This window comes from Vibrio sp. Of14-4, from assembly GCF_022347625.1.
GTDB lineage: Bacteria > Pseudomonadota > Gammaproteobacteria > Enterobacterales > Vibrionaceae > Vibrio > Vibrio pristinus.
Genome location: NZ_JAKRGI010000023.1, coordinates 1 through 57,671, shown reverse-complemented (window position 1 = coordinate 57,671; position 57,671 = coordinate 1). Strand labels below are relative to the sequence as shown.

The window sequence follows — 57,671 nt, the reverse complement described above, 5'->3', positions numbered from 1 at the left end:
GTTGTCGCCGGACATGGACAAATCGGCCATTTTCTAGAGCTTCTGAAACTTCTTGGAGGGCTTGGTGAGCTTGATCGAATTCAATTTGCTCTGCCATCTCTTCCCCCTGACTCTATAAGCTTACAATACGTCGAATAGTAACTTAATTTTAGTGTTTATTTAATAAGTTAATACAAAGGGAATGATTTTTCTTTTATCTTGGGTGAGAAAGTTATTCCGTCTCTTCGAATTTATCTTCGATCAGGTGGCAAATTGCATCAAGTGCGGGTTGAGCATCGTTACCTTCAGCGATAATCGTAACATGTTCACCTTGCGAGGATTCAAGCATGAGCAAGCCCATTACACTATCTGCACAAACTTCTTTACCCTCATGATTTTGTATTGTTAAGGTAACATCAAACGATTGAGCAAGTTCGACAAGTTTTACCGCCGCACGAGCGTGTAGCCCCAATCGGTTTTGGATAAGGACGGTTCTGCTCTTGTGTGGCATGGGTTATTCCTTGTGATTTTTTTCTAGACTTTTGTGGCGGATCTGAACTTGATGTCCCATTTGAGCGAAATGTTCACCAATTTGCTGGGCAAGATAAACTGAGCGATGTTGCCCACCTGTGCAACCGATGGCAACAGTCAAATAGCTACGATTATTTTTCTCAAGTAAAGGTAACCAATTTTCTATAAAGGTCTCAATTTGTTTTTTTAAATCAAGTACATCTTTATGACTCTCCAGAAAAGCTTTGATAGGTGCGTCGAGTCCTGTCATTGGCCTCAATGCTGGCTCCCAGTGGGGGTTGGGTAAAAAGCGCACGTCAAACACATAATCTGCATCACTAGGCAAACCATACTTATAGCCAAAAGACTGAAATACCATAACAAGATCTTTGCGTTCACGGCCTTCGATGCGCATTCTGACCATCTCACTCAGTTCATGCAGAGATTGATTGCTACTGTCAATCACTAAGTCGGCATGCTCTTTCAGTGGGGATAGGATACTACGCTCTTTCTCTATTGCTTGTTCTAAAGAGGTGTTTTCTTGGCTGAGTGTTAATGGGTGGATGCGCCGCGTTTCGCTATAGCGTTTTAGTAGCGAATCTTTTTTCGCATCCAGAAACAGCAAACTCACATCAGAAGATTTTTTTAGCTTGGTCAGCACGTCAGTGAGCAAGTTAGGTTCTGTGGGTAAGTTACGAATATCAATACTAACCGCCACATTTTGTTTACTTGATTTGACGGATTTAACAAACTTGTCCAGTAGATCTATCGGTAAGTTGTCAACACAGTAATAGCCTAAATCTTCTAGAACACGGAGCGCTACCGTTTTCCCCGCTCCAGATTGTCCGCTGACAATGATAAGTCTCATTAGTGATTAACCATAATATCGTAGAGCTCTTGGTCGGATTTAGCTTTACGTAATTGTTTTAGGACTTGCTTGTTATTTAGCCTTTCAGCCATGCTTGAAAGGGTTTTAAGGTGCTCTTTACATTGGGCATCTGGTACTAGCAGAGCAAATAGTAGGTCTACAGGTCGATTGTCTATTGAATCAAATTCAATAGGAGATTCACATTGTAGTAGAACCGCAATGGCTTGGTCTGTTGAGTGCATACGAGCATGAGGTATGGCAATACCATTACCTATGCCAGTGCTGCCGACTTTTTCTCGGCTAAGCATACATTCAAATAGCTCTGTGGGGTTTTGTCCAGTGCGCATCGCGACGATTTCACTGATCATCTCTAGAGCTCGTTTTTTACTAGTGCATTGGACTGCACTTTTGGTGCAGTCCAATGAGAGTATTTCACTTAATCGCATGATATTTAATGTGTATTCAGCTTTTCTTTATGTTTGTTTAATTGTCTAACCAATTTGTCAACCAAAGAGTCGATTGCAGCGTATATGTTTTCTTCATCCGCAGATGCATGAATCTCTCCTTGGTTGACGTGAAGGGTAGCTTCTGCGATCTGGCGAAGTTTTTCAACTTTTAAAACCACATGCACGTTATTTATATGGTCAAAAAATCGCTCAAGCTTTTGAAACTTTTCATTTACATAGTCTTGCATTGAATCTGTAAGCTCAATGTGGTGGCCATTTATATTGATTTGCATAGACTTTCCTTCTTGGTTAAAGGCCTTAAAGTAGGCGTTTGCGCTGACTCGAAGGGGCGATGCCTAGAGATTCTCGGTATTTCGCTATGGTTCGTCTAGCGACTTGAATCCCTTGGTCAGCAAGTAGAGCTGCAATCTTACTGTCACTGAGTGGTTTGGCACTATTTTCGGCAGCAACCAACTTTTTGATCAAAGCTCGGATTGCAGTGGATGAACACTCTCCACCATTATCAGTACTTACATGGCTAGAAAAGAAATATTTTAATTCAAAAATACCTCTTGGAGTGTGCATGAACTTCTGGGTCGTTACCCTTGAAATTGTCGATTCGTGCATATCAACATCCAGAGCGACATCGTTGAGTACCATGGGTTTCATTGCTTCTTCCCCATATTCAAAGAAGTCACGCTGATGTTCAACGATACATTTCGCAACTTTTAACAAAGTTTCATTTCTACTTTCCAGACTTTTTATCAGCCATTTCGCTTCTTGTAGGTTGGAGCGAATATATTGGCTATCGGAGCTGTTCCCCTTTCCTAAAGCTGCATAGTGTTGGTTGACTTTCAGTCTGGGGATAGAGTCAGGGTTTATGGTTACCCGCCATTTACCATGCTCTTTAAATACAGATACATCTGGAATGACATATTCAGCGTGTTCCGCTGCAATACGGCTGCCAGGTCTTGGGTCCAATTGTTGGATTAAATTTAAGGCTTCCTTAAGATCGGACTCTTTTAGCTTCGCATCTCTTATAATCAGCTTATAATCGCGATTGCCTAGCTGATCTATATGCTCAGTCAGCACTAATTGAGCTTCTTTTAGCCAAGGAGTATCCTCGGGGAAAGCGGCAAGCTGAAGTAGTAGGCAATCTTGCAAATTATTTGATGCAACGCCTAAAGGATCAAACTGTTGAATGCGTTTGCGAACGGCTTCAATTTCATCAAGCTCAATTTCTTCATGGTTAAAGCTTTCGAGAATATCTTGGGTCGATATTGTGAGGTAGCCATAGTCGTCTACAGCGTCAATTATCGCCATAGCTATGGTTCTGTCCGTGTCACTAAATGGGGTTAAATCCAACTGCCAAGTAAGGTAATCATGCAGTGATTGAGTGGTTTCACCTTGGTATACGGGAGTGTCGTCATCTAAAGCTAAGCCAGTACTGCCTGTATTCGCGCTGTACACATCTTCCCATGTTGTATCAATTTCGAGTTCTTTACTTATTTCCGAAGTTTCGATAAGTTCTGAACTGTCTTTCACCTCTGGTTCTGTGACTTCAGAGCCACTTTCTTTTTCTTCTCTCGCTGACTTTTCTTCGAGGTTAGTATTGTCTTCTGAGTTCTCTTCTACTTCTAACAGAGGGTTGGAGTCCAAGGCTTCTTGAATCTCTTGCTGGAGATCCAGAGTAGAGAGTTGCAGCAAGCGAATGGCTTGTTGCAACTGTGGGGTCATTGCTAACTGTTGTCCTAGCTTGAGTTGTAATGAGGGTTTCATTCAGTATTATTTGCCTTAGATGCTATAGAATCTTATCGTTCTTCAGTTTAATCATAGACGGAATTGTTCACCGAGATAAACTTGTTTTACTTGTTCATTGTTAAGCACTTGATCTGGCGTACCTTCAGCAATCAAGTGCCCTTGGCTGACTATGTATGCTTTTTCACATACGTCCAATGTCTCACGCACATTATGGTCTGTTATAAGTACACCCAACCCACGATCACGTAAGTGTTCAATGATCTTTTTGATATCGATGACTGAAATAGGATCGACACCAGCAAAGGGCTCATCCAACAAAATGAACTGAGGATTGGCGGCAAGAGCTCTGGCGATTTCTACGCGTCGACGTTCCCCGCCAGAGAGTGCCATACCCGCACTGTGTCGAATGTGCTGAATATGAAACTCCTCAAGTAAATCTTCCAGTTTGTCTTGTCTTTGCTCGCGTGTAAGCTCGTCACGAGTTTCCAGAACTGCCATGATGTTATCTTCAACTGACAGTTTGCGAAAGATAGAAGCTTCTTGTGGTAAGTAGCCAATTCCCATTCGAGAACGGCTGTGCATAGGAAGGATACTAATATCTTTACCGTCAATGGTAATGGATCCCTCATCACGAGCGACAAGACCAACTATCATGTAAAACGACGTGGTTTTACCAGCCCCATTGGGGCCGAGTAGACCAACAATTTGCCCTGAAGTCACTTCTAGGCTTACATCGCTAACAACTTGTCGGTTACCGTAAGTCTTTGCTAAGTGCTCTGCTTTTAATTTTGCCATAGTTATTCTTGAATCGTTTGTGGCTGAAGGATTGTTTTTACACGCTCACCCGTTTGATTTCCATCTGCGATAAGCTTCTGATCAGAAATTTTGTATCGAATTTTTTTGCTGCGTATTTCACTATCATCCTGAGATAGCATCGCTTTTTCTATCATGATCAATTCGTCTCTGACGACTTTGTAGTAGAGCTCTTTTGCTTCACCGTAAAGTGTTTTTCCATCGTCAGTGAGCTGTGAAAAAGTGGCAAGATCGCCATACCCTTCTATTTCTTGAATTGTACCATCCTTTGGGTTGCGGGTGACGATAACCTTATCCGCATTAATATTGATACTTCCTTGCTTGAGCGTGACCTCTCCTATAAAGGTCGCTTTGTTGCTCTGCATATCTAGCTGCTGAGTTGCAGAATTGATATAGGCTGGTTGTTCTAGGTCAGTCGACAAGGCTAAGACTGGTCCTGAAATTAGTAAAAAAGAAATTAGGCTAAGGTGTGGCAGTTTCATATCTACTTTGTACGTTATTGTATAGGGTTGCATTATTCTCGGCAAAGTTACCTTTCATCGCTTGGCCTACTGTTTCAAATTGCGGTCCGACCAAAGTCACTTGGTTATCAGCCCAAAAGTCACGATTATCCAATTGAATGCTCAGTATTTCGGTTGACATAGTATCAAAGCCTGATTCGGGCAGTAGGTTTTTTGCAAGTACATTTGTTCGCAGAGTCAGGACATGTTCTTTATCCAAGGTGCCCTGCTCAGCTGTGACCTCCCACTCTTGTGTTGTTCCCTCTTTGTAAACCTTTAAGACTGGGTGATCAAAAATGGTATCGCCGCTTGTGGCGAAGTGGTCAAGTCTAACAGAGGTAATGACATAGCTGCGAATACCTTGCTCGTTGAATGAGGTGTTGGTTAGGTTTTCACCGCTAAACATGGGTAGCTCAGTATTTGGTTCAACCTGTATGTCGTACCCCTCGTTTCTCTCAATCAAATAGTATGTTGACCAAGAAATAACAAATGCCAGCAAAAGGTAACCGATACGAGATAAGCTCATATACTCAGACCTTGATGGACTTCAAGTTCATTACGAGACTGTAAGATAAGGTCACAGACTTCTCTGACGGCACCATGGCCACCAAGTGTTTTAGTGACATAGTTTGCTCGCTGTACCAACAAGGGATGACCGTCTGCTACGCACACTTTTAATGCCACTTTTTCCATTACGGGCCAATCGATGAGATCATCGCCAATGTAGCCAGTATGTTTTGGTGATATTTTCAACTTATCACATATGTCTTGGTACGCCTGTAGTTTGTCGTCCTGACCTTGGTAGACCAGCGATATGCCAAGAGCGTGCATACGATTTTCCACAATGTTTGACTGTCGGCCAGTGATGACTGCGACTTCGATACCTGCGTTCAACAGTGACTTAACACCATACCCATCTCTGGTGTGGAAAGTCTTTAATTCTTCACCATTATTACCCATGTATATGAGCCCATCAGAAAACACACCATCCACGTCGCAAATCAACAACTTAATGTCTTTGGCAATGTTAAATGTGTTTGGTTCCACTGGTTTGTATAAAGTTTGAATCATAGTCGACATTACATGACTCCTGCTTTCAATAGATCATGCATGTTTAGTGCACCCACTACTTTATCTTTATCACATAAAATAAGACCATTTATCGACTTATCCTGCATTAAGTTGAGCCCCTCTGCGGCAAGAATGTTGGGATTAGCCGTTGTAGGTTGGGTGGTCATGACGTCGCTGATTTTTGCGTTATGTATGTCAACACGCTTGTCGAGTATACGGCGCAGGTCACCATCAGTAAAAATACCGACCAGTTTTTGATTCTTGTCGACAACAGCAGTCATCCCAAGGCCTTTTTGGCTAATGACCAATAATGCGTCTCTGACTAGGGTTTCAGGCGTGACTAGGGGAAGATCATCACCTGTATGCATAATATCAGAAAGTCTAAGCAATAGCTTTCGTCCTAAAGCGCCTCCAGGGTGCGATAAAGCAAAGTCTTCCGCTGTGAAGCCGCGTGCTTGAAGCAAAGCAACCGCCAACGCATCTCCCATAGCCAGAGTGGCTGTCGTACTGGCGGTTGGAGCCAGACCTAAAGGACATGCCTCTCTAGGAACGGTGACTTGTAGGTGATAGTCAGACAATTTCGCCATAGTCGAAGAAGGTTTGCCTGTCATACTTATGACTTTAATGTTTAATCGTTTGAGTACTGGAAATAAAGCTAGGATCTCTGAGGATTCACCAGAGTTAGAGATCGCAAGGAGAATATCTCCAGCTTTTATCATGCCGAGATCGCCATGAGCGGCTTCGCCTGGATGAACAAAAAATGCTGAGGTACCTGTACTAGCAAGTGTGGCTGCAATTTTTTTTCCAATATGACCAGATTTTCCAATACCCATAACTACAACTTTCCCATCATGGTTGTTGAGAATAAGCTTACAAATATTTGAAAAATCATCATTTATATATTGTTCGAGCTGTTCAAGAGCCTCGATCTCTGTATTCAACACTGCAAGGGCAGCGGAGCGAAAGTCAAACATGTCAAACTCCCAGCAATTAAAGTTTAAGCGGTCATATTGAGGATTAAGTATCCTTGATATGTAATAAAGCAACAGAAAAGTATGGCGCCCTCAATACGATTAATACTTCGTGATTTACCCAAAGCCATAGCAACTAAAAGCAAAGAGACACCTAGCATGATCCAAAAGTCTCTTCCCATAGCATATTGACTAAGAATGGATGGATTCAAAACTCCGGGAATGCCCATTACGGCAAGGATATTAAAAACGTTAGAGCCGATAATATTACCTACAGCCAGATCGTCCTCGCCTTTCATCACTCCAGCGAGAGAAGCAGCAAGTTCTGGTAAGCTCGTACCGACCGCTATTATAGTCAGTCCAATCACAAGATCACTCATACCAAAATATTGGGCAATGTAGACAGCACTATCGACCAAGGTATCTGCGGCAATAGGTAAGATAACCAATCCGACAACTACCCAGATTACTGCTTTGAGATTGCTAACACCCTCTGGTATCTCAGATTCTTGTTCTTCAAGTAAAGGATCCTGTTGACCGCTTTGTTGTTCTTTTCGGCTAATCCATAGCATAGCGACTATAAACGCGGTAAAGAGAACAAACAGTAAGACACCTTCATAAAAACCAAGTCGGCTATCCCATAGTAATACCCCAGCCAGAATGGTTACCCCAATCATTAGAGGGAACTCTCTACGGAGGATCGCCGAGCTAATCGACAAGGGTTTGACCATTGCAGTAATACCAAGAATTAATGCAATATTAGCAATGTTTGAGCCTAATACGTTGCCAACCGCAGTATCTGTTTTGCCACCTAACGCAGCGGTTGCTGATACCATCATTTCTGGGGCAGAAGAACCCATTGCTAAGATGGTCATGCCGATAACAAGGGGAGAAATACCCATGTTTCGTGCTAATGCTGCAGCACCAAAAACGAGCTTATCAGCACTCCAAACTAGAAAGCCTAATCCAACAACCAGAAACGCAATCGCTTCAAACATGGTGATCCTTAATTTAGTGGCCAAACGGATAAAATTAACAGCTAATTTTGACGGTTTAACTGAAAAAAGGGAAGTAATTAATTGCTCACCAATAAAATTGATGGTCGATATCAGCTATGTTAAGAGAGATAATTTTATTTAGTAAAATGTTAGCCATAATTCATTGAGCAGTGCTTTAAATTGTTACTTAATGCGCTTATGATTGCCGATTCGAAGCGCTAAGTCAGGGTGTGCCATGTCTTCTTCTGATCTTGTAACCATTAATAACTTAATTTTTTCCCGCGGTAAAAGGCGGATATTTGATGATGTTAGCCTGAATGTACCGAGCGGAAAAATTACCGCGATTATGGGACCTTCTGGGATAGGCAAAACGACCTTATTACGTCTGATTGGAGGGCAACTTCATCCAGAACAAGGAGAAGTGTGGTTTGATGGTAAAAATATCCCAACATTAAGTCGTAAGCGATTGTATCAAGAGCGAAAGAAAATGAGCATGCTGTTCCAATCTGGCGCATTGTTTACTGATCTCAATGTTTTTGACAATGTTGCCTTTCCGCTTCGAGAGCATACTCATTTAAACGAAGAACTGATTCGTACTTTAGTATTACTTAAGCTTGAAGCTGTGGGCTTACGTGGTGCGGCACAATTGATGCCAAGCGAGCTATCTGGTGGGATGGCACGGAGAGCTGCTTTGGCACGCGCTATCGCACTTGACCCTGAGCTTATCATGTATGATGAGCCATTTGTCGGTCAAGACCCTATTACAATGGGGGTTTTGGTCGAGTTGATTCGTAATCTAAATCAAGCTTTGGGCATTACTTCTGTGGTGGTGTCTCATGATGTTCCTGAGGTAATGAGTATCGCTGATTGGGTCTACATTTTGGCCAATGGTAAAATTATCGCCGAGGGAACGCCTGCAGAGTTAAGAGCTAACCCAGATCCACAAGTACAACAATTTCTTCAAGGGGATGCCGATGGACCAGTGCCATTTCGTTTCCCAGCACAGTCTTTAGCGAAGGAGATCTTCGATGGCATTTGATCTGGCAGACTTTATTGCCGCTACAGGACGAAGAACACTCAATGTATTTGAGTCTTTTGGCCGCGCAAGTTTGATGATGTTTGGTGCTCTGGCATCTCGACCTCAACCAATTAAAAATCTGCCTTTATTGATTAAGCAATTGTATAGCGTTGGCGTTCAATCTTTGATCATCATTGTATTATCGGGACTGTTTATCGGTATGGTATTGAGCCTGCAAGGTTACATCATTCTGGTGGATTTTGGTGCCGAGGGTGCTCTGGGGCAAATGGTCGCGTTGTCATTGCTCCGAGAATTGGGGCCTGTTGTTACTGCTCTTTTGTTTGCAGGTAGAGCAGGATCGGCTTTGACCGCTGAAATTGGCTTGATGAAGGCAACTGAGCAGTTATCAAGTCTGGAAATGATGGCTGTCGATCCTCTAAAAAGGGTTATCGCACCGCGCTTTTGGGCAGGAGTGATATCAATGCCTATGCTAGCGATGATTTTTATGGCAGTGGGTATTTGGGGTGGCCAATTAGTGGGTGTCGATTGGAAAGGCATTGACCACGGGAGCTTCTGGGCTGCTATGCAAGCTTCGGTTGAACTCGGGCAGGATATCGGCAATAGCTTAATTAAGAGTTTAGTATTTGCTATCACAGTAACTTGGATAGCATTGTTCAATGGGTATGACGCTATTCCGACCTCAGAAGGGATAAGTCGAGCGACGACTCGTACCGTTGTACATTCTTCATTGGCAGTACTTGGTTTAGACTTTGTACTGACAGCCTTGATGTTTGGGAATTAATTATGCAACAAACAAGAAAAATTGAATTATGGGTTGGCACTTTTGTTATTGCTGGAATTTGCGCAGTTTTGGTGATGATTTTTCAAGTAGCTGACGTAAAAGGGTTGGGTACTAACGATACTTACACACTCAAAGCTGAGTTCGATAATATAGGAAGCTTAAAAGTACGCTCACCTGTTAAAGTTGGGGGAGTAGTCGTCGGACGTGTGGCAGATATTGGACTCAATAAAGAAAATCTTCTTCCTGTTGTCACTATGTCAATTAATGCGGAATATGATCAATTTCCAGACACATCGAGCGTGAAGATATTAACTTCAGGTTTGATAGGCGAGCAATATATAGGGTTAACACCAGGCTTTATTTTTGATGATGAAGAGATGTTGGTCGATGGTAACTATATCGAAGATACTAAATCAGCTCTGGTATTAGAAGATCTGATAGGGCAAGTCTTATACAGCGTTGGTGGCGGTGATTCAGACAAGAAGGAAGAGGACTAAGCATGTTAAAGCGGTTATTAGTGAGCCTAGCTCTGTATACTGTCACCTTGACAGTGAATGCGACTGATATTGACAAAACGCAGCCTTACCAAATGATGAAGCAGGTGTCAGAAATAGCTTTTAATCGGCTGAAGTCAGAACAGGAGGCTGTTCATAAAAACCCAGATCACCTGAAGGTCATTGTCGAAGAAGAATTAATGCCGTATATCAACGAAAAATATGCCGCATTAAAGCTATTAGGGCCTAATTTAAAAGGCGCTAAACGTGAAGATGTTGGTACATTTATTAACGCTTTTCGAGCCTATCTTGTGAGCTCTTACGCCCAGGTTTTAACTCAATACACTAACCAAGAGATTGAGTTTGGTCCTGAGCCCAAAATAGATGCAAACAAGAAGATTACGGGCGTGAAAGTCGACATTATCGATAGCCCAAGGCCCAATATCAAGCTCGAATTTAAATTGAGAAAAGACAAAAAAACGGGTGAGTGGAAGGCTTTTGACATTATTGCTGAGGGAGTCAGTTTACTTTCCAGCAAACAATCAGAGTGGAGTACTCAATTGCGTCAAGAGGGTATCTTATCCGTTGCTAAAGAACTTGAAGAACTGGCAGCTCGACCAATTCGTTTTGAGAGTAAAGACAAATGAACTCAGAACAATGGCGGCAACTATCTGACGACAAATATCAGATACTAGGAGTGCTTGACAGAGAATCTGTGCCAGAATTGTGGGCGTTTCTGTCTCAATGGAATCCCAGTCACTCCAATATAGAGCTAAGTTTAGAAAAGGTAGAGAGAGTCGACTCTGCTGGTATGGTGATGCTAATTCATCTTTTAGAGCATGCAAAAATTAAAAACTGTCATATAATGCTCAGTTTCGTGCCAAAACAACTGCTAACTTTGTTTCAGTTGAGTAACGTTGAAGAATGTATCGATGGGCATATAAAGAAGTAAACAGGGGTAAGTGGTGGATAGTGCCAAAGTACAGCAAATTTTAGAGCAAGCACTTAATTTAGAAGAACTTCACGTCAAAGGTGAGGGTAGCCATTACGAGGTCGTGGCGGTAGATGCTTGTTTTGATGGAATGAGTCGAGTCAAAAAACAACAGTTGGTATATGCTCCATTGATGGAATATATTCAACGAAATGACATCCATGCCGTTTCTATTAAGGCTTACTCCCCAGATGAGTGGGCTCGAGATAAGAAACTGATGTCTCTGTAAGGGTTAATAATGGATAAGTTTCGAGTAATAGGTTCCAAGCAACCACTGAACGGTGAAGTTACGATTTCAGGAGCAAAAAATGCGGCATTGCCCATATTATTTGCTTCTATCTTGGCACAAGAACCGGTAGAGGTCGCCAATGTTCCTCACTTGCGTGATATTGACACCACAATGGAGCTGCTAAAGCGCTTGGGTGCGAAAGTTGAGCGTAATGGTTCTGTGCATGTTGATCCAAGTGGTATCCATGAGTTTTGTGCACCCTATGATTTAGTCAAAACAATGCGTGCTTCTATTTGGGCTCTGGGACCTTTAGTTGCTCGTTTTGGTCAGGGACAAGTGTCACTTCCCGGTGGCTGCGCTATTGGGGCCAGACCCGTTGATCTCCATATCCATGGCTTAGAGCAGTTGGGCGCAACTATTGTGCTAGAAGATGGTTATGTAAAGGCAAGTGTTGATGGGCGATTACAAGGTGCTCATATTGTTATGGATAAAGTCAGCGTTGGTGCCACGATAACTATAATGAGTGCCGCGACCTTGGCGCAAGGAACGACAGTGCTAGATAATGCCGCGCGCGAGCCTGAAATTGTTGATACTGCAGAGTTTCTTAATCAACTTGGTGCCAAGATATCGGGTGCCGGTACAGATACTATTACCATTGAAGGTGTTGAATACCTTGGTGGTGGTAAACATGCTGTTGTGGCAGATCGCATTGAAACAGGGACTTTCCTAGTGGCCGCCGCGGTATCACGAGGCAAAGTGGTATGCCGTAATACCAAAGCCCATTTACTTGAAGCTGTGTTAGCAAAGTTAGAAGAGGCCGGAGCTAAAGTTGAAACTGGCGAAGACTGGATTTCAGTTGATATGCGCGAGCGTGAGTTAAAAGCTGTGACTGTGCGAACCGCGCCGCACCCCGGTTTTCCGACCGATATGCAAGCACAATTTACTCTGCTGAACATCATGGCTCAAGGTGGTGGAGTGATCACGGAAACTATTTTCGAAAATCGCTTTATGCACGTGCCTGAACTGATGCGCATGGGCGCAAAAGCTGAAATTGAAGGCAACACTGTTATTTGTGGCGATGTAGAAGAATTGAGTGGCGCTCAAGTAATGGCGACTGATTTACGTGCGTCAGCCAGTTTAGTTATCGCAGGTTGCATTGCTCAAGGTGAAACGATCGTCGATAGAATTTATCATATAGATCGCGGTTACGATAAGATTGAAGATAAGTTATCTGCTCTTGGAGCGAATATCGAGCGCTTTAGCGATTCTCACTGATTCTAACTCGCAAAGCTAAGCCGAAACGGGAGTTTCGGCTTTTTTATGAGGGTAAGATCAGTTAGAGTCATGGACATAGACTACTGACTGTTTTGTTGTTGGAGCACAACTAATGATTGCACTATTACGTGTATTGGCTATCGCGATTTTTGCCATTGTGATGTTTATATTTGGCTGTGGTTATTGCTTATTGAGCCCTCGAAACCCCAAACACGTTTTTACCTTTGGTCGCTTGTTTAGCAAGATGTCTCGTGTCTTTGGTGTCACTCTCGAATTACGCATACCGAGTGATGCATACCAACGTGGACAGCACGTCTACATTGCCAACCACCAAAATAATTGGGATTTGTTTACCGTATCTTCAGCTGTGACGCCTAAAGTCGTTACGGTAGGGAAAAAAAGTTTGGCTTGGATGCCTTTGTTTGGCCAATTGTATTGGTTGACGGGTAATATATTGATCGATAGAGCTAATCGCTCAAAAGCCAAAAGTACTATCGATCAAGTTGTCGATAATATGAAGGCTAGCGAAGTATCGGTATGGATGTTTCCTGAAGGAACGCGTTCTCGTGGACGCGGTTTATTGCCATTTAAAACAGGCGCATTTCATGCGGCGGTAGGAGCTAAGGTTGCCGTTGTACCAATTGTGTGTAGCACGACATGTGGCCTTAAACTCAACCGCTGGAATAATGGCCATGTGATTGTTGAGATGCTTCCACCTGTTAGTTCAGAAGATTTCGATAAAGGTAATATTCGAGATTTTGCTAACATTTGCCATCAGCAGATGAAAGATAAGCTCCAAGCATTAGATGAAGAAGTAAAAGCGCTTAATTTAGAATCTGGTGTCAGAGCTTGAACTGAGCCAGCTTTGGTTGAAAAAGGGGAAAGCAATGCTTTTCCCTTTTTTCGTTTATTGCTTTGTTCTAGATATTATCTCTTTCTATTGGACAGCTCATACAACGAGCTCCACCTCGCCCACGGCCTAACTCATTACCAGGGATAGGTAAAACGGTAATACCCGCTTTGTCATATTTTTCATTGGTGTAAACGTTGCGCTCATAGCCAATCACAACACCTGGTTTGACGGTCAACACATTATTGGCATCATTCCATTGTTCACGCTCTGCTTCATAATTATTGCCACCTGTAGTAATAATTTTGAGGTAGTCAACGCCGAGAGCTTGTTCAATTGCATGGGTATAACTTGGAACTTGCTCCACCGTCATCTCATTACTGCCTTTTGGAGTAAGCTTCCATGTGTCGAGGTCTTTTCGCATGATTTCTGGATAAACAGAGAAAGTATCAATATCCATGTGAGTCATAACGGTATCTAGGTGCATGCAAGATCTATGTTTGGGTAAATCAATAGCGATGACTTGCTTTGCTTGGCCATGACGGAATAGATTGGCTGCTAGATTCTCAACCCCTTGCGGTGTACTACGTTCAGACATTCCGACGAGAACTGCTCCTTTTCCGATGACAAGAACATCGCCACCTTCAATATTGGCATTATCATAATGTAAATCTTCATCACCAAAATATTTAATGAAATCTTGGCCTGCAAATACAGGGTGCCAACGATAAATTGCCCTCAGATGATTGGTCTCTCGTTGTCTTGCAGGTTTCATCATTGGATTGAGAGAGACGCCGCCATAAACCCAGCATGATGTATCACGAGTAAATAAATGATTGGGCAAAGGCTCAATCACAAAATCCAGCGGACGATGCATTTTGGGTAGCATTGAAGAGGATTGGATTGGTAACTCTGAATAAGCCAAGCCGCCAAGCAGCACAGTGGCTAGGTGTTCGTTATCCATATCGGATAGGTAATGGCGTAAATCTCTCGCAAAGGTAGGACCATAACGAAAATCTGATATTTGGGTGTCTAGTAGCCACTCTTTTGCCTCTTTCACAGACAGTGTTTCGACTAATAGATCATGGAGGAGTAAAACCTCTACACCTTGATTTGTTAGTGTTTGTGCAAACTGGTCATGCTCTTCTCCCGCAGCTTCTACGGCAAGAACATCGTCAAACAGTAGTTCATGGCAGTTTGAAGGTGTTAAGTGTGTCAGTGCTCGCTCTGGTCGAGCCAAGAGTACACGCCTCAACTGGCCTACTTCTGAACCTACGTATAACTTACTCATTCTGCATCCTTACAATAATTTCCATTACCTATTTATGACAAGCTTGTTATCAAGATGCAAGTGTATTTGTCGGAGTCAATGACTGAGTTTTATGTTATTCTTAGTGATAAATTCTGTTTGTGGGCTGTAGTTTGATTACTTTCACCTATAGTGATGGCATGGATAAAAGGTGTTACAATGCGTCGCTATTCGCTATGTCTTCTGATGATTAGTGATAGGTTAGAAAGGTTTTAAGCATACCTATTCACACATTAACAGATAATAGTGTGAAAGCTATATTTGTATGCAATTTTGATGAGAATGAATCTATGCATAAGTAGAAAATAAAAACGCATTGGTAGTTTTTATCATAGATGGCGACTTTTGGTAGATAGTTCTGAATATCACTGATGATAAAAAAATGTTAATTTTTCCCATTTGTGAGCTTAATCTGTTCTTATCTTCGGTGATGTGAGCGATCAAGTTACTACTCTAGCGTTATTGTGGGTAGCAATTTAATGGTATCCATGCGATATTTCTTGGCGTTAATTTTTGATCAATATTGCCACTATCTGGAGCCGACTTATGTCTCATGAAGACGAATATCTATCAGTTGAAGAATTAATTGAGATTCAAAAGGAGGAGACTCGCGATATCATCCAAGCTTTGCTGGAAGATGGGAGTGAGCCAGATGCATTGTATGACATTGAGCATCACCTCTTTGCAGAAAACTTTGAGACTCTAGAAAAAGCAGTTGTTGAAGCGTTCAAAATGGGCTTTGAGGTTCTAGAAGCTGAAGAGACTGAAGACGAAGATGGAAATAAACTCCTTTGCTGTGACGCGACAATGGAATCGGCGTTGAACGCTGAGGCAATAGATGCTCAAGTAGAAAAGCTAATTCACCTCGCTGAGAAGTACGACATTATTTATGATGGTTGGGGAACCTACTACGAGGGTGAAGATGCCCTGTATCCTGAACAAGATGAAGAAGACTGATTTCTTATATTTCATGTCGAAACCAGCCTAGAGGCTGGTTTTTCTTTAGTCGGATTGCGAGGTGTTAAGTATCTATCAAGCCCTAAATCCTATATAATTTCTGGCAATTTTTTGCTAATCAGTTTTAGTGCTTTATGCAATTATCACTTGCCGGTCTTTGGCAGCTCTCACCACTGACAGATCTTTCTATTCCTCAAGATGATATCTCCTTTCCAGCGCCACTGAGTGACAAGCTTCCTAGTTCTCTTTCTGAAGATAAAATTGCACAATATGAATGGCATTTGATGCATGATATCGAGGTAGATGAGGCTATGCTTGCCTACCCAACTGTTGATCTGGTACTAGGTGGTATAGAGCGCCATGCCGAGGTTCGGCTCAATGGTATTGCTTTATTCGATTGTGATGGTTCACAGTCTGAGTATAAAAAAGATGTTCGACCTCATCTGCAACTGGGTCGCAACCGATTTGAAATTCTATTGATTGAAGAAGATGACGATCTGTTGCTCGAAGAGGATAAATTAGACCTTTGCCCTCTTGGTGAGCATACAATCACAAAGTGTGATGCTAGGGTTGGGATTTGGAAAGAGCCATATCTGCATTTTATTCGCTGTGTGCGTCTTGAACATGTGGTCACAGAGCAAATTTGGCACCATGGTGGGGGATGTGAATTTATGGTCGACTTACATTATAAAACTTATTCACCAGGTTTGATCTCCGCTTTGGTTAAGTTTAATGGCATGACTTACCAACTTCCTATAGATATGCGCAATAATCACGTTAGTGCTCTTTTTCAAGTCGATGCTCCAATATACTTTGACGCCTGCCATCCAGATCCAAATGATCTTTATTCCCTTGAGGTAGAATTGGATGGTCAGACGCAAAAGTTTTCAATCGGATTAAGTAAAGATCTTTGCGTGACGCATTTCCCTGTCTAGTCTTACTTATGCTTGTATGGCTTGCTTGGCACTCGACATATTTAGCCTACGTTGCCAAATACGTTCGTGGAAATAGTAAGCAAGCGTGTTAATACTCGGCTCGACAGCGGCCATCAGTCCGCCAACCAACCAACTGCCTGATAGCAAATAGGCAACACTGAATGCAACACTAAAGTGAACCATCGCAAAGCTGGTGGTTTTTATTCCAGTGGCGTCATTATGTTTTTTCAAATAAGTCACGCTTTGCCATAAACGTTCGTGGAAGTAAAAAGCAACCGTATTGACCATAGGTTCTATCATCGCAATCAGACTGCCGATTAGAATATCACCGGTAAGAATGTAAGCGACGCTGAACGCAATGGTGAAATGAATTGAGGCAAAAGTTAATGTCTTTTTCATGAGATGATCCAGTCATAGGCTTTGATAGGATCATTATTGATAATTATTCTCAATATTAAAATTTGATTGAAACTATATATTCAATAGATATTAACTATTGATTAGGCGCACAAGATGCGCCTTAGCTTCAATTCTACGGTGAATTTAGCCTTGAGGTTTAATGACTAAAACATTGATGGGAGAGTTTTCTACCACTTTACTGGCGACTGATCCCAGCATTACTTTGTCTAATTTTGAGCGTTTGTGGCTAGGCATGACGATAAGATCGGCATTGATCTGTTTAGCACAATTTAAAATAGACGTATAAGGCTTACCTTCAACGACGTATGTTTGGTATGAGATGGTTTGAGGTATATGTTTTTGAGCAAATGACTCAAGTTGTTTTTCAACATCTTGTTTCATTTTCGCAGCCGCATCTTTGGGAAAATAAGTGGCTATCATAGACATATGTATCCCGGGTAGGACATTAAGTAGATGGAGCTTTGCCTGAGAGTGTTCGGCATGCCAAATTGCTGCTTCGAGCGCTTTATCAGAAAAGCCACCGTCGTTTAAATCGACTGGAATAAGAACATGTTTATACATTGGGTGCTCTCTTATTAATACCGAGCCAACAAACAATTTGCTTGGCTCGGTATTAAGTTTAGTTTTATTTATTGCTGTTATGGTAAGTGCGACTAATCTATTTGTTGATTAAATTGATCATTGCTCACTCGCCGTTTTTGGTTGAGTCCCAAGCCAATAAGGATTAACAGAGCAGGGATAAACACCCACTCTTTCATTGGTCGATCAGCTGCAGTGATGACTGAACGTACTTCCCAATCAAAGTCAATGCCCGCTGCTTCCGCTGGGCTGCCAAACTCGACCATATCGATGAATACTTTATCATCGACCTGTTTTAAAACCAGGCCCATAGAGCTAATGCGATCGATGGCAGACTTTGCTTTTTCATCAAAAGGTAAGCGCACCGTCTTACTAATGAAATCGCCCTCAATATTTTCGCCTGCCACCATGAGTTCGATATCTTGTCCAATCGACAGACTTTCAGCAATTTGTTGGATGTCTGAACCTGGATGGAGTTCTTTGGATGGGTATATTTGATCCCACCAATAACCCGGACGGAAGAAAGTAAAGGTAAGTAGCAGTAATAGCAGGGTTTCCCACCATTTATTCTTGGTAAACCACCACCCTTGTGTCGCAGCAGAGAAGATCAGCATAGCAACGATAGACGATAAAACGGTGAGTAATAAATGCCACCATGTATCAATGCCAATTAAGAGCAGTTGCGTGTTGAAAATGAACATAAATGGCAATATCGCAGTCCGGATATCATAAGTGAACCCCTGAATACCTGTCCTAATTGGATCTGACTTAGCGATGGCAGCTGCGGCGAATGCAGCCAGTCCAACGGGTGGGGTATCGTCAGCCAATATACCGAAATAAAAAACAAATAGGTGTACTGCAATCAGCGGGATGATTAACCCGCTTTGTGCTCCTAATGTGACAATAACAGGAGCCATAAGCGTTGATACTACGATGTAGTTGGCTGTTGTGGGGAGTCCCATTCCAAGGATTAAGCTAATTACTGCAGTAAACAACAGCATTAAAATTATATTGCCACCTGAAATAAATTCGACAAAGTCTGTCATCACCAAGCCAATTCCGGTTAGCGTTACAGCTCCAACGACGGTCCCCGCAGCGGCAGTAGCAACACTGATGCCAATCATATTACGAGCGCCAGACACCAAACTTTCAAGTAGATCAACAAACCCAGCGGTTGCCTCTTCGACAATATTACCTTGTTTGGATATGAAGGAAATCAGAGGGCGCTGAGTAATGATGATGAAAATCATAAATACGGTTGCCCAAAATGCTGATAGACCAGGAGAGAAGCGCTCTACGGTAAGACACCACACCAAAACTACAATAGGCAATAGATAATGCAGTCCAGACTTGATGGTTGGCGAAGGATCAGGAACTTCGGTAAGTTCGGCATTGACATCGAGCGTTCCCTCATTAGCGTTTCTTGCTGAAACACTAATCAGCGTAATGTAAGCGATCACTAAAGCCGATACCACAATAGGGGTTGCAGCAGCGCCAAAGACATCCTTAGTCCAGCCCACGCCGTAGTATACGGCTGCACTAATAATACATAGACCTAAGATGGTGCCAGTGAAAGAGAGTAAGCTTTGCCCAATAGTTGGTGTGTGTCGACGCGGTAATCCCTGCATACCTGCTTTGCATGCTTCTAAGTGAACAATATAAATCAAAGCGATATAGGAAATTAACGCTGGCAGGATAGCCGCTTTGATCACCTCAACGTAGGAAATACCGACATACTCCACCATAAGAAAAGCGGCTGCACCCATTATTGGAGGAGTTAATTGTCCGTTGGTTGAAGCTGCGACTTCAACTGCGCCTGCTTTTGTGCCAGGAAACCCAACTCTTTTCATTAGAGGGATGGTGAATGTGCCCGTTGTAACCACGTTGGCAATAGAAGAGCCAGAGACGATACCTGATAAACCGGATGCAACGACGGCCGCTTTAGCAGGGCCACCGCGCATGTGGCCAAGTAAGGAAAAAGCAACTTTGATGAAATAAGCGCCTGCCCCCGCGCGCTCTAACATGGCGCCGAATAGTACAAATAGAAACACGAAGGATGAGGAAACTCCCAGAGCTACACCGAACACACCTTCTGTCGTTAACCAAAGGTGTGACATAGCTTTATTAAGGCTTGCTCCTTTGTGTGCGATGACATCGGGCATATAGGGTCCACCAAAGGTGTATAACAAAAACACGGCTGCTACAACCATTAGTGGTGGGCCCAGAGCTCGACGAGTTGCTTCAAGCAGCAGAATCATGCCGATCACAGCCACAACAACATCCGCTGTGGTTGGAGCGCCTGAACGGCCGGCCAGCTCAGTATAAAAAATGTAAATATATCCAGCAGAAAAACTGCTAGCTAAAGCTAGAATCCAGTCGGTAAGTGGAATTTTATTACGTGGTGAACTCTTTAGTGCTGGGTATGCTGTAAAGGCCAAAAATATGGCAAACATCAAGTGTATGGAGCGCGCTTCAGTATCATTGAGTACGCCAAAATTGAAAATGAAGGGGAGGGGAGATGCATACCAAAGTTGGAATAATGACCAACACAAAGGTGTAACCCACAGGATACGCGCCGAAATTCCATCAGGAGAACGGGCTCCAGTGTCGGCTTGAGCCACCATTTCTTGCACATCTTGAGTCGGAGAAGTGCTCTTCGGCATGTACTAAATCCTTATTATATATGGCCTGTCTTTTTTATGATTATTAGAGTTTAATCGATATTGTTTAGAAAAGGTGGTAAACAACACCACACATGCTCTGTGCCATGCAGTTAGATAATAATAAAGAGGAGCTTCAATACTATGAAACTCCCCTTTAATGAGGCCAGTGCTAAGAGCAAATAAAAACGCAGTCAAAGCTTGACTAGCCTCTTGGCTTAATGAAGTGGTTACTTTATTAAGCCAACTTCTTTGTAGTACTTTTCAGCACCTGGATGAAGAGGAATTGATAGACCAGCTTTGACCATTTGCTCTTTTTTCAGGTTTGCAAATGCCGGATGTAGTCGCTTGAATGTATCAAAGTTTTCAAATACCGACTTTGCAACATTGTATGCTACATCATCAGATACATCAGAAGTTGTCACCATAGTTGCAGCAACACCGAAGCTGTTAACATCTTTATCTGTTCCACGATACATGCCAGCAGGAACGGTACTGAATGCATAGTAAGGATTATCGGCAACGATTTTATCAATCTTTGACCCTGTTACAGAGATGAGTTTTGCATCACAAGATGTAGTTGCTTCTTTAATTGACCCGTTTGGGTGTCCAACTACGTAGACAAATGCATCGTTCTTATTATCACAAAGTGCTTGTGAGCGCTCAGAGCCTTTTAGTTCAGATGCAAGCTTAAAGCTGTCATTAGTCCAGCCCATAGCATCCATTACCACACCCATGGTTGCTCGGTCACCAGAACCCGGGTTGCCTATATTGACGCGTTTGCCTTTAAGGTCTGAAATGTTTTCAATTTTGGAGTCTGAGCGTGCAATGATGTTAAAAGGTTCTGTGTGCAAAGAGAACACTGCGCGCAGTTTCTTGTAAGGACCCTGCTCAGAGAACTTACTTGTTCCGTTGTATCCATGATACTGCCAGTCAGACTGAACAATACCAAAGTCAAGTTCACCAGCTCTGATGGTGTTTACATTATAGATTGAACCACCAGTAGACTCGACGGAACATCGAATGTTGTGCTCTTTACGCCCTTTGTTAACTAGCTTACAAATTGCACCGCCCGTGGGGTAGTAAACCCCTGTAACAGAACCTGTCCCGATAGTAATAAACTCTTGAGCGCTAACTGTGCCTGTACCGATTACTGCTGCTGCAATTGCACCAACTTTAATCAACTTGCTTAATGCCATGAATTTCCCTTCCTTTATACATTATTTCTCCTACGGCAGTGTAACTTGCCGTGGAAGTTTTCGAGTCACGAAAACGGCATCTTTTTCAATCCGTATGTTGAAAAAGTGGCTGAATAATATCAAACACTCTGTCCACAATTATACAATTGTTAAAATTTATGATGTGTTTATATTTTAATCACCTTGTGTTTTTGGTTTTGTTTTTTTATTTTTAACCCATAAAAATCATGCGTTTATTGTAATTCAAATGGCGCTGGAGGATTTTTTAAAGATGTGATTCGAGTCACACCAATGATGTGTATTTGTGACTCATAACACTGAAGTATACCTAGCGTCATCCGGCATATTCAAATAGCTCGCAAACAGACTGAAATAGTTGTTCAGTTGTAATATTAAGCGTTGGAGTGATAAAAATCGTGTCATCTCCGGCGACGACACCTAAGATACCTTCAGACTTACCAAGAGAATCGAGCAGGCGAGCGATTAATTGAGCAGCCCCAGGTCCAGTATGTATCACCACTAATGCCGCGTTGTGATCTATATCTAACACCAGTTCACGCAATGAACTAGAAACCGTTGGGACTCCGAGCTCCGCTGGCAAACAGTAAACCATTTCCATTTTTGCATTTCGCGTACGTACTGCTCCAAACTTGGTTAACATACGAGACACTTTAGACTGATTTATATTTTCAAAACCCTCATTTTTGAGTGCTTCTACAATATCTCCTTGTGAACCAAAACGTTCTTCCTTTAGTAGGGCTTTAAAGGCTCGAACGAGATTATCTTGTTTTTCTGAGTGGCGCATGTTTTTTCCAGCCATAGTTATTATTAAGATTGAGTGCATATTCTCGCATAGGTATTCACATCCTGCCAATCATGAGGCTCAATTCTGCCTGATCTATCACTGTAAACTTAGATGGTTTACAGTCTGTAGTCGTTGATAAAATGGCGCAGAGTTTTTCAATGACTAATGACTTGCGAACGCTTGTGATAACTGGCTATAAGTGTGTTGCGCAAGGTCGCAAAGCTGGCGTTAATTGATTGTAATCAGTATGTGATTGCTATAGCTTTGGACAGCGTTGATTTAAAGCATCTCAAGAAATAAAAAGAGATACCATCTCAAGGAGAACTACGATGAAAGTAGCCGTAATTGGTGCCGCTGGTGGCATCGGTCAAGCCCTAGCCCTATTACTGAAAAATCACCTACCTGCTGGTTCAGATCTTGCTCTGTATGATATTGCTCCTGTAACGCCTGGCGTAGCAGCGGACTTAAGCCATATCCCCACACCTGTATCTATTAAAGGGTATTCAGGTGAAGATCCAACTCCAGCGCTTGAAAGTGCGGATATTGTGTTGATCTCTGCTGGTGTGGCTCGTAAACCAGGAATGGATCGCGCTGACCTGTTTAATGTCAATGCAGGTATTGTTAAATCATTGGCTGAAAAAATTGCCAAAGTTTGTCCTAAAGCTATGGTTGGCATTATTACTAACCCGGTTAACACTACTGTGCCAATTGCTGCGGAAGTTTTGAAAAAAGCTGGCGTTTATGACAAGCGTCGTTTGTTTGGTGTGACAACACTTGATGTTATTCGCTCTGAAACATTTGTTGCTGAGCTTAAAGGTAAATCTCCGGCAGATATTCAAGTTCCTGTGATTGGTGGACATTCAGGTGTTACCATTTTGCCTCTTCTTTCGCAGGTGAAAGGTGTTGAATTTAGCTCTGATGAAGTCGCAGCGTTAACAAAACGTATTCAAAATGCGGGTACAGAAGTAGTTGAAGCTAAAGCTGGTGGCGGCTCAGCGACTCTTTCCATGGGGCAAGCAGCATGTCGATTCGGTCTTTCACTTGTTAGAGCGCTTCAGGGTGAAGAAGTGATTGATTATGCTTACGTTGAAGGCAATGGTGAGCATGCTCCATTCTTTGCTCAGCCGGTCAAACTGGGCAAAAATGGTGTGGAAGAAGTATTGAGTTATGGTGAGCTAAGTGCATTCGAAAAAGACGCACTTGATGGAATGCTTGATACACTAAATGGCGATATTAAAATCGGCGTTGACTTTGCCCAATAACAAAAACCTGTTTTAGATTAAAAGCCGACAATTTGTCGGCTTTTTTGATCCTTTTTGTTGATCGGAATGTATAAATTTTGGTAGCTAAGGAGTGAAAGAATGGATATAAACGAAATCGAGAAAGGCATGCTGGTAGGGTTTGAGCAAGGTGTTGGCAAAATTCTAGCGATTGATGTACAAAACAACACTGTACTGTTGGAAGAAAGGGTGTCTCGCCATCAATTCTCCGCAGAGGTCAGCGAGCTGATGGATGATCCACAACTTCACATAGGCTGTGATAAGTATTACTAGAAAGCGAGCTAATCAGCTCGCTTTTTTTAGTTTGACTATTTTCTGACCGCGATCGCTTCAATCTCAATACCGACATCTTTAGGCAAGCGAGCCACTTCAACGCATGAACGAGCTGGGTAGTTAGCGACGTCATGGTCGTCGAAAAACTTCCCGTAAACTTCGTTTACTGTCGCAAAATCATTAAGGTCTTTAACAAATACCGTCATTTTCACAATATCTGAAACAGACAAACCAGACGCTTGTACCACAGCTTTGACATTGTTGAGTGATTGCAGAGCTTGCTCAGCGATATTTGATGAGACGTCGCCAGTCTCAGGGTTTACAGGGATTTGGCCGGAAGTAAGAACCATGTTACCTAAATCAACCCCTTGGACATATGGGCCTATTGCAGCAGGAGCTGAATCTGTATGTAGTACTTTAGTCATTATTGCATTCCACCTGTGAGGAGTGTTTTGTTATTAGAAAAACTCAGTCTGCCGCGAAACTGGAGTGGGGTAAAGAAAAATCCCCGCTAAAACAAGCAGGGATGTGAGATGATGACAAAGTCACCCAATTATCGTTCAGTGACTATCTCTCGAGCAAAGACTTTCTCGCAATACTTACATTTAAGACGAATATCTTGTTTCTTTTCAAAAACCTTAAAGCTGCTTTCCACAGGCTCATTATGAGTAATGCAGTTACTGTTTGGGCATTCGAAGACATTGTTTATTTGCTCGGGTAAATCGAGCGCCAATTTCTTAACCACCTCATAGTTTTCAATTTGGTTCACTGTTGCGTGCGGAGCATACAATGCCAGTTTACTGGCTTGCTCTTCGCTGATAAAAACGTTTTCTATCTTAAGTAGGTCTTTGTGACCAAGCGCTGAGGAAGGTAAGTTAAGCCCTATGGTGACGCGTTGCTCTGACTTATGCATAGAAAAAAGTTTGAGGACCTTAATTCCTATTTGAGCTGGAATATGGTCAATTACCGTACCATTTTTAATTGCTTCAACCTGCAATTGAGTTTCTTTTGCCATGATAGTTCTCCCGATTACAGTTGTTGGTTAAGGACAAGAGCGAGCAGTGCTTCACGAGCATAAACGCCATTTTCCGCTTGTTCGAAATAGTAAGCGTGAGGCGTCTTATCGACATCCACTGTAATTTCATCAACCCGTGGCAGTGGATGTAGGACTTTTAGGTTACTCCGTGCGCCTTCGAGTAATGCACTCGTCAGAATATACGCAGATTTGATATGCGCGTATTCTGATTCATCAAAGCGCTCTTTTTGCACTCGAGTCATATATAAAATATCCAGCTCAGGGATCACGCTTTCCATATCGGTATGCATGCTGTACTGAATCCCCGCTTCGTCGAGTTCTTCGCAGATATAATCTGGCATTGCTAAAGCTTCAGGCGCAATGAAGTAGAATCGAATATGGTTGAATTTTGCTAAAGCTTGCGTGAGAGAGTGCACAGTACGACCGTATTTAAGATCGCCCACAAAGGCAACATTAAGGTTGTCTAGTTTGCCTTGGGTTTCTGCTATCGAGAATAAATCCAGTAAGGTTTGAGTTGGGTGCTGGTTTGCGCCGTCGCCTGCGTTAATGACGGGCACGCGATTGGAAAACTCTGAAGCCAAGCGAGCCGCCCCCTCTTGTGGATGGCGCATGACAAATGCATCCACATAAGACGAAATGACTTGCACTGAGTCTGATAGTGTTTCGCCTTTTTTGGCCAAGGAGGTATTCCCGCCGTTGTCGAAGCCTATTACACTGCCGCCTATACGTTGAATTGCCGTTTCAAAAGAGAGGCGAGTCCGTGTTGATGGCTCAAAGAAACAGCTTGCGATCACCTTATCTTTAATCAGTGTTGGATTCGGCTCTGCTTTGAGTTGACCTGCGGTTTTGACAATCAGTTCCAGCTCGTTTCGAGACAGTTCTGGAATTGAGATAATGTGCTTGTTGTAAAGCGTATTGGTCATAATCATCGTCCCATCTGTATGTTAGGCAATAAAAAAGCCCCCTATAAAGGAGGCTTTAAAAATCGATGGAAATAGTAAAAAAACCAAGCCAGTAAGCATTGGGGCTTACCCTGTGCAAATCGCTTTGTTGAGCACCTTTACGTGGCATTTGGTCACTACCTCCAGACAAATTGCACAGTATTATACGCTGAAGATTGACCAACGCAAGCGTTTACGTCGAACCTTGATGGTGCAAACTTTGTTGAAACTAAGCGCCTAGTGTGGCGACCATCACAGCCTTGATGGTGTGCATGCGATTTTCAGCCTCATCAAAGACGATTGAATACTTAGACTCAAACACGTCTTCAGTGACCTCAAGTCCACTCATGCCATACTTGTCTGCCACCTCTTTACCTATCTTGGTTTCATCGTTATGAAAAGCCGGTAAACAATGCATAAACTTCACATCTGGGTTACCTGTTTTCTCGATTGTTTCCATGTTGACTTGATAAGGTTTCATTTGTGCAACTCTAGTATCCCAAGACTCGGGGGATTCTCCCATAGACACCCAAACATCGGTATAGAGAAAATCACAGCCTTTGACGCCTTCATCAACACTTTCTGTCAGCGTGATAGTTGCACCTGTTTGCTTAGCGATATGCTGGCAGGTTTCCACCAGTGCATGCTCTGGCCAATAATCTTTAGGCGCAACAAGTCTAATATTCATGCCCATTTTCGCCGCGCCGACAAGTAAAGAATTGCCCATGTTATTGCGCGCATCGCCCAGATACGCAAAGGTAATTTCATTTAGTTGTTTGCCGTTACCATATTCTATCATGGTCAACAAGTCGGCGAGAATTTGGGTTGGGTGAAATTCATTAGTCAAACCATTCCATACAGGGACACCGGCGTATTGTCCTAATTCTTCAACAATGCTTTGTTCAAATCCACGATATTCAATGCCGTCGTACATTCGTCCTAACACCCTTGCGGTATCTTTCATCGACTCTTTATGACCAATTTGAGAACCTGAGGGGCCAATGTAAGACACTTGTGCGCCTTGATCAAAAGCCGCGACTTCAAATGCACAGCGGGTTCGAGTCGATGCTTTTTCAAAGATCAAAGCGATATTTTTTCCGCACAGCTTTTTCTGTTCAGTGCCTGAATACTTAGCGTTTTTTAGGTCCGCAGCCAAATCGATTAAGAATTGGATCTCTTTAGGCGAGAAGTCGAGTAGTTTAAGAAAATTCCTGTTGCGTAAATTGAAAGCCATGATAACCCCAGAGTCTTGTGTTGTTAGGGTTATTTATAACTAAATATGTTTTATTTGTGAATAATTATTTGCGGGATATGGTAAATATCCCGCGATATGAGGTTATAAATTCTCTTCTGCAAACTCGGCCAAGCGACTTCGAACCACACCATTTAGATGAACATTGGCGCTGCCTTCAAAGTTTTTGAAGCGCTCAACCATGTAGGTCAGTCCTGAAGTGACAGGGGTTAAGTAGTGAGAATCGATTTGCGCTAGGTTACCCGAGCAGACAATTTTTGTTCCTTCACCGCAACGGGTAATGATGGTTTTAATTTGCGAGGCCGTTAAGTTCTGACACTCATCAAGCAGCACAAAAGCGTTTTGGATCGATCGCCCGCGCATAAAGTTGATCGATTTAAACTGAATGTTAGCTTTATCACAGATGTACTTCAAAGAGCCTTCAGTGCAGTGATCATTTTTGTGCAAGGCTTCAAGCGTGTCGGTTACGGCGGCAAGCCAAGGCAACATTTTCTCTTCTTCTGAGCCTGGTAAAAAGCCAATCGATTCGCCAATATCGGGTGTATTTCGAGTGACAATGATTTTATCAAACATACCATTTTCTATGGTTTGCTCGAGAGCGGAAGCCATTGCGAGCAAGGTTTTACCACTACCAGCAGCTCCAGTCATAATAACCAGATCAATTTCAGGATCCAAAAGGGCATCTAACGCCATACCTTGATAAATATTCTTAGGTGTGATGTCCCAAGCACGGCGATTCATCATTCGCTCTCGGCTAAGATCTTTTAAGGTGATCTTATCTGGCTTGATATCTTCGACTCGCCCCGCAAAGTCACTGCCTTCGTCGATGACATACTGATTGATATAAGTAGGCTCAAAAGGTTCACGATCAAGAGTGTGATAAGTATTACCTGCATAGGTTTTACTTTCGACTTGGTCAACGTTATGCCAGAACTCTCCCTCGATTTGTTGGAACCCCTTAGTGAGATATTGAACATCATCAATCAGTTGATCGGTGCGGTAGTCTTCAACAAAACGTACCCCAGCGCCTTTGGCACGCAAGCGCATGTTGATATCTTTCGTGATGAGAATCACTTCGCGCGGCGCACGTTTGTTCTGTAAGTACAAAACCGCATTGAGAATGCGGTTGTCGCCTGCCTTGTCGGCAAACGCTTTTACCGTTTCTTGCAACTCGAAATCGGCAAGAATTGAGATATGTCCTGTATGCTCTTTATCTCGATTGATTGGAATGCCCTCTGAAATTTCATCAGGGGTTGCGTCTTTGAACATGGCTTCCATAGCTCGAATCGCGACACGAGCATCGCGAGCAACGTCGCGCTTGCTGTCTTTGATTCGATCTAGTTCTTCGAGGACTGTCATAGGTATGACTACATCGTGCTCTTGAAAGGAATAAATAGCTAAAGGTTCGTGAAGAAGGATGTTGGTGTCTAGGACAAAAAGTTTCCGATCCGTGTCACCCATAAGCGTCTCCTTGCCGAGATACGGCTGATTTGCCAATCACAATCGCTCGTGTTTTGGCTTACTTGCCTTGGCTTGTAGCATGACGCTAAGTCGCTTGTGGATCTCTGTCGGTTAGCTGTTATGCTACAAACCCGTATTGATCGTCATGTCAGTAATGCATCTCTTGTGCCAGTCGGAAAATTGACGCCAAAATTTGCACTCCCAACTATGAGTATAAGTGAGATCTGCGGCTCTCCCTTCCAGAACTGCCACTCTTTTCTTACAGTTTGATGTCATGCAAAAGATGGAGAAAAAATTGTTGTTTTTTGAGGTGTTTGTACGTGACCAACATCACAGCTTGGAGTAATATTAGCGACCTTTTTTGCGTACTTTCTGATTATATGATTCTCCTGCCATCAGGCTGTCATGTTGCGCAAGAATAACTAAGATAATGAGACCCAATTTTGAATTCAACAGGTGAGGTAGTCGATTCATGACATTTGCTTTGGGCCAGCGCTGGATAAGCGATACGGAAAGCGATTTAGGTTTAGGAACTGTAGTTGCATTGGACAATCGTACTGTGACACTAATGTTTGCAGCGTCCGAAGAAAACCGAGTTTACTCTCGTAACGATGCGCCTGTTACTCGTGTCACTTTCAACACGGGTGATCTTGTAGATAGTCAGGAAGGATGGTCACTTAAAGTTGAGCAGGTTGTGGAGGAGCAGGGGCTCTTTACTTACATAGGAACCCGTGAAGATACCGATGAACATGACGTCACTTTACGTGAAATTATGCTTAGCAACCAAATTCGATTTAATAAACCGCAAGATAAATTGTTCGCCGGCCAAATCGATCGAATGGACAATTTCGTACTGCGCTATCGAGCGCTAGTGAATCAATACCAGCAACATAAGAGTCCAATGCGTGGTTTGTGTGGTATGCGAGCTGGTTTGATTCCGCATCAACTTTACATTGCTCATGAAGTTGGCCGCCGACACGCCCCGCGCGTACTCCTCGCCGATGAAGTCGGTCTAGGTAAAACTATTGAAGCTGGCATGATCATCCACCAGCAAGTGTTGGCTGGTCGTGCTGAGCGCATTCTGATTGTGGTTCCAGAAACTTTGCAGCATCAATGGTTAGTGGAAATGATGCGCCGATTTAATCTGCATTTTTCTATTTTTGATGAAGAACGTTGCATAGAAGCGTTTGCCGATGCCGACAACCCGTTTGATACCCAGCAATATGTTTTGTGTTCTTTGGACTTTCTTCGTAAAAGCCGCAAACGTTTTGAGCAGGCTTTGGAAGGTGAATGGGATTTATTGGTGGTTGATGAAGCGCACCATCTTGAGTGGAGTCCGGAAAAACCGAGTCGGGAATACCAAATCATTGAGGGTTTGGCTGAAAATACCCCAGGTGTGCTGCTGCTGACCGCAACACCAGAGCAACTTGGCCGAGAAAGCCATTTTGCCCGTCTACGTTTGCTCGACTCTGATCGCTTTTATGACTACCAAGCCTTTGTTGAAGAAGAAGAGCAATATGCGCCGGTTGCAGATTCAGTCAGCGCCTTGTTTTCTGGTGAGTCTTTATCTAACGATGCCAAAAATCAAATCACTGAGCTGCTGACAGAGCAAGATGTTGAACCCTTATTTCGCATTATAGAAAATGACTCGCAGGAAGTGGAAAAAGCCAAAGCTCGTCAGGAATTGATTGATAATCTGATGGACCGTCACGGGACGGGGCGTGTTTTATTTCGTAATACTCGCGCGGCGATTAAAGGTTTTCCAGTTCGTAATCTTCATATGTTACCTATGCCGATCCCTTCTCAGTACGCCACGTCGATGCGTGTTTCTGGTTTAATTGGTGGCAAGATTAGCCAAGAAGCCCGCGCGTTAAAAAACCTCTACCCTGAAGAAATCTTTCAAGAATTTGAGGGTGATGAAGCCAGCTGGTGGCAGTTTGACTCACGCGTGAATTGGCTGATCGAAAAAATTAAGCAAAAGCGCAGTGAAAAGATCTTGGTGATTGCGTCGCGCTCTACAACTGCATTGCAATTAGAGCAAGCTTTGCGCGAGCGTGAAGGTATTCGTGCTACGGTTTTCCATGAGGGTATGTCTATTCTTGAGCGAGATAAAGCGGCGGCTTATTTTGCACAGGAAGAAGGCGGCGCTCAGGTGCTGATTTGTAGTGAAATTGGCTCGGAAGGGCGTAACTTTCAGTTTGCAAATCAACTGGTAATGTTCGATTTACCATTCAACCCTGATCTTTTAGAGCAGCGCATTGGTCGTCTTGACCGTATTGGTCAAAACCGAGACATTGATATTCATGTTCCCTATCTAGAGCAAACCTCACAGGCTATTTTAGCCCGCTGGTTTAACGAAGGTTTGAATGCATTTGCTGATACCTGCCCAACCGGTCGAGCGGTTTATGATGAGTTCTCTGGCCGTTTAATTGAAATGTTGGCCACAGGCGATACCACAGAACTCGATGACGTGATTGCCCAATCGGCAGCCATGAATCAAACTTTGAAAGCGCAGCTTGAACAAGGCCGAGATCGCTTGCTTGAAATGCACTCAAATGGCGGTGAGAAGGCGCAGGAAATTGTTGAAAGTATTGCGGCAACCGATGGCGATACCAATTTGGTCACCTTTGCTTTAAGCCTGTTTGATACTATCGGTCTGAATCAGGACGATAAAGGTGAGAACGCCATAGTGGTCACACCATCGGAACATATGATGGTGCCAAGTTATCCAGGGCTGCCTTACGAAGGCGCGACCATCACTTTTGACCGTAATACGGCTTTATCTCGCGAAGATATGAACTTCATCAGTTGGGAACACCCAATGATTCAAGGAGGCATCGATCTTCTGATGAGTGAAGGAGTAGGCACAGCTGCGGTTTCTTTGCTTAAGAACAAGGCATTGCCAGTTGGCACCATGCTGCTTGAGCTGGTTTACAAAGTGGATGCACAAGCGCCCAAGCGCAGCGGTATTAGCCGGTTTTTGCCTGCCACCCCAATTCGCCTTATGTTAGACGGTAAAGGCAGCGATTTGTCTGAGCAGGTTGAGTTTGAAAGCTTTAACCGCCAGCTTAGCCCTGTAGGGCGCCATATGGCGACCAAATTGGTGTCATCGGTTCAGCCACAAGTGCATCAAATGATCACAGCGGGCGAAGGTCTGATCATGGATAAAGTCGCTGCTGTGCGCGAGCAGGCGCAGCTTGATATGAAAGCCAGTCTAAATACAGAGCTGGAGCGCTTACAAGCACTCAAAGCGGTCAACCCAAATATCCGTGATGAGGAATTAAGTGCAATTGAGCAGCAGATAAGCCAATTAGATAGCTACATTGCTACAGCTCAATATCAGCTGGACTCATTGCGCTTAATTGTCGTCTCTCATAACTAAGCGTTCTTTGTGTAAACAAGACAAGTAGAAAAAGGCCTGATGTCGATGCTTAATCGCAGTCAGGCCTTTTTTATTTGATCCTGTTATACCAACCAGTTCCACCAAAAGAAGACCGCCAAAAAGCCAAATAAATAGATAAGCCCTAAGATAGAGAGCCATTTCATTGGTTTAGTCAGCGCAAGAGGTTTGGGCAATTTGGTGTGGGAGACAAGAATAAAGTTCAGTAGGGCAAAGAAGGGGGTGGTAATAAAGGCTAAGGTTAAGCTGACATAAAGCGCCGACAATACCGAAGAAAGCCAGAATAAAATTAGAGCCAGCGCCGCAAATGCAATCAAGATCATCCATATCACTGACGCCTTATGGCTGATTTCTTCGCGCTCTTGCAATAAACGCTGAGCTTCAGCAATCGCGCGTGAATAACCATCTATTACAGTAATTGTACTACCAAAGATGCAACAAAAGGCTACCGCTGCGATAAGATAGTAGGCCCACTGCCCAATTTTTGATGTATAACCTTCAATCAATTGATTAGAAAACTCAACGCCGGATTGAGAAAATTCCAGTCCGCTGCCATAAAACACCAAAACGCCAAGCGCTACAAAGGCTAGCGCTAACAGCACAGTAGCTACATAGTGAACATTAAAATCAAACAAAGCGGTTTGAGCGCTGACCTTATATTTAGATTGTTGTTCTTTTAGCCATACTGAAGTTACGCTGGATATTTCTATTGGCGCAGGCATCCATACCATGGCAGCGATAATAAAACCTATCGCAGCAGTAGACCAAGGCGTTGTTTCTTGTATAGGAGTAGGGTTATCTAGAGTTTGAGTTGCCGCGATAGCGAGCGCGGCGATTAGCGTCACTACCAGAATCAGCATAATCACCTTTGAAATATTATTAAGCACACCATAGCGGCGACAAAACAGCGCAAGTAGGCACACGGCCACTATGACCATGGCTAAGCTTTTTAATGATAATGCAAAAGGTAAAAAGTGACCGAGTAGATTGGCACTAAATAACAGTAAAGCAGAGGCAGTCACTATGCCAGAGATAGTGCATACGCTTAAAAATAACCAAAGAAATGCTTGGCCAAGCTTGGCGTAGCCTTCGACTAAACTTTCACCAGTTGCTGCGGTATATTGGATACTGGCGCGAAAAAAGGGGTATTTTAGAATATTGACCAGCAAGATAACTATCGCGATTTGCCAGCCATAGGTGGCGCCAGCTTGGGTAGACGCGACCAGATGAGAGCCACCCACTGCAGCGGTTGCCATCATAATACCTGGACCTGTTGAGCGCGCCAGTTGCAGCAAAGATAATTTGCTGCAACTGTCTGATGTGGAGATAGTATCCATATAAAACCTAGGGTAAAACCTTGTGTTACTTCAATAAATTGCCGTACGAATATCATATTCCACTGGTGTGTTAAAACTCATTTACATAGAAAAAACCAAATAAGATTTTAATATGTAAGTTTCATCACACATGCAGCTGAAATATGCTGTTGTTATTATTACTAATGTGTCGTTTTTTTGAGTACTTATAATAGGTGTTACAAACAAAAAACCATCTTAAACTGGGTTTAAGATGGCTAAGTGCGGCATGATTGTATTTAGATGCTGCGCTGCTAGCGCCTACTCATTACTTGCCTTTTTATTAATCTACAGCAACCACTTCCACCAGAAGAAGACGGCTAAAAAGCTAAATAAATAAATAAGGCCTATAATCGATAGCCACTTCATCGGCTTGCTTAAAGCCAAAGGCTTGGGTAGGTCTGTTTTCGATACAAGAATATAATTTAGTAAGGCAAAAAATGGCGTGGTAATAAATGCCAGAGTCATGGCGAAATCAAGCATGGGTAGCAATGTTGAGGCCCAAAAGAAGATAATAGCAAGCGCTGCCAATGAAATGGCTATCGTCCATATTATGGTTACTTTGGGATTGATTTCTGTTTTGTCTTGCAATAGGCGCTGCGACTCAGAAATAGTACGTGCATAGCCATCAATTGCTGTGATTGTGCTGCCAAAGATACAAAGAAAAGCGACAGTTGCGATAAGGTAGCGTGACCACTCACCAATGGTAGAGGTATATAAATTGACTAATTGATGGGTAAAGCCTAGGCCTGATTGTGAAAACTCAGTATTGGTGCCATGCAGTACTAAGGCACCAAGGGCGAGAAAGACAATCGCCAATAGCGCGGTACCTATATAGCCGACATTAAAATCAAATAGAGCCGATTGAGCCGTAACTTTACTTTGGCGCTGCTGGCTCTTTAACCATATTGACGTCATGCTTGAGATTTCAATAGCCGTGGGCATCCAGCCCATAGTGATTACCAAAAAACCAATTGCGGCAATTGACCAAGGTGAGGGTTCTATGAAAGTTGGGGAAACGTCGACGGGGTTATTTGCTGCAACGAATACCGCTGCAATCGTCGTCACTGACAGCAGAAGCATGATTGCTTTGGAAACAGTGTTGAGCGCTCTGTAATGACCCAAAAGCAAAATTAAAATACATGCGGCCAAAACCGCAACACACAATACAGTTATTGGTAGCTCAAGAGGAATAAAATAAGCTAATAAGCTGGCACTAAAGAGAAGTAGTGCGGCAGTATTAATAATACCAGCGATCACACACAAGCCACTAAAGAGCCACACATAGGCATGACCAAGTTTGGCGTAGCCTTCTACAATACTTTCACCTGTACCGACCGTATACTGAACGCTGGCACGAAAAAAAGGGTATTTTAGCAGGTTTACCAGTAGAATTAACGCAACAAGTTGCCAGCCATAGATGGCGCCAGCTTTTGTTGAGGCCACTAAATGAGAACCTCCAATGGCAATCGTTGCCATCATAATACCTGGGCCGAGTGAACGGGTGAGTCGCGACAAAGAAAACTTGCTGCGACTCTCTGATGTGGAGATAGTATCCATAAAATTCCTAGGGTAAAAACCTTGTGTTGCCTACATATTGGGGCGTACGAATATCACATCTTGTAGGTAGGTTAAAACTTGTTTACATTGAAAAAATAAAATAAGACTTTAATATGTTTAATTCATCACATAGATGCTTTGTTATGGTGTTTTATTTGTTATTTAAATGAGGGTATTTATGGCGATGCAGCATTATTGTCCGCCGACCAAGCCTTGGATAGATTGTGTATTTGAAGACCAAGATCTTATCATAGTACATAAGCCTTCAGGGCTATTGTCTGTGCCTGGGCGTGACAAAGCGCATTATGATAGTATGTGGAGCCGCTTAATAGACAGCCACCCTGATTGTCAGCCAGTCCATCGACTGGATATGTGCACATCCGGCATTATGTTGTTTGCCAAGAATAAAGCAGCGGAATCGGCACTTAAAAAGCAATTTCAATTTCGTCTTACCCATAAAGTGTATTACGCGCGAGTCTGGGGAGAGCTAGAACAGCGACAAGGCCTAATAGACTTACCTCTTATCTGTGACTGGCCAAATAGACCAAGACAAAAAGTGTGTTATGAGCAGGGTAAAGCCTCACAAACTGAGTTTGAAGTGGTTAAGCGTGAAAAAGGCACCACGATTGTGCGTTTGTTGCCTATTACTGGGCGCTCACATCAATTGCGTGTTCATATGCAAGCATTAGGTTATCCTATTGTCGGCGATGAATTTTACGCTCAAGGCGAAGCCTTTGAAAACTTTGAACGTTTGGGATTACATGCAGCTGAGTTAAGTTTTTATCATCCTAAGGATAATAAACTGCGCTGTATTTTCACCGCTTGTGACTTTTACCCGCAGGCTGTCCCTGTTATTCAAAGCATTTTTGAGCCTGTCGACACCTTGCCTGATTATAAAACCTTACCACACTTGTGATGTATCTTATGTTCAACCCCTATTGATAGGAGAGTTTATGTTGCAGAATGTTGGGCTTGCCCCGAGTATTGTGTTTTTGGATCGAGCAACGATACCTGATCAAATCGACTATCCTTCGTTACCTTTTGAACACAAGTGGACGGATTATCCTAAGACGACCAAAGAACAAGTGGTTGAGCGTCTTCAAGGCGCCACGATTGCGATCACCAATAAGGTTGTGCTTGATAGAGAGAGTTTAAGCCAACTGCCTGACTTAAAGCTGATTGTGGTCGCCGCGACTGGCTTTAATCATATTGATGTGAGCTTTTGTAAGGAGCGAGGCATAGCGGTAACCAATGTTCAAGGATATTCGACCCCCTCAGTACCAGAACATGTAATTGCCATGATGTTTGCACTCAAACGTAACTTAAAAGGCTACCATAATGATATTGCGGCGGGAGAGTGGCAGCGTACGGATAATTTTTGTTTTTTCACTCACCCCATTAGTGATGTTGTCGGCAGCACACTTGGGGTGATTGGCGCCGGAGAAATTGGCCAAGCAACCGCTAATATCGCCAAGGCGCTGGGCATGAATATTGTGTTTGCCGAGCGTAAAGGCCAACAGGATTGTCGAGCCGGCTATTTACCCTTTGAGCAGGTGATTGAGATATCGGATGTTTTGACCCTACATTGCCCGTTAAATGAGCAGACTCGCAACATTATTGGCCGCGAAGAACTGATGGCAATGAAGCGCAGCGCCATATTGATCAATACGGGAAGGGGAGGTTTGGTTGATGAGGTCGCTTTAGTCGATGCGCTCAAACAAGGCGACATCGCTGGCGCTGGCGTAGATGTGCTTACCAAAGAGCCGCCTGATACTTCAAACCCTTTGATTGCCAATATGACTTTGCCAAACTTGCTTCTCACGCCACATGTGGCTTGGGGCAGCGAATCTTCTTTCCCTAAGATTGCCAAGATATTGATTGGTAACATCACAGCTTTTGTACAGGGCAGACAGCAAAACCGAATTGTGTAGCTTCTATTGTTGCTGACGTATTTTAATCAGACCTTGATTAAATACCGTTAGCAACTCTCTGCTGGTGTTATTTTGCTTGGAAAACATGACATAACCAAAATTGCTCAGAAATGGGGTCGGGTGATAGGTGATGTGACTTTGTACATCTGAAGATTGTTGCTCAAGGTTGTACAGGCCGATATGCCGCTCTTCAGGGTAAAGATCAATTCGCTTATGATAAAGGCGTAACAAGTTTTGGCTTGGCGTTTTTACCCGATTAATGCGCACAGCCTTAGACTCGATAAGAGCATCGAGCTCAGAACCATAGCTGTATCCAAGCCCTCCGCCCAACTCAAAGTTTTGTATGTCGGTTAGCGTTAGCCAATCAAAATCTAAATCTTTATGATGAAAGAAGACAAATTCCTCTTGAGAAACGGGCTCGCTAAAATAAAAATGCTCGGTTCTTTGCTCATCAAACATCCACACTGCAGTGGCGTGGTATTCGCCGTTCTTCGCTTTTTCATAAGCTCTTGCCCAAGGGTAAAAAGTGAATGTCACTTGGTAACCTTCGATAGCAAAAGCTTGTTTGATGGTTTGGGCGACGCTTCCATAACCTTCAAGCTCTTTTCCGATAAATGGAGGCCAGTTACCGACCGCGATCTTAACCATTTTCTCGGCTGCAAAGGCAAAGGGTGAAAGTAGGCTCTGTGCTAAGACGATTGTGGCTATCGACTTGAACAAACTATCTACCTCTAAACTTTTATGCTTTGTTTTAGTTTAGAGCATGAACAATAAGGCAGCAGGCTTTGTTATCTAGTTGCAGTATGCGAGAAATAGGGTGCTCGCGTGAATGGCTTATATCAAGAGTTACTTGTGATGTATATCAAAGGCTAATGTATGTGTTTTATTAATCATTAGACTCAATAACAAAAATGTAAGAAATTGTGCGCATACTCTTTTCGTTAACTATTTTTGGACATTGAAACCATGGATCAGCACATCACCAACCCTGTCGAATTTAAAGGCGAGGGTAGAGAGTTTTTCGGCATTTGGATTGTCAATATTTTGCTCTCAATCATTACATTAGGCGTGTATTCTGCTTGGGCTAAAGTGCGCACCAAGCGTTATTTTTATGGCAACACTTATCTTGCTGGGGACAGTTTTGAGTACCACGCGCAACCCATGCAAATTTTAAAAGGTCGTCTTGTTGCTTTGGTGGCATTATTTGTCTGGGGTGTCGCCAACTCCTTTTCACCAAACGCCAGCATAGTGCTGCTGATACTGTTTTATCTCGCCCTTCCTTGGCTGTTATGGAGTAACGCCCGTTTTGACGCCGCTATGACCAGCTATCGCAATGTTCACTTTTCTTTCAACTCGTCACTGAAAGAGGCGTATAAAGTGATATTAGGCCGAGGTTTTGGTGCATTTGTAGCAGCTAGCCTATACTTCGCTGTTGTGGTTTTTGTCGCCCAAACGTCGGTTATCTTTGCTGTATTGCTCGGCTTTGGTTCATTGATTTTGCTTGCTATCATCTACGCTTGGGTTGTCTCTGGTTTACATAAGTATTTCTCAAACGGCTTTCAGTTTGGTGAGTGGAAGTTTAGCGCCGAGATAGAAACCCACTTTTTTATCAAAACCTATTTAAAAGCCCTAGCATTTGCTGTTGGTGTGAGCATAGTGTTAACGATTGGGGTGTTTTCCACCCTGTTTTCAGGTGCAGATTTTGAGGCGATTCAGGCGGGTGATTTTTCCTCTTTAATGGGCGATTCATCCTATGGCGTATTTTTTATTAGCTACTTCGGGTTTATCGTCCTAACGATTGCGTTAACCGCTTATACAACCACACGGGTTCGTAATTATATTTTCTCCAAGCTAGCGGCTAAAGCACAGCAAAGCGACGGTGAGCATTATCAGTTCAATTCTAGTATGACGGCGCGAGGCTATACTTGGCTGGTTATTTCTAACTTCTTACTGCAGGTCTTCACCCTAGGTATCGCAAGACCATGGGTTATGGTAAGAACAACGTGCTATATTGCAGACAATACCGCAGTATTTGGCGATATGAGCTTGTTGAAGGCCAGCTCTCAATCAGCCAATGTAAAATCGGCTATTTCTGATGAAATGGCTCAAGCATTTGATGTCGGTATAGGCATTGGCTAATGCTATTTGATGGGACGGCATTTGCGCCGCGCAGCTCACAACGCTACATCGCTCAGCTCGATGTCTCTCAAGCAAACCAGTTAAGTTTGCGAGTTGACGGAGATATTATTAGCTGCGATCTACAATACGCAGATATTAGCGCGCCACTTGGTAAGCTTCCGGTAAAATTCACCTTTCCCAATGGCTGGGTGTTTACAGTTGAGAGAACGGTGAGCGTTAACCAATGGTTAGCATCCAACAAACGCAGCAGTTTGGTCGATAAGATGGAAGCCAACTGGTTGGCTTGGTTGTTATCCGCTTTGGTTTGTGTTGGGGTGGTATTAAGCCTTTACTTCTATGTCTTGCCATGGACAAGCGATAAAATTGCCAAGGCCGTCCCTTCGCATATTGCTGTGTCGCTGGGGGATAAAATTTTACAAAGCCTAGATAATAGCTGGCAAGAGAGCAAACTAAGCGCTGAAGAGCAACAAAAGATTCAAAAGCGAGTTTCTCAGCATCTTACCCAGCTAGAACCACTGCCTTATCCGATTAAATTGGAATTTCGAGCATCAGACATGGGTGCAAATGCGTTTGCTCTGCCTGGAGGAAAAATAGTCTTACTTGATGATATGGTGGAACTTGCTGGGGACCAGCAGCAGCTCGATAGTATTATTTTGCATGAGATTGGTCATATCTATCATCGCCATATGCTAAAGAAACTCGTTCATTCAAGTCTTTTGTCGGTTGGCGTGGCTTTGTTAACTGGTGAAAGTTCAGGAGTGGTTGATAACTTGGCAGGGTTGGGCGTGTTTTTCCTCTCTAATGGTCACTCTAGAGAAGCTGAACTTGAAGCTGATGCTTTCTCAAAGCAAGCGATGCTGAGCTTGTATGGCACTAGCCAACCTTTGGCTGAGATGTTTGAACGGCTTCAAGAGCAATATAATCATGATATACCAGAGTGGCTGAGCACTCACCCTGACTTTGAGCAGCGGATCCAAGCTGCAAGCGAGTGACAAAAAAGGCAGCGAAGAAGCTGCCTTTTTACTTTCAAATTCGCGCTTATAGAGCCGCAATAGTGGTTTTTTGCTCTTCAAGTTTGATGAGTGTTTCTTGATAGCCTGCCAGTTTTTCGCGCTCTTTAGCCACGACCGCTTCGGGAGCTTTAGCGACAAAACCTTGGTTACCTAGCTTACCTTCAAGGCGCTTGATCTCACCAAGCGTTTTGTTAATTTCACCATCTAAACGAATGAGTTCGGCATCTTTATCGATAAGCCCTGCCATCGGGATCATTAACTCAGACTTAGCCACAAGAGCGCTCGCACATGCTGGCGTTGTCTCATTAGACTCAAGCACGCGTACTGACTCAAGTTTAGCCAGAGAAACCAGCACTTGTTTGTTTGCTTCTAGGCGCGCCGCATCTTTGTCGCTGGCAGCTTTTAGCATCACCTCAAGAGGCTTTCCTGGATTAATATCGTACTCAGCTCGCAAGTTACGTATGCTGGTTATAAAGGATTTCACCCATTCGATATCATCAAGTGCTTCTTGGTTGAAGTTCGCTTCATCATACTGTGGAAGAGCTTGCAGCATGATGGTGTTTTCTGCTGAATTAGAACCTCCAATATTGCCTACCAGTGGTTTGACGCTTTGCCAAATGGTTTCGGTAATATACGGGATAACCGGATGAGCAAGGCGAAGCGTTTTCTCTAACACGGTAATCAGTGTTTTTCGAGTGGCTCGTTGCTGTGCTTCACTGCCTTTCCATAGTACTGGCTTAGTAAGCTCTAGGTACCAGTCACAGAACTGATTCCAGATAAACTCGTAAATCGTATTAGCCGCCATATCTAGACGATAGTTGTCTAGGTGTGCGTTGAAATCCTTAGCCGCTAACTCAAATTGTGACTCGATCCATTTGTCGGCCAATGAGTATTCAAGCTCACCTGCACCAAAGCCACAATCTTGCTCTTCGGTATTCATCAACACGTAACGGCTGGCGTTCCAAAGCTTGTTACAGAAGTTACGGTATCCTTCGAGACGTTTCATATCCCAGTTGATATCACGACCAGTTGACGCCATGGCGGCTAAGGTGAAACGCAGAGCGTCAGTACCATAGGGTTCAATGCCATTTTCAAACGTTTTACGTGTGTTTTTCTCAATCTTGGCGGCAAGCTGAGGCTGCATCATGTTACCAGTGCGTTTTTCAACCAGAGACTCAAGATCGATGCCATCAATCATGTCGATTGGATCAAGTACGTTACCTTTCGACTTAGACATCTTGTCGCCGTTTTCGTCACGGATGAGTCCCGTTACGTAAACTGTTTTGAAGGGCACTTGTGGTTTGCCATTTTCATCTTTACAGAAATGCATCGTCATCATTATCATGCGAGCAACCCAGAAGAAGATGATGTCAAAACCGGTTACAAGCACATCTGAAGGATGGAAGGTTTTAAGATCTGGCGTGTTTTCAGGCCAGCCTTGTGTACCAAATGTCCAAAGAGCAGAGGAGAACCAAGTATCCAGTACGTCATCGTCTTGGCGAAGTACAACCACAGAAGCAAGCCCATTTTTCTCACGAACTTCTTCTTCCGTTCGGCCAACGTAGACATTTCCGTCATTGTCGTACCATGCAGGGATACGGTGTCCCCACCACAGCTGGCGAGAGATACACCAGTCTTGAATGTCACGCATCCAAGAGAAATACATGTTTTCGTATTGCTTCGGAACGAACTGAATCTCACCATCTTCAACCGCTTTAGTCGCTGTTTCTGCAAGTGGTGCTGCGCGAACATACCATTGATCGGTCAGCATTGGTTCAATCACAACCCCGCCACGATCGCCGTATGGCACAGTAAGATCATGATCTTTAATTTCGTCTAAAAGACCAAGATCTTCGAATTCTGCCACTATGGCTTTACGTGCAGCGAAACGCTCCATACCTTGATATTTAGCAGGTAGCTCGCTTGAGTATGCATCGCTGGCTTCACCATTGGTGGTGAATACTTCAGCTGAGTCGCGAATATCACCATTGAAGGTTAGGATGTTGATCATCGGAAGTTGATGACGCTTACCTACTTCATAGTCATTGAAATCGTGCGCTGGTGTGATTTTTACACAGCCAGTCCCTTTTTCCATGTCTGCGTGTTCGTCAGCCAAGATAGGGATGCGGCGATTGACAACAGGAAGAAGAATTTCTTTTCCTATTAGATCTTTATAGCGAGGATCTTCTGGGTTTACCGCAACACCTGTATCGCCAAGCATGGTTTCTGGACGAGTTGTTGCCACCACGATGTAATCTTTGCCTTGAGCTGTTTTAGCACCATCGGCAAGCGGATAACGGAAGTGCCACATGTGGCCTTTTTTATCTTTGTTCTCTACTTCAAGATCAGAAATTGCAGTGTGTAATTTAGGATCCCAGTTAACCAGACGTTTACCACGGTAAATCAGATCTTCTTCATACAGGCGTACGAATACTTCTTGAACTGCATTCGATAGGCCATCATCCATAGTAAAGCGCTCACGCTCCCAGTCAACAGAAGCACCAAGACGGCGTAGCTGTTTAGTAATAGTACCGCCAGATTGAGCTTTCCATTGCCAAATTTTATCGATGAAAGCATCACGGCCATAGTCATGCTTAGTTTTGCCTTCCTCTGCCGCAATTTTACGCTCAACCACCATCTGCGTAGCGATGCCAGCATGGTCTGTACCTACCTGCCAAAGGGTATTTTTGCCTTTCATACGCTCGGCGCGGATAAGCGTATCCATAATGGTATCTTGAAACGCGTGACCCATGTGTAGGCTACCAGTGACGTTTGGTGGCGGGATCATTATGCTGTATGCGTCTTTTGTTGTGTCACCGTGTGGCTTAAAGTAGCCTTTTTCTTCCCAAGCTTGGTATAGAGCTTGTTCAATTGAAGTTGGGTTATATGTCTTTTCCATAGCGCTCGTATTTCCTCGTTATCGCTGGACTATCTCACGGTTTGAAGGTGTTAACATCTCAATAAATACAGCCGGTATTATTCAGATTTGGATAAAACACTTCTCGCATCGAGTCCAACCATTCGAAGATTGGTTCTGGTTAAATTTAATCGTTATCAATCTTTATAAGTGAGTGATCTCAAGCAAGATCGACTTAACTATAAGGATTGAATTACGGGTTATGATCTATTTCGATCGTTTGTAGCTGGAAGCCAGCTTGGCGATAGATTTTATACCTTTCTCGTGCGAGTTGCTTGGCTTTTTCATCGCAAGGGACGAAGTCTACCACCTCTGCAAACTTATTCGCAAAGGTTGTCTTATTTTTAGCCAAGTTTATCACTAGCTGGCGATTCCAAGAAGGTTTTACCTCTTGGTATCCGATCTCGATATTGGTGCCGTATTTCGGCCCTTCTCCGACTAAGTTATGCGCGATATACTGCTTAGCATCGACTTGCCAAAAAAGCTCTGCTAATTGCTCAGCTTGATGTTTATCTTCGCAATTTAGATATACCTTTGCTCCTTGGGCGGCAAAGTGACCCGCTAAAAAAACAATATATTGCAAAAAACCACTAGAGTCTGCTTGAGGAGAGTCGGGATCAATAATGTAAAAGGTTGCATTGGACATAACATACTACTGAATTAAAAAAGGGCCTTGCGGCCCTTTTATGTTTGGAAATTATTCTTCCGTTTCTTGGCCACTTCGGTTAAGTACAAATTGGACAAGCATTGAGACAGGACGACCTGTCGCTCCTTTAGCTGCGCCTGATTTCCAAGCCGTTCCAGCAATATCGATGTGCGCCCAATGGTACTTTTTAGCAAATTTAGACAGGAAGCACCCTGCGGTAATGGTACCGCCAGGACGGCCACCAATATTGGCCATATCCGCAAATGGGCTTTTTAGTTGCTCATGATACTCATCTGCCATGGGCAGACGCCAAGCGCGATCACTTGATTGTTCAGAAGCATTGATCAACTCATGGGAAAGTGGGTTGTGATTGGAGAGTACGCCACTGATATGATGACCTAGTGCAATCACACATGCTCCGGTCAGAGTAGCAACATCGACCACACAGTCTGGGTCGAATCGCTCCACATAGGTAAGGGCGTCACATAGAACCAAGCGACCTTCAGCATCTGTGTTGAGTACTTCAACGGTTTGGCCTGACATTGTTGTCAGGATATCGCCTGGGCGATAAGCGTTACTGCCGGGCATGTTTTCACAGCCAGCAAGTACACCAATAACATTGATAGGCAAGTTAAGCTTGGCTAGTGATTTCATGGCACCAAACACGGAAGCGGCACCACACATGTCGTACTTCATTTCATCCATGCCTTCGCCGGGTTTAAGCGAAATACCGCCAGAGTCAAATGTTAGACCTTTACCGACCAGAACAATAGGTTTGGTTTCTGGATCAGTGCTTCCTTTGTACTCCATGATGGACATCATAGACTCATTTTTTGAGCCTCGGCCTACCGCTAGGTAAGAAGTCATACCTAGCTTTTCCATTTCTTGCTCGCCAATGATCTTGGTTGTGATTGTCTCATAGTCATCAGCAAGACGGCGTGCTTGAGAAGCCAAGTAAGCTGGGTTGGCAATATTAGGTGGCATATTACCAAGATCTTTGGCCGCTTTGACACCTGAAGCAATGGCGAGTCCATGTGTGATGGCTTTTTCGCCTAAATTGAGCTCGCGTCGAGTAGGTACATTGAATACGAGTTTACGTAGTGGCCGACGAGTCTCTGGCTTAATACTTTTGAATTGATCAAAGGTATACAAGCTGTCTTTGGTTGCTTCAACGGCTTGACGTACTTTCCAATAGGTATCGCGTCCCTTAACATGCAACTCAGTTAGGAAACAAACGGCTTCCATTGAGCCTGTTTCATTGAGAGTGTTGATCGTTTTTTGAATAATTTCTTTATACTGGCGTTCACCCAGTTCACGCTCTTTACCACAACCGACAAGCAAAACACGTTCTGACAGCACACCAGGCACTTGATGCAGCAGTAGCATCTGTCCAGGTTTTCCTTCCAGATCACCACGGCGAAGTAGTGAACTGATATAGCCGTCGCTGATCTTATCTAGCTGTTCAGCAACTGGAGAGAGACGGCGTGGCTCGAATACACCCACAACAATACAAGCACTACGTTGCTTCTCTGGGCTACCACTTTTTACACTGAACTCCATGCGTACTCCTACATCCTGAAGACAAATCGAACTAAATGTTAGATAATGGCGTCTTACTTGTTGATTCCATGTTTGGAATGACTTTGTAAATAAGCGCGTTAACAGTTAGCCAAAATTTCAAATAATAAAAGGTTCAACGGGAAATTATAGTGATTCAGTTAAAAAAACAAGTTTTGTATAGGTAATTTCAGCGTGATTATTGTTAGATATTTGATCCGCGAGACACTCAAAAGCCAATTGGCGATATTTTTCATTCTATTCTTGGTCTTTTTAAGTCAAAAACTGATCAAGGTTTTAGCTGAGGCTTCAGATGGAGATATCCCAGCCTCATTGGTAATGCACTATGTCGGCTTGAGTATGCCTTCTATGGGGCTGTTAATGCTGCCATTAAGTTTGTTCCTCGGGATTTTGCTGACCTTTGGTCGTTTGTACGCGGAAAGTGAAATTACCGTTATGAACGCTACGGGGATTGGCAATAAATTCCTTATTCGGGCTGCGCTTTATTTGGCAGTGATTACTGGTTTACTAGCCGGTGCCAATGCGTTTGTTTTCTCACCAGTGAGTCAAGAACGACTCATCCAGCTCGAAGAAGAAGTTGCTGCTGAAAACAATGTTGATATGCTCCAGAAGGGGCAATTCCAAGGAACACCGGATGGCTCTTCAGTCGTCTTTATCGATGACATTGAGGACAAAAAACTCAAGAATGTTTTTGTTGCTCAAATGCGTCCACGTGACTCTATCTTACCAAGTGTGTCTTTTTCACAGTCAGGGGAAGTTAAGGAGCTTAGTGACGGGAGACAAGTAATCCGCATGTACGACGGTGTTCGTTATGAAGGGGTACCGACTCGCCTTGACTATATGGTCACTGATTTTAAACAATATGAGGGTTTAATTGGCCAACGTGACGTTAAGCCTCAAGGCCGTGATTGGGAAGCGATTCCAACTCTGCAACTTATTTCTAACCCTGATCCTCGTGCTCAAGCTGAATTACAATGGCGGATTTCACTCGTTGTATGTATACCGCTTCTAACCATGCTAGTTGTGCCGTTATCTGCCGTGAATCCCCGTCAAGGTCGTTTTGCTAAAATGGGGCCTGCCATTTTGATTTACTTGGCTTATTTCTTGTCTATAAGTGCAACCAAATCAGCATTGGAAGATGGTTCTATTCCGGCTTTCATCGGCATGTGGCCAATTAATGCGGCCCTGTTATTGACCGCGATCGGAATCAACTCGCTCGATAGCATTTTTATTCGGCGACTAAAAGACAAAATCAGACAAAGAAAGAAGGCAGCCTAAGCCGTGTTTAAAATTCTTGATCTTTATATCGGCAAAACGATTATTGCCACTACATCATTGGTGCTAGCAACCTTTGTCGGCCTTTCTTCGATCATTAAATACGTAGAGCAGCTACGTAAGGTTGGTCAGGGTAGCTATGATTTACTGCAAGCTCTGTTCTATGTGATTCTGAGCATCCCTCGTGATATTGAAATGTTTTTCCCTATGGCAGCTTTGCTAGGAGCTCTGATTGGGCTTGGTATGCTAGCATCCAGTTCTGAGTTAGTTGTTATGCAGGCGGCAGGTTATTCCAAACTCGATATTGGTTTGTCAGTGCTTAAAACGGCTGTCCCCCTTATGGTATTGGTGACGTTACTTGGTCAGTGGGGCGCACCACAAGCACAAAAAATGGCGCGAGATCTACGTGCATTTAGTACATCTGGCGGCGCAATTATGTCGGTACGGACTGGTGTGTGGGCCCGAGATGCTAATGACTTTATCTTCATAGGCAAAATTGATGATGACAAGTTGTATGGGCTGAACATGTGGCGATTTAATTCGGATAAGCAATTGGAAACGGTTGTCTATGCAGAGCAAGTCGATTATCTATCCGATAACAATTGGTTAATGAAGAATGTCCAGGTGACAGAAATGGTTGATGACGTTGAAATATCCAAGACCAATCTTCCAGAATACCGCTGGACGACCTCACTTGCTCCAGACAAGCTTGCGGTAGTTACGGTCAAGCCTGAAGAACTTTCTCTGGGAGGCTTGTTTGATTATGTTCACTATCTTAAGGACTCGGAGCAAGATTCTTCGCGGTATGAATTGGCATTATGGAGAAAAGTGACTCAACCTTTTTCCATCGCAGTGATGATGCTGATGGCGCTGTCGTTTATTTTTGGACCATTGCGCAGCGTGACTATGGGAGCTCGGATTCTCTCTGGTGTTGTGGCTGGATTTACTTTTTATATATCCAGTGAGTTTTTTGGTCCATTGAGTTTGGTATACAGTATCCCTCCAGTCTTTGGCGCCGTCATGCCAAGTATTGTTTTCTTGACCATTGCTTTACTTTTGCTTCGAAGAAAGCTGTAGGTAAAAAATGGGCTGCTACCGCAGCCCATTTTTATTCTGGTCATAACAGCTTTTTCAGCCTATAAAGCTCTTCTAGAGCTTGGCGCGGTGTAAGATCGTCAGGGTTAATATTGGCCAGCTTCTCTTCAACTTCACTTGGCTCTGGTATGAGACTGAGTTGGTTTGCACTATCACCTAAGCTGGGGTTAGGTTTACTTTCAGTCTTGCTGAGCAGTTCCAATTGAGATAGCTTGACGCGTGCATTTTTAATCACGCTTTTTGGTACACCGGCAAGCGCAGCGACAGCAAGACCATAGGACTTACTTGCAGCCCCTTCTTGTACTGAATGCATGAAAGCAATACTGTCACCGTGTTCAACGGCATCTAAGTGTACGTTAGCTAAGTGTTGTATCTGATTTGGCAACTCAGTTAACTCAAAGTAGTGAGTTGCAAATAAGGTCATTGCTCCTAATTGTTTTGCTAACCACTCCGCGCTAGCCCACGCAAGCGACAAGCCGTCATAAGTACTTGTTCCTCTTCCAATTTCATCCATAAGAACTAAACTTTTGGTCGTCGCATTATGTAAAATATTGGCAGTTTCTGTCATTTCAACCATAAAAGTAGAGCGCCCGGATGCTAGGTCGTCTGAAGCGCCAATACGGGTAAATATTCGATCAATGGAGCCAATTTGAGCGGACTCAGCAGGAACGTATGAGCCAATATGAGCCATTAAGGCAATGAGTGCTGTCTGGCGCATATAAGTCGATTTACCCCCCATATTGGGACCAGTAATAATCAACATTTTTCGCTTCGAATTGAGTTCTATTGGATTGGCGATGAAAGGCTCATCCAATACCTGCTCAACCACTGGGTGGCGACCGGCTTGAATATGGATGCCAGTATCATCTGTTAAGATCGGACGACAATAATCAAGGCTATCTGCACGCTCAGCAAGATTTTGCAGTACATCGATTTGTGATACTGCTGAAGCCAGATTTTGCAGTTTTTCTAGATTAGGCAGCAATAGGTCAAACAGCTCTTCCCATAACTGCTTTTCGAGCGACAATGCTTTGGATTTCGAATTGAGAACTTTATCTTCATGCTCTTTGAGCTCAGGAATAATATAGCGTTCAGCGTTTTTTAATGTTTGGCGACGAACATAATGAGGGGGAACTAAATGACTTTGTCCCCGGCTGACTTGGATAAAGAAGCCATGAACATTGTTGTAACCGACTTTTAAACTATCGATACCATGACGTTCTCTTTCATCTTGTTCAAGTTTGTCGAGATATTCGGTTGCCCCTTCGGCCAATTTACGCCATTCATCAAGTTCTTGGTTATACCCCTCTGCAATTACACCGCCATCTCTGATTACAACAGGAGGATTCTCTTTTATGGCTCGTTCAAGTAATTCACAAACGGTTTGCTGCGGCGCGGCATAATTGGCAAGCTTAGTCAGGTATGGATGAGCCAAGGTACCCATGGTGTCAGCCAAGTCAGGTAACTGCTGCATCGCGTGGCGCAGGCGTGCCAGATCTCTAGGGCGAGCACTGCGAAGCGCAAGACGCGCTAAGATACGTTCAATATCACCAATTTGTTTGAGGATAGGTTCAAGCTCTGAGAACAAAGCCAGCTCTTTGAGCTCGCTAATTGCATCAAGGCGATGATTTAATGTTTTGATGTCTCGCATTGGTTGATGTAACCAGCGCTTTAACATTCGGCTTCCCATCGCTGTGGCGCTGCGATCCAAGACTTCTGCTAGCGTATTTTCTGATCCACCAGCAAGGTTTTGGGTGATTTCTAAATTACGCCGAGTTGCGGCATCGAGGATCACTGAACTATCTTGCTGATCATAGGTAAGAGAACGTATATGGGGTAGTGCGGTGCGTTGGGTGTCTTTGACATATTGGATCAAACATCCAGCAGCGCATAGTCCGAGCGTCGCATTTTCGACCCCAAATCCAACCAAATCTCTGGTACCAAATTGCTGGTTAAGTTGCTGCTTGGCGGTATCGAGCTCAAACTCCCAAATTGGTCGGCGGCGATTACCATTGCGCGAGGCCATGAGCTCAACGGGGGAAAAGTCTTCAGGAAACAGCAATTCTTTTGGTGAAGTGCGTTGCAGCTCAGCAGCCATCGCTTCTTCTGTTTGGGGTTCTGTCAATTGGAAGCGCCCTGACGTGACATCTAGAGTCGCATAACCAAATTTACCGTCTTGGTGATAGATAGCTGCGATGAGGTTATCAATACGCTCAGAAAGTAGCGCCTCATCGGTCACGGTTCCGGGGGTAACAATGCGCACCACCTTTCGCTCTACAGGCCCTTTACTTGTAGCAGGATCGCCAATCTGTTCACAGATAGCGACAGACTCTCCCAACTGAACTAATTTTGCAAGATAGCCTTCCACAGCATGAAATGGCACCCCCGCCATTGGAATAGGTTCACCAGCTGATGCTCCGCGTTTTGTTAATGAAATCTCAAGCAGTTGGGAGGCACGCTTGGCATCATCATAAAAAAGTTCATAGAAATCCCCCATCCGATAAAATAACAAGATGTCCGGATTCTCAGCCTTAAGCTTGAGATATTGCTGCATCATGGGAGTGTGTTTTTGTTCAGCTTTCACGGGTAATTTCTTTCGTTTGTGTCTATTGCGGCTTAGGATACGTTAATCATGATTTGGCGAAAAGTCACAATGAGGTTTTTAGATATGGAATCACAGCAAATCTTATCGGCAAACTTGGGGGAGTGTCTAAAATACCATCAATTACTCCTCACAACGGCAGAGTCCTGTACTGGAGGTGGTGTGTCTGCAGCCATCACGGATATACCTGGAAGCTCTGCTTGGTTTGATCGTGCTTTTGTTACCTATAGCAATGCCGCTAAAGTCGAGATGCTAGGGGTTGCTGAAGACACCATTCAATCTCATGGTGCGGTTAGTGAGATGACGGCGGTGGAAATGGTGCAAGGAGCGCTTAAGTATTCTAATGCCAACATTGGTGTTTCCATTAGTGGTGTGGCTGGACCTGATGGAGGCAGTGCAGAAAAGCCCGTCGGGACAGTATGTTTTGCATGGGCCGATGACCAAGGATGGCTAAAAGTTGATACCCAATGTTTTTCTGGTGATAGAGCAGAAGTACGACAGCAAGCGGTAACCTTTGCGTTGCAAGTATTGTATGAAAAACTGAAGAGTTAAAATTAAACTCACAAAAATTAACAAGATGCAGATGAGATACAAAAAAAATCTCTATAGCTATGGACACTGTATGAATCAACAGTATAATAATTTGTATCGATGGCTCAGAATAGCTCTGACGCAGTAATAAGCATTCAAATATCATCAATCAACGTGATGAGTGAAGTGGAGAAAATGATGGACGATAACAAACAGAAAGCGCTCGCGGCAGCACTTGGTCAGATTGAAAAACAATTCGGTAAAGGTTCTATCATGCGTCTTGGCGATAACCGTGCCATGGATGTAGAAACCATCTCTACTGGTTCACTTTCTCTTGATATTGCGTTAGGTGCTGGTGGTCTTCCTATGGGGCGCATTGTCGAAATCTATGGTCCTGAGTCATCAGGTAAAACCACACTCACTCTTGAACTTATTGCCGCTGCTCAACGTGAAGGCAAAACTTGTGCTTTTATTGATGCAGAGCATGCACTTGACCCTGTTTATGCGAAAAAGTTGGGCGTCGATATAGATGCCTTATTAGTATCTCAGCCGGACACTGGTGAGCAAGCACTTGAAATTTGTGATGCATTAGCTCGCTCTGGTGCGATTGACGTTATGGTAGTCGACTCTGTTGCTGCGTTAACGCCAAAAGCAGAAATTGAAGGCGAAATGGGTGACAGCCACATGGGTCTTCAGGCTCGTATGCTGTCGCAAGCTATGCGTAAACTAACGGGTAACCTTAAGCAGTCAAACTGTATGTGTATCTTCATTAACCAAATTCGTATGAAAATAGGTGTGATGTTTGGCAACCCTGAAACCACAACAGGTGGTAATGCACTTAAATTCTATGCTTCAGTTCGCCTTGATATTCGTCGTACAGGTTCAATCAAAGAAGGCGATGAAGTTGTCGGTAACGAAACTCGTATCAAAGTGGTTAAGAACAAGATCGCAGCGCCATTTAAACAAGCGGAAACTCAGATTATGTATGGTCAAGGGTTTAACCGTGAAGGTGAGCTGATTGATTTGGGTGTGAAACACAAACTGATTGAGAAAGCTGGTGCTTGGTATAGCTACAATGGTGATAAAATTGGCCAAGGTAAAGCGAATGCAGCCAAGTTCTTGCGTGAAAATGTGAATGTTTCGCAAACTATTGATGCTACGCTGCGCGATATGCTGCTTTCTCCCGCTGAAATTCAAGCTGATGACGCTGAGTTAGAGCAAATGCCAGAGAAAGAAGAGTTGTAAGTTATTATACCGTTATAATGATTATGAGCCCTGCCAGCTGAGTGGGGCTTTTTTATACCCAATTTTAGGAAGCTTATGTTTAAAAGAGCCTTGCCATCTTTATCTGCCAAAGAGGTTGCGATGCAACTCTTGAGTCGACGAGATCATGGTGAGTATGAACTTAGTCAAAAACTTATTTATAAAGGTTTCGATGAAAATACAGTTTATGAAGCGATAAAATTTTGCCTTGATCATAACTACCTCGATGATCTTCGCTATGCTAAAAGCCAAGTAAGACAACATGTTTATAAAGGACATGGAGAGAGACGTATTCGCCAAGAACTAAAGCAGAAAAGAGTAACAGAGGCGATAATCGATCTGGCGATGGAAGAAGAATCACAAGATTGGTTTGAATTGGCTAAACAAGTTGGTGAAAAAAAATTTCATGGCCAAAAGGCTGAAGATCCAAAGCAATATGCTAAGCAAGTTCGTTTTTTTCAATATCGAGGTTTTACCTTTGAACAGATAGAATATGCGTTAGGCAAAAATGAATATGATTAAGCCTAACAATGGTTTTGTTAACGAGTTTACAAGCCCACACTCTTTTCTCCACTTCGTATACCTGCCTAACGACAAACTCGTGCATTTCCGATTAACAGATAACTTAGATCCTAATATTTGCCAAGCTTTGGAAAAATAGTGCGTGAAAGATCAACAGGGCCTAGTCGTGGAGCTTGGCATGATCTACAATAGCGCAAAATTCTAACTCGATTATTTCTAGGAAGCGCTGCATGTACATGAGCACTGACGAGGTTCGTAATGCGTTCCTCAAATTCTTTGAAAGCAAGGGACACCAAATAGTAGATAGTTCATCTTTGGTCCCACACAACGATCCAACCCTGTTATTTACAAACGCAGGTATGAACCAATTTAAAGATTGCTTTTTAGGTGCAGAGAAACGAGCCTACACTCGAGCAACGACCGCTCAGCGTTGTGTACGTGCTGGTGGTAAACATAACGATCTAGAAAACGTTGGTTTTACTGCCCGCCATCATACCTTCTTCGAAATGCTGGGTAACTTCAGTTTTGGTGACTACTTTAAACAAGATGCGATTGCTTATGCTTGGGAATTCTTAACTGAGACTCTAAAGCTGCCTAAAGATCGTCTTTTGGTCACCGTCTATGAAACAGACGATGAAGCCTTTGAAATTTGGAACAAACAAGTCGGTGTTCCTGCTGATCGTATTGTGCGTATCGGTGATAAAAAGGGCGGTAAACAATACGAGTCAGACAATTTCTGGACCATGGGAGATACAGGCCCTTGTGGACCATGTACCGAGATCTTTTATGATCACGGCGAGCACATTTGGGGCGGACGTCCTGGTACTCCGGAAGAAGACGGTGATCGTTTTATCGAGATCTGGAATAACGTATTTATGCAGTTTAACCGTCATGCTGATGGTACGATGGAGCCTTTGCCTAAGCCTGCGGTCGATACAGGAATGGGCATCGAGCGCATTTCAGCTATTATGCAAGGCGTCCACTCAAACTATGAAATCGATGTATTCCAAAAGCTTATTCAAGCAGCAGCGCAGACGATTGGCTATCAAGATTTGTCAAACCAATCATTGCGAGTAATTGCTGATCACATTCGTTCGTGTGCATTTTTGATTGTCGATGGTGTTATGCCGTCCAATGAAGGCCGTGGGTATGTTTTGCGTCGTATTATTCGTCGTGCGGTTCGCCACGGTAATAAACTCGGTGCTCAGGGTGTGTTTTTCCATAAGCTTGTTGGAGTTTTGGCTGATGTGATGGGCTCTGCTGGTGAAGAGCTCAAGAAACAGCAAGCGGTTGTAGAAAAAGTGCTGAGAATTGAGGAAGAAAACTTTGGTCGTACCCTAGAGCGCGGCATGACTATCCTCAATGAAGCTCTGGATAATCTAGAGGGCAAGGTTCTTGATGGGGAAACCGTATTTAAGCTTTATGATACCTATGGCTTCCCCGCAGACTTAACCAACGATGTTGCGCGTGAGCGTGAATTTTCGATTGATGAGCAAGGCTTCGAAGAGGCTATGGAAGCTCAGCGTCAGCGCGCTCGTGAAGCTGGTCAGTTCGGTACTGATTACAACGCGACAATCAAAACCCAAACACATTCTGACTTTTGCGGTTACCTCGCCACTCAAGGAAGTAGCACTGTGACCGAAATGTTTGTTGATGGTGAAGTGGCTGAGTCATTATCAGCGGGTGATAAAGCAATAGTTATCTTAGATGAGACGCCTTTTTACGCAGAGTCTGGTGGTCAGTGTGGTGATACAGGTGTGCTGAAAACTCAATCGGGTGTTTTTAAAGTAGAAGATACACAGAAGCTAGGTAATGCCATTGCTCATTATGGTGTATTAGCAGAAGGTGTGTTAGCCAAAGATGACAAAGTAGAAACTTTGGTTGATGCAAAGCGACGTGCTGCAATCTCGCTAAACCATTCCGCCACCCACCTTCTGCATGCTGCACTTCGTCAAGTTTTGGGAGAGCATGTTACGCAAAAAGGCTCCTTGGTTAAGCCAGAAAACCTACGCTTTGACTTTTCTCACTTAGAAGCGGTAACACCTGCTGAACTTAAACAGGTGGAGCGATTGGTTAATTCTCAAATCCGCCGTAACCACGTCATTGAAACGCAAATCATGGATATAGAATCGGCTAAACAAAAAGGTGCAATGGCCTTGTTTGGCGAGAAGTACGATGATGAGGTTCGCGTGCTTTCAATGGGAGATTTCTCTACCGAGCTCTGTGGTGGTATTCACGCATCAAACACCGGTGATATCGGCTTATTCAAGATCACTTCTGAAGGTGGGATAGCGGCAGGCATTCGCCGTATAGAGGCAGTAACAGGTGAAGCGGCGCTGGATACCATTGAAATGCAGCAAGCTAAATACGAAGAGAAGTTGGTGGAGTCGGCTAATAAGTCCAAAGCGCTAGAGAAAGAGATCCAAAAGCTTAAGGACAAAATGGCGGCAGCAGAAAGTGCCAACATTATGGGCAAAGCTCAAGAAATCAACGGTATTAAAGTTCTCATTGCTGAAATGGAAGGTGCGGATAGTAAAAATTTACGTACCATGGTAGATGATATCAAAAATCAGTTGGGCAGCGGTGTTGTCATGTTAGCCAATGTTAATGATGGCAAAATAGGCTTAATCGCTGGAGTAACTAAGGATCTAGTCGGTAAAGTCAAGGCTGGAGATTTGGTTAAAATGGTTGCTGAACAGGTCGGTGGTAAAGGTGGTGGACGTCCAGATATGGCTCAAGCAGGGGGTAGTGATATTGCGGCACTCCCACAAGCTATAAAGACAGTTCAGCCTTGGCTAGAAGAACGTCTATAAACTTTTACGCTCAACCTAACCTGGTTGAGCGTAATTTTTTGAGCTAGCCAAGTGAATAATCAGGCACTCCCCTAGATGTCTTAGAATTCTTGGCGTTTTTTGTTACTACCACAAGCAGTTATATGGTAATAGTTCGTGGTGCGAGTAAGACTATGGTCTTGGGAAGGTGAAGACTGGTGAAACATCCCCTTATCGTGCAAAAGTTTGGCGGAACCTCTGTTGGAACAATTGAAAATATTCATAGAGTAGCTGAGCATATCATCAAGGCAAAAAATCAAGGTAATCAAATTGTTGTCGTTGTGTCAGCAATGTCAGGAGAAACTAATCGGTTAATGGATTTAGCCAAGCAAATTGATAGTGTGCCCACAGCTCGAGAGCTTGACGTCCTGCTTTCTACTGGTGAACAGGTATCAATGGCTCTATTAGCGATGGCCTTAAATAAACAAGGTTATTCATCACGTTCTTTGACTGGTGTACAGGCAAATATTATTACTGATCATCAGCATAATAACGCCTCGATCTTGAGCATTGATACCTCTGCTATTGATGCACTATTATCACAAGATGTGATAGTCATAGTGGCTGGGTTTCAAGGGGTTAACCAATATGGGGATATCACCACCTTGGGTCGTGGTGGTTCAGATACCAGTGCTGTGACATTAGCTGGTGCGCTACAAGCTGATGAGTGCCAAATTTTTACTGATGTGGATGGTATATACACTTGTGACCCCAATGTTGTTCCGGAAGCGAGAAAAATTGATGTCATTGATTGTGTATCAATGGAGGAAATGGCTTATCGAGGGGCAAAAGTACTTCATTTGCCATCTGTGCAGTATGCTAGGAAAAATTATGTTCCACTGCGTGTTTTATCGACATTTAGCCCCTCAGAAGGAAGTTTGTTAAAAGGAAATGAACCTGAGCAACCTCTGTGTGGTATTGCTATTCAGCGTCAAATGATTTGCATTAATCTAGCCAATGACGATTACCTCAGTTTTGAAAGACAGTGTAAAATGTTGGGAGTCCACATCTGGAGCGCGTCTGAGCACAAAGATGGGATGACTATAATCATAAAACATGAAGCTTATGCCAAACTGGAACTGATTTTTGGTGATAAAATCATTATAAGTGAAGAGGTTAGCTTGCTGACACTCGTTGGTCAACAGCTTCATGGATTGCTCGAGTTATCTGATGCGTTATTGGCTGAACAAGGTATTAAAGTTATTCACTCTAGTGTTAACCAAGGTTCATTGACATGGGTGTTGTCCTCAGAAAGCATCGACAAAGCTGCAAACATATTGCATCATGCGTACTTTGTCTCAGCGCAAGCGATTAACTATCATTCCAAACGGGTATGTTCTAGTTAATCAGGTTTGAGAATAAAGTTTACGAAAATATAACTTTTGTTGGATAATAGCCTCGTAGCAAGAAAAATCAGAGATTACTCAAGGAGCACAGAATGCTAATTTTAACTCGCCGCGTAGGCGAAACTCTCATGATCGGCGATGAAGTCACAGTCACTGTACTGGGCGTAAAAGGTAATCAGGTTCGTATTGGTGTTAATGCACCTAAAGAAGTGTCTGTTCACCGTGAAGAAATTTACATGCGTATTCAAGCTGAAAAAGGCAATGGTAATACGACTTCAGGTAATTACTAGTGAGATAAAAAAGGCCGACTTATGTTGGTCTTTTTTATGCAATTAATAAAACTCATTTTTAGATAAAAGAGTGAATTAGCATCGCTTTGATTAAATTGCCGACGTTTGGAAAGGTTTTTATGATTTTTACCAAGAAAATGTTTGACATATTTTTGGTAAATCGTAATATGAGCCTCCGCAAGATGGTGAGGTGGCCGAGAGGCTGAAGGCGCTCCCCTGCTAAGGGAGTATGCGGTTTGTAGCCGCATCGAGGGTTCGAATCCCTCCCTCACCGCCATTCTTGCTTTGCTCTTATTAGAGTAAGTTTAAAACAGTGATTATTGCGCGCTCGTAGCTCAGCTGGATAGAGTACCTGGCTACGAACCAGGCGGTCGAAGGTTCGAATCCTTCCGAGCGCGCCATTCCTTACCAAGGAATAAATCGGTGAGGTGGCCGAGAGGCTGAAGGCGCTCCCCTGCTAAGGGAGTATGCGGTTTGTAGCCGCATCGAGGGTTCGAATCCCTCCCTCACCGCCATTAATTGGCCTCGAGTCAATTTTTTTGTTTTAAACAAAACTTTACGTGATATACTTCACAAAGTTCCTGCGGGAACATTAGCGCGCTCGTAGCTCAGCTGGATAGAGTACCTGGCTACGAACCAGGCGGTCGAAGGTTCGAATCCTTCCGAGCGCGCCATCTATTAGAGTCTGATAAAG

Annotated in this window: 55 protein-coding genes and 4 tRNA genes (1 of these 59 running past the window's edge); 29 read left to right on the top strand and 30 right to left on the bottom strand. The window is 43.5% G+C overall.

The window, feature by feature from the left end; translation table 11 throughout:
- The 12 genes from mgtE to MHN79_RS18225 form a co-directional block, all read right to left on the bottom strand.
- A protein-coding gene (gene mgtE / locus MHN79_RS18280; RefSeq protein WP_114787769.1) for a magnesium transporter crosses the window boundary here: on the bottom strand, nt 1–97 show its start. The gene continues 1,259 nt to the left of window position 1, outside the view; 97 of the gene's 1,356 nt are visible here — the first part of the coding sequence; its start codon is at nt 95–97; its stop codon lies off the left edge, out of view.
- A 114-nt stretch (nt 98–211) separates the two neighbouring features.
- Nucleotides 212–490, bottom strand: a complete 279-nt coding sequence (locus MHN79_RS18275; protein WP_160933278.1) for an HPr family phosphocarrier protein — start codon at nt 488–490, stop codon at nt 212–214.
- A gap of 3 nt (nt 491–493) precedes the next feature.
- The gene (rapZ, locus tag MHN79_RS18270; RefSeq protein WP_239174084.1) at nt 494–1,357 is read right to left on the bottom strand and encodes an RNase adapter RapZ; all 864 of its coding nucleotides are present in this window, start codon (nt 1,355–1,357) and stop codon (nt 494–496) included.
- Nucleotides 1,357–1,803, bottom strand: coding sequence for a PTS IIA-like nitrogen regulatory protein PtsN (gene ptsN / locus MHN79_RS18265; protein WP_239174082.1), 447 nt, complete (start codon nt 1,801–1,803; stop codon nt 1,357–1,359). Before ptsN ends, rapZ begins: the two co-directional genes overlap by 1 nt.
- 5 nt (nt 1,804–1,808) lie before the next feature.
- Entirely contained in the window at nt 1,809–2,096 is a 288-nt protein-coding gene (gene hpf / locus MHN79_RS18260; RefSeq protein WP_152431343.1) for a ribosome hibernation promoting factor, read from the bottom strand.
- 25 nt (nt 2,097–2,121) lie between these two features.
- A complete protein-coding gene (locus MHN79_RS18255) occupies nt 2,122–3,582 on the bottom strand; it encodes an RNA polymerase factor sigma-54 (RefSeq protein ID WP_239174080.1) in 1,461 nt (486 codons plus the stop codon).
- Nucleotides 3,583–3,633: 51 nt separating this feature from the next.
- Complete coding sequence (lptB, locus tag MHN79_RS18250) at nt 3,634–4,359, bottom strand: LPS export ABC transporter ATP-binding protein (protein ID WP_160933272.1); 726 nt, start codon at nt 4,357–4,359, stop codon at nt 3,634–3,636.
- A 2-nt stretch (nt 4,360–4,361) separates the two neighbouring features.
- Nucleotides 4,362–4,859, bottom strand: a complete 498-nt coding sequence (gene lptA / locus MHN79_RS18245; protein ID WP_239174078.1) for a lipopolysaccharide transport periplasmic protein LptA — start codon at nt 4,857–4,859, stop codon at nt 4,362–4,364.
- A complete protein-coding gene (gene lptC, locus MHN79_RS18240; protein WP_160933268.1) occupies nt 4,840–5,403 on the bottom strand; it encodes an LPS export ABC transporter periplasmic protein LptC in 564 nt (187 codons plus the stop codon). Before lptC ends, lptA begins: the two co-directional genes overlap by 20 nt.
- On the bottom strand, nt 5,400–5,957 hold the full coding sequence (kdsC, locus tag MHN79_RS18235; RefSeq protein ID WP_239174076.1) for a 3-deoxy-manno-octulosonate-8-phosphatase KdsC: 558 nt from the start codon (nt 5,955–5,957) through the stop codon (nt 5,400–5,402). Before kdsC ends, lptC begins: the two co-directional genes overlap by 4 nt.
- Nucleotides 5,957–6,922, bottom strand: a complete 966-nt coding sequence (locus tag MHN79_RS18230) for a KpsF/GutQ family sugar-phosphate isomerase (RefSeq protein ID WP_239174074.1) — start codon at nt 6,920–6,922, stop codon at nt 5,957–5,959. The genes kdsC and MHN79_RS18230 overlap by 1 nt, the downstream gene beginning before the upstream one ends.
- A gap of 23 nt (nt 6,923–6,945) precedes the next feature.
- Complete coding sequence (locus MHN79_RS18225) at nt 6,946–7,917, bottom strand: calcium/sodium antiporter (RefSeq protein ID WP_239174072.1); 972 nt, start codon at nt 7,915–7,917, stop codon at nt 6,946–6,948.
- Between the two features lie 235 nt (nt 7,918–8,152).
- Here MHN79_RS18225 and mlaF point away from each other — a divergent pair, with 235 nt between their 5' ends.
- The 8 genes from mlaF (at nt 8,153) to MHN79_RS18185 (ending at nt 13,579) form a co-directional block, all read left to right on the top strand.
- Complete coding sequence (gene mlaF, locus MHN79_RS18220; RefSeq protein ID WP_239174070.1) at nt 8,153–8,956, top strand: phospholipid ABC transporter ATP-binding protein MlaF; 804 nt, start codon at nt 8,153–8,155, stop codon at nt 8,954–8,956.
- Entirely contained in the window at nt 8,946–9,737 is a 792-nt protein-coding gene (gene mlaE / locus MHN79_RS18215) for a lipid asymmetry maintenance ABC transporter permease subunit MlaE (RefSeq protein ID WP_152431335.1), read from the top strand. Before mlaF ends, mlaE begins: the two co-directional genes overlap by 11 nt.
- Nucleotides 9,738–9,739: 2 nt before the next feature.
- On the top strand, nt 9,740–10,234 hold the full coding sequence (gene mlaD / locus MHN79_RS18210; protein WP_152431334.1) for an outer membrane lipid asymmetry maintenance protein MlaD: 495 nt from the start codon (nt 9,740–9,742) through the stop codon (nt 10,232–10,234).
- Between the two features lie 2 nt (nt 10,235–10,236).
- Nucleotides 10,237–10,878 carry a phospholipid-binding protein MlaC gene (mlaC, locus tag MHN79_RS18205; RefSeq protein WP_239174068.1) on the top strand — a complete coding sequence of 214 codons (642 nt, stop codon included), beginning with the start codon at nt 10,237–10,239 and terminating at the stop codon, nt 10,876–10,878.
- Entirely contained in the window at nt 10,875–11,183 is a 309-nt protein-coding gene (locus MHN79_RS18200) for an STAS domain-containing protein (protein ID WP_160933252.1), read from the top strand. Before mlaC ends, MHN79_RS18200 begins: the two co-directional genes overlap by 4 nt.
- 13 nt (nt 11,184–11,196) lie before the next feature.
- A complete protein-coding gene (gene ibaG, locus MHN79_RS18195; protein WP_160933250.1) occupies nt 11,197–11,451 on the top strand; it encodes a BolA family iron metabolism protein IbaG in 255 nt (84 codons plus the stop codon).
- Nucleotides 11,452–11,460: 9 nt separating this feature from the next.
- Complete coding sequence (gene murA, locus MHN79_RS18190) at nt 11,461–12,726, top strand: UDP-N-acetylglucosamine 1-carboxyvinyltransferase (RefSeq protein WP_239174066.1); 1,266 nt, start codon at nt 11,461–11,463, stop codon at nt 12,724–12,726.
- A 112-nt stretch (nt 12,727–12,838) separates the two neighbouring features.
- Entirely contained in the window at nt 12,839–13,579 is a 741-nt protein-coding gene (locus MHN79_RS18185; protein ID WP_239174064.1) for a 1-acylglycerol-3-phosphate O-acyltransferase, read from the top strand.
- A 67-nt stretch (nt 13,580–13,646) separates the two neighbouring features.
- On the opposite strand, the gene arcA is transcribed toward MHN79_RS18185, so the two are convergent.
- Entirely contained in the window at nt 13,647–14,867 is a 1,221-nt protein-coding gene (gene arcA, locus MHN79_RS18180; RefSeq protein ID WP_239174062.1) for an arginine deiminase, read from the bottom strand.
- Between the two features lie 564 nt (nt 14,868–15,431).
- On the opposite strand from arcA, the gene rraB reads away from it, so the two are divergent.
- A complete protein-coding gene (gene rraB, locus MHN79_RS18175; RefSeq protein WP_239174060.1) occupies nt 15,432–15,842 on the top strand; it encodes a ribonuclease E inhibitor RraB in 411 nt (136 codons plus the stop codon).
- A gap of 134 nt (nt 15,843–15,976) precedes the next feature.
- Nucleotides 15,977–16,777 (top strand): hypothetical protein, encoded by an 801-nt coding sequence (locus MHN79_RS18170; protein WP_239174058.1) that lies wholly within the window; start codon nt 15,977–15,979, stop codon nt 16,775–16,777.
- A 6-nt stretch (nt 16,778–16,783) separates the two neighbouring features.
- Here the strand turns inward: MHN79_RS18170 and MHN79_RS18165 are convergent, their stop codons facing one another.
- The 5 genes from MHN79_RS18165 to argR all read right to left on the bottom strand — a co-directional run bounded on the left by MHN79_RS18165 (nt 16,784) and on the right by argR (nt 22,440).
- The gene (locus tag MHN79_RS18165) at nt 16,784–17,176 is read right to left on the bottom strand and encodes a DUF2061 domain-containing protein (protein ID WP_239174056.1); all 393 of its coding nucleotides are present in this window, start codon (nt 17,174–17,176) and stop codon (nt 16,784–16,786) included.
- A 144-nt stretch (nt 17,177–17,320) separates the two neighbouring features.
- Complete coding sequence (locus tag MHN79_RS18160; protein WP_239174054.1) at nt 17,321–17,758, bottom strand: universal stress protein; 438 nt, start codon at nt 17,756–17,758, stop codon at nt 17,321–17,323.
- A 92-nt stretch (nt 17,759–17,850) separates the two neighbouring features.
- A complete protein-coding gene (locus tag MHN79_RS18155; protein WP_239174052.1) occupies nt 17,851–20,439 on the bottom strand; it encodes a TRAP transporter permease in 2,589 nt (862 codons plus the stop codon).
- A gap of 227 nt (nt 20,440–20,666) precedes the next feature.
- Nucleotides 20,667–21,635 (bottom strand): TAXI family TRAP transporter solute-binding subunit, encoded by a 969-nt coding sequence (locus MHN79_RS18150; protein WP_239174050.1) that lies wholly within the window; start codon nt 21,633–21,635, stop codon nt 20,667–20,669.
- 334 nt (nt 21,636–21,969) lie between these two features.
- Nucleotides 21,970–22,440 (bottom strand): transcriptional regulator ArgR, encoded by a 471-nt coding sequence (argR, locus tag MHN79_RS18145; protein WP_114787796.1) that lies wholly within the window; start codon nt 22,438–22,440, stop codon nt 21,970–21,972.
- 329 nt (nt 22,441–22,769) lie between these two features.
- Between argR and mdh the strand changes: the two genes are divergently transcribed.
- Nucleotides 22,770–23,702 (top strand): malate dehydrogenase, encoded by a 933-nt coding sequence (gene mdh / locus MHN79_RS18140; RefSeq protein ID WP_239174048.1) that lies wholly within the window; start codon nt 22,770–22,772, stop codon nt 23,700–23,702.
- Between the two features lie 99 nt (nt 23,703–23,801).
- The gene (locus MHN79_RS18135; protein ID WP_239174046.1) at nt 23,802–23,993 is read left to right on the top strand and encodes a hypothetical protein; all 192 of its coding nucleotides are present in this window, start codon (nt 23,802–23,804) and stop codon (nt 23,991–23,993) included.
- A gap of 35 nt (nt 23,994–24,028) precedes the next feature.
- On the opposite strand, the gene MHN79_RS18130 is transcribed toward MHN79_RS18135, so the two are convergent.
- From MHN79_RS18130 to MHN79_RS18110, 5 genes are all read right to left on the bottom strand, one after another.
- Nucleotides 24,029–24,418 carry a RidA family protein gene (locus MHN79_RS18130; RefSeq protein ID WP_239174044.1) on the bottom strand — a complete coding sequence of 130 codons (390 nt, stop codon included), beginning with the start codon at nt 24,416–24,418 and terminating at the stop codon, nt 24,029–24,031.
- Nucleotides 24,419–24,546: 128 nt separating this feature from the next.
- Entirely contained in the window at nt 24,547–25,008 is a 462-nt protein-coding gene (pyrI, locus tag MHN79_RS18125) for an aspartate carbamoyltransferase regulatory subunit (protein WP_114787800.1), read from the bottom strand.
- Nucleotides 25,009–25,022: 14 nt separating this feature from the next.
- Nucleotides 25,023–25,952 carry an aspartate carbamoyltransferase gene (gene pyrB / locus MHN79_RS18120; protein ID WP_239174042.1) on the bottom strand — a complete coding sequence of 310 codons (930 nt, stop codon included), beginning with the start codon at nt 25,950–25,952 and terminating at the stop codon, nt 25,023–25,025.
- A gap of 247 nt (nt 25,953–26,199) precedes the next feature.
- Nucleotides 26,200–27,204: an ornithine carbamoyltransferase gene (gene argF / locus MHN79_RS18115; RefSeq protein WP_239174040.1), complete on the bottom strand. Its 1,005-nt coding sequence runs from the start codon at nt 27,202–27,204 to the stop codon at nt 26,200–26,202.
- A 102-nt stretch (nt 27,205–27,306) separates the two neighbouring features.
- Entirely contained in the window at nt 27,307–28,683 is a 1,377-nt protein-coding gene (locus tag MHN79_RS18110) for a PhoH family protein (protein ID WP_239174038.1), read from the bottom strand.
- A gap of 472 nt (nt 28,684–29,155) precedes the next feature.
- Here MHN79_RS18110 and rapA point away from each other — a divergent pair, with 472 nt between their 5' ends.
- On the top strand, nt 29,156–32,065 hold the full coding sequence (rapA, locus tag MHN79_RS18105) for an RNA polymerase-associated protein RapA (RefSeq protein ID WP_239174036.1): 2,910 nt from the start codon (nt 29,156–29,158) through the stop codon (nt 32,063–32,065).
- Between the two features lie 83 nt (nt 32,066–32,148).
- On the opposite strand, the gene MHN79_RS18100 is transcribed toward rapA, so the two are convergent.
- Entirely contained in the window at nt 32,149–33,420 is a 1,272-nt protein-coding gene (locus tag MHN79_RS18100) for a divalent metal cation transporter (protein ID WP_239174034.1), read from the bottom strand.
- Between the two features lie 306 nt (nt 33,421–33,726).
- Complete coding sequence (locus MHN79_RS18095) at nt 33,727–34,998, bottom strand: divalent metal cation transporter (RefSeq protein WP_239174032.1); 1,272 nt, start codon at nt 34,996–34,998, stop codon at nt 33,727–33,729.
- A gap of 178 nt (nt 34,999–35,176) precedes the next feature.
- On the opposite strand from MHN79_RS18095, the gene MHN79_RS18090 reads away from it, so the two are divergent.
- Nucleotides 35,177–35,914, top strand: coding sequence for a pseudouridine synthase (locus tag MHN79_RS18090; protein WP_239174030.1), 738 nt, complete (start codon nt 35,177–35,179; stop codon nt 35,912–35,914).
- A 37-nt stretch (nt 35,915–35,951) separates the two neighbouring features.
- On the top strand, nt 35,952–36,929 hold the full coding sequence (locus MHN79_RS18085; protein WP_239174028.1) for a D-2-hydroxyacid dehydrogenase: 978 nt from the start codon (nt 35,952–35,954) through the stop codon (nt 36,927–36,929).
- Nucleotides 36,930–36,932: 3 nt separating this feature from the next.
- Here MHN79_RS18085 and MHN79_RS18080 read toward each other — a convergent pair whose 3' ends face one another.
- Entirely contained in the window at nt 36,933–37,649 is a 717-nt protein-coding gene (locus tag MHN79_RS18080; RefSeq protein WP_239174026.1) for a transporter substrate-binding domain-containing protein, read from the bottom strand.
- 246 nt (nt 37,650–37,895) lie between these two features.
- On the opposite strand from MHN79_RS18080, the gene MHN79_RS18075 reads away from it, so the two are divergent.
- Both MHN79_RS18075 and MHN79_RS18070 read left to right on the top strand, forming a co-directional pair.
- Nucleotides 37,896–39,068: a YjgN family protein gene (locus MHN79_RS18075; RefSeq protein WP_239174025.1), complete on the top strand. Its 1,173-nt coding sequence runs from the start codon at nt 37,896–37,898 to the stop codon at nt 39,066–39,068.
- Nucleotides 39,068–40,060: a M48 family metallopeptidase gene (locus tag MHN79_RS18070; protein ID WP_239174024.1), complete on the top strand. Its 993-nt coding sequence runs from the start codon at nt 39,068–39,070 to the stop codon at nt 40,058–40,060. Before MHN79_RS18075 ends, MHN79_RS18070 begins: the two co-directional genes overlap by 1 nt.
- 46 nt (nt 40,061–40,106) lie before the next feature.
- Here the strand turns inward: MHN79_RS18070 and MHN79_RS18065 are convergent, their stop codons facing one another.
- The 3 genes from MHN79_RS18065 to pepA all read right to left on the bottom strand — a co-directional run bounded on the left by MHN79_RS18065 (nt 40,107) and on the right by pepA (nt 45,204).
- Nucleotides 40,107–42,980 carry a valine--tRNA ligase gene (locus tag MHN79_RS18065; protein ID WP_239174023.1) on the bottom strand — a complete coding sequence of 958 codons (2,874 nt, stop codon included), beginning with the start codon at nt 42,978–42,980 and terminating at the stop codon, nt 40,107–40,109.
- A 211-nt stretch (nt 42,981–43,191) separates the two neighbouring features.
- Complete coding sequence (locus MHN79_RS18060) at nt 43,192–43,644, bottom strand: DNA polymerase III subunit chi (protein WP_239174021.1); 453 nt, start codon at nt 43,642–43,644, stop codon at nt 43,192–43,194.
- Nucleotides 43,645–43,695: 51 nt separating this feature from the next.
- Nucleotides 43,696–45,204 (bottom strand): leucyl aminopeptidase, encoded by a 1,509-nt coding sequence (gene pepA / locus MHN79_RS18055; RefSeq protein WP_114787811.1) that lies wholly within the window; start codon nt 45,202–45,204, stop codon nt 43,696–43,698.
- 192 nt (nt 45,205–45,396) lie between these two features.
- Between pepA and lptF the strand changes: the two genes are divergently transcribed.
- Together lptF and lptG are read left to right on the top strand one after the other, a co-directional pair.
- The gene (lptF, locus tag MHN79_RS18050) at nt 45,397–46,500 is read left to right on the top strand and encodes an LPS export ABC transporter permease LptF (protein ID WP_239174019.1); all 1,104 of its coding nucleotides are present in this window, start codon (nt 45,397–45,399) and stop codon (nt 46,498–46,500) included.
- A gap of 3 nt (nt 46,501–46,503) precedes the next feature.
- Complete coding sequence (lptG, locus tag MHN79_RS18045; RefSeq protein ID WP_239174017.1) at nt 46,504–47,574, top strand: LPS export ABC transporter permease LptG; 1,071 nt, start codon at nt 46,504–46,506, stop codon at nt 47,572–47,574.
- 40 nt (nt 47,575–47,614) lie between these two features.
- On the opposite strand, the gene mutS is transcribed toward lptG, so the two are convergent.
- Nucleotides 47,615–50,176: a DNA mismatch repair protein MutS gene (gene mutS / locus MHN79_RS18040; RefSeq protein WP_239174015.1), complete on the bottom strand. Its 2,562-nt coding sequence runs from the start codon at nt 50,174–50,176 to the stop codon at nt 47,615–47,617.
- An 84-nt stretch (nt 50,177–50,260) separates the two neighbouring features.
- On the opposite strand from mutS, the gene pncC reads away from it, so the two are divergent.
- The 10 genes from pncC to MHN79_RS17990 all read left to right on the top strand — a co-directional run bounded on the left by pncC (nt 50,261) and on the right by MHN79_RS17990 (nt 57,651).
- The gene (pncC, locus tag MHN79_RS18035; RefSeq protein ID WP_239174013.1) at nt 50,261–50,746 is read left to right on the top strand and encodes a nicotinamide-nucleotide amidase; all 486 of its coding nucleotides are present in this window, start codon (nt 50,261–50,263) and stop codon (nt 50,744–50,746) included.
- A 177-nt stretch (nt 50,747–50,923) separates the two neighbouring features.
- A complete protein-coding gene (recA, locus tag MHN79_RS18030) occupies nt 50,924–51,970 on the top strand; it encodes a recombinase RecA (protein ID WP_152431735.1) in 1,047 nt (348 codons plus the stop codon).
- A 75-nt stretch (nt 51,971–52,045) separates the two neighbouring features.
- On the top strand, nt 52,046–52,510 hold the full coding sequence (recX, locus tag MHN79_RS18025) for a recombination regulator RecX (RefSeq protein WP_160932797.1): 465 nt from the start codon (nt 52,046–52,048) through the stop codon (nt 52,508–52,510).
- Nucleotides 52,511–52,740: 230 nt separating this feature from the next.
- Entirely contained in the window at nt 52,741–55,323 is a 2,583-nt protein-coding gene (alaS, locus tag MHN79_RS18020; RefSeq protein WP_239174011.1) for an alanine--tRNA ligase, read from the top strand.
- 176 nt (nt 55,324–55,499) lie between these two features.
- Nucleotides 55,500–56,687 carry an aspartate kinase gene (locus MHN79_RS18015; RefSeq protein ID WP_239174009.1) on the top strand — a complete coding sequence of 396 codons (1,188 nt, stop codon included), beginning with the start codon at nt 55,500–55,502 and terminating at the stop codon, nt 56,685–56,687.
- A gap of 92 nt (nt 56,688–56,779) precedes the next feature.
- The gene (gene csrA, locus MHN79_RS18010) at nt 56,780–56,977 is read left to right on the top strand and encodes a carbon storage regulator CsrA (protein WP_114787819.1); all 198 of its coding nucleotides are present in this window, start codon (nt 56,780–56,782) and stop codon (nt 56,975–56,977) included.
- Nucleotides 56,978–57,161: 184 nt separating this feature from the next.
- Nucleotides 57,162–57,254, top strand: a tRNA-Ser gene (locus MHN79_RS18005).
- Nucleotides 57,255–57,301: 47 nt separating this feature from the next.
- Nucleotides 57,302–57,378, top strand: a tRNA-Arg gene (locus tag MHN79_RS18000).
- A gap of 21 nt (nt 57,379–57,399) precedes the next feature.
- Nucleotides 57,400–57,492 (top strand) — tRNA-Ser (locus MHN79_RS17995).
- Between the two features lie 82 nt (nt 57,493–57,574).
- A tRNA-Arg gene (locus tag MHN79_RS17990) sits at nt 57,575–57,651 on the top strand.
- Nucleotides 57,652–57,671: the final 20 nt, after the last annotated feature.

Excerpts from the sequence above, each read along its gene's own strand:
- mdh (WP_239174048.1), top strand. The coding sequence starts at position 22,770 with ATGAAAGTAGCCGTAATTGGTGCCGCTGGTGGCATCGGTCAAGCCCTA.
- MHN79_RS18090 (WP_239174030.1), top strand. The coding sequence starts at position 35,177 with ATGGCGATGCAGCATTATTGTCCGCCGACCAAGCCTTGGATAGATTGT.
- MHN79_RS18065 (WP_239174023.1), bottom strand. The coding sequence starts at position 42,980 with ATGGAAAAGACATATAACCCAACTTCAATTGAACAAGCTCTATACCAA.
- MHN79_RS18160 (WP_239174054.1), bottom strand. The coding sequence starts at position 17,758 with ATGTATAAACATGTTCTTATTCCAGTCGATTTAAACGACGGTGGCTTT.
- MHN79_RS18135 (WP_239174046.1), top strand. The coding sequence starts at position 23,802 with ATGGATATAAACGAAATCGAGAAAGGCATGCTGGTAGGGTTTGAGCAA.
- MHN79_RS18170 (WP_239174058.1), top strand. The coding sequence starts at position 15,977 with ATGCAATTATCACTTGCCGGTCTTTGGCAGCTCTCACCACTGACAGAT.
- ptsN (WP_239174082.1), bottom strand. The coding sequence starts at position 1,803 with ATGCGATTAAGTGAAATACTCTCATTGGACTGCACCAAAAGTGCAGTC.
- pyrI (WP_114787800.1), bottom strand. The coding sequence starts at position 25,008 with ATGGCAAAAGAAACTCAATTGCAGGTTGAAGCAATTAAAAATGGTACG.
- pyrB (WP_239174042.1), bottom strand. The coding sequence starts at position 25,952 with ATGACCAATACGCTTTACAACAAGCACATTATCTCAATTCCAGAACTG.
- lptA (WP_239174078.1), bottom strand. The coding sequence starts at position 4,859 with ATGAAACTGCCACACCTTAGCCTAATTTCTTTTTTACTAATTTCAGGA.
- mlaC (WP_239174068.1), top strand. The coding sequence starts at position 10,237 with ATGTTAAAGCGGTTATTAGTGAGCCTAGCTCTGTATACTGTCACCTTG.
- mlaD (WP_152431334.1), top strand. The coding sequence starts at position 9,740 with ATGCAACAAACAAGAAAAATTGAATTATGGGTTGGCACTTTTGTTATT.
- kdsC (WP_239174076.1), bottom strand. The coding sequence starts at position 5,957 with ATGTCGACTATGATTCAAACTTTATACAAACCAGTGGAACCAAACACA.
- alaS (WP_239174011.1), top strand. The coding sequence starts at position 52,741 with ATGTACATGAGCACTGACGAGGTTCGTAATGCGTTCCTCAAATTCTTT.
- argR (WP_114787796.1), bottom strand. The coding sequence starts at position 22,440 with ATGCGCCACTCAGAAAAACAAGATAATCTCGTTCGAGCCTTTAAAGCC.
- MHN79_RS18255 (WP_239174080.1), bottom strand. The coding sequence starts at position 3,582 with ATGAAACCCTCATTACAACTCAAGCTAGGACAACAGTTAGCAATGACC.
- rraB (WP_239174060.1), top strand. The coding sequence starts at position 15,432 with ATGTCTCATGAAGACGAATATCTATCAGTTGAAGAATTAATTGAGATT.
- rapZ (WP_239174084.1), bottom strand. The coding sequence starts at position 1,357 with ATGAGACTTATCATTGTCAGCGGACAATCTGGAGCGGGGAAAACGGTA.
- MHN79_RS18060 (WP_239174021.1), bottom strand. The coding sequence starts at position 43,644 with ATGTCCAATGCAACCTTTTACATTATTGATCCCGACTCTCCTCAAGCA.
- hpf (WP_152431343.1), bottom strand. The coding sequence starts at position 2,096 with ATGCAAATCAATATAAATGGCCACCACATTGAGCTTACAGATTCAATG.
- MHN79_RS18165 (WP_239174056.1), bottom strand. The coding sequence starts at position 17,176 with ATGAAAAAGACATTAACTTTTGCCTCAATTCATTTCACCATTGCGTTC.
- pepA (WP_114787811.1), bottom strand. The coding sequence starts at position 45,204 with ATGGAGTTCAGTGTAAAAAGTGGTAGCCCAGAGAAGCAACGTAGTGCT.
- murA (WP_239174066.1), top strand. The coding sequence starts at position 11,461 with ATGGATAAGTTTCGAGTAATAGGTTCCAAGCAACCACTGAACGGTGAA.
- MHN79_RS18110 (WP_239174038.1), bottom strand. The coding sequence starts at position 28,683 with ATGGGTGACACGGATCGGAAACTTTTTGTCCTAGACACCAACATCCTT.
- recX (WP_160932797.1), top strand. The coding sequence starts at position 52,046 with ATGTTTAAAAGAGCCTTGCCATCTTTATCTGCCAAAGAGGTTGCGATG.
- mlaF (WP_239174070.1), top strand. The coding sequence starts at position 8,153 with ATGTCTTCTTCTGATCTTGTAACCATTAATAACTTAATTTTTTCCCGC.
- rapA (WP_239174036.1), top strand. The coding sequence starts at position 29,156 with ATGACATTTGCTTTGGGCCAGCGCTGGATAAGCGATACGGAAAGCGAT.
- arcA (WP_239174062.1), bottom strand. The coding sequence starts at position 14,867 with ATGAGTAAGTTATACGTAGGTTCAGAAGTAGGCCAGTTGAGGCGTGTA.
- argF (WP_239174040.1), bottom strand. The coding sequence starts at position 27,204 with ATGGCTTTCAATTTACGCAACAGGAATTTTCTTAAACTACTCGACTTC.
- MHN79_RS18275 (WP_160933278.1), bottom strand. The coding sequence starts at position 490 with ATGCCACACAAGAGCAGAACCGTCCTTATCCAAAACCGATTGGGGCTA.
- MHN79_RS18150 (WP_239174050.1), bottom strand. The coding sequence starts at position 21,635 with ATGGCATTAAGCAAGTTGATTAAAGTTGGTGCAATTGCAGCAGCAGTA.
- MHN79_RS18095 (WP_239174032.1), bottom strand. The coding sequence starts at position 34,998 with ATGGATACTATCTCCACATCAGAGAGTCGCAGCAAGTTTTCTTTGTCG.
- lptC (WP_160933268.1), bottom strand. The coding sequence starts at position 5,403 with ATGAGCTTATCTCGTATCGGTTACCTTTTGCTGGCATTTGTTATTTCT.
- MHN79_RS18155 (WP_239174052.1), bottom strand. The coding sequence starts at position 20,439 with ATGCCGAAGAGCACTTCTCCGACTCAAGATGTGCAAGAAATGGTGGCT.
- recA (WP_152431735.1), top strand. The coding sequence starts at position 50,924 with ATGGACGATAACAAACAGAAAGCGCTCGCGGCAGCACTTGGTCAGATT.
- MHN79_RS18075 (WP_239174025.1), top strand. The coding sequence starts at position 37,896 with ATGGATCAGCACATCACCAACCCTGTCGAATTTAAAGGCGAGGGTAGA.
- MHN79_RS18200 (WP_160933252.1), top strand. The coding sequence starts at position 10,875 with ATGAACTCAGAACAATGGCGGCAACTATCTGACGACAAATATCAGATA.
- csrA (WP_114787819.1), top strand. The coding sequence starts at position 56,780 with ATGCTAATTTTAACTCGCCGCGTAGGCGAAACTCTCATGATCGGCGAT.
- pncC (WP_239174013.1), top strand. The coding sequence starts at position 50,261 with ATGGAATCACAGCAAATCTTATCGGCAAACTTGGGGGAGTGTCTAAAA.
- MHN79_RS18230 (WP_239174074.1), bottom strand. The coding sequence starts at position 6,922 with ATGTTTGACTTTCGCTCCGCTGCCCTTGCAGTGTTGAATACAGAGATC.
- MHN79_RS18130 (WP_239174044.1), bottom strand. The coding sequence starts at position 24,418 with ATGACTAAAGTACTACATACAGATTCAGCTCCTGCTGCAATAGGCCCA.
- MHN79_RS18185 (WP_239174064.1), top strand. The coding sequence starts at position 12,839 with ATGATTGCACTATTACGTGTATTGGCTATCGCGATTTTTGCCATTGTG.
- MHN79_RS18085 (WP_239174028.1), top strand. The coding sequence starts at position 35,952 with ATGTTGCAGAATGTTGGGCTTGCCCCGAGTATTGTGTTTTTGGATCGA.
- MHN79_RS18225 (WP_239174072.1), bottom strand. The coding sequence starts at position 7,917 with ATGTTTGAAGCGATTGCGTTTCTGGTTGTTGGATTAGGCTTTCTAGTT.
- lptB (WP_160933272.1), bottom strand. The coding sequence starts at position 4,359 with ATGGCAAAATTAAAAGCAGAGCACTTAGCAAAGACTTACGGTAACCGA.
- MHN79_RS18070 (WP_239174024.1), top strand. The coding sequence starts at position 39,068 with ATGCTATTTGATGGGACGGCATTTGCGCCGCGCAGCTCACAACGCTAC.
- mlaE (WP_152431335.1), top strand. The coding sequence starts at position 8,946 with ATGGCATTTGATCTGGCAGACTTTATTGCCGCTACAGGACGAAGAACA.
- MHN79_RS18100 (WP_239174034.1), bottom strand. The coding sequence starts at position 33,420 with ATGGATACTATCTCCACATCAGACAGTTGCAGCAAATTATCTTTGCTG.